Annotated in this window: 52 protein-coding genes; 43 read left to right on the plus strand and 9 right to left on the minus strand. The window is 29.1% G+C overall.

The window, feature by feature from the left end; translation table 11 throughout:
• Together ABDZ60_RS11885 and ABDZ60_RS11890 are read right to left on the minus strand one after the other, a co-directional pair.
• A partial coding sequence (locus ABDZ60_RS11885; protein ID WP_343778325.1) for an IS3 family transposase occupies nt 1-341 on the minus strand: 341 nt, incomplete at its 3' end.
• 32 nt (nt 342-373) lie between these two features.
• Nucleotides 374-700 carry a transposase gene (locus tag ABDZ60_RS11890; protein ID WP_343778327.1) on the minus strand — a complete coding sequence of 109 codons (327 nt, stop codon included), beginning with the start codon at nt 698-700 and terminating at the stop codon, nt 374-376.
• A gap of 432 nt (nt 701-1,132) precedes the next feature.
• Between ABDZ60_RS11890 and ptsP the strand changes: the two genes are divergently transcribed.
• From ptsP to iadA, 5 genes are all read left to right on the plus strand, one after another.
• On the plus strand, nt 1,133-2,752 hold the full coding sequence (ptsP, locus tag ABDZ60_RS11895) for a phosphoenolpyruvate--protein phosphotransferase (RefSeq protein WP_016205859.1): 1,620 nt from the start codon (nt 1,133-1,135) through the stop codon (nt 2,750-2,752).
• An 84-nt stretch (nt 2,753-2,836) separates the two neighbouring features.
• Nucleotides 2,837-3,373, plus strand: a complete 537-nt coding sequence (locus ABDZ60_RS11900; protein ID WP_016205858.1) for a chromate transporter — start codon at nt 2,837-2,839, stop codon at nt 3,371-3,373.
• Entirely contained in the window at nt 3,374-3,898 is a 525-nt protein-coding gene (locus tag ABDZ60_RS11905) for a chromate transporter (protein WP_016205857.1), read from the plus strand.
• A 19-nt stretch (nt 3,899-3,917) separates the two neighbouring features.
• Complete coding sequence (locus ABDZ60_RS11910) at nt 3,918-5,051, plus strand: tetratricopeptide repeat protein (protein ID WP_016205856.1); 1,134 nt, start codon at nt 3,918-3,920, stop codon at nt 5,049-5,051.
• A gap of 18 nt (nt 5,052-5,069) precedes the next feature.
• Nucleotides 5,070-6,242 carry a beta-aspartyl-peptidase gene (iadA, locus tag ABDZ60_RS11915; RefSeq protein WP_016205855.1) on the plus strand — a complete coding sequence of 391 codons (1,173 nt, stop codon included), beginning with the start codon at nt 5,070-5,072 and terminating at the stop codon, nt 6,240-6,242.
• A gap of 147 nt (nt 6,243-6,389) precedes the next feature.
• On the opposite strand, the gene ABDZ60_RS11920 is transcribed toward iadA, so the two are convergent.
• A complete protein-coding gene (locus tag ABDZ60_RS11920; RefSeq protein ID WP_016205854.1) occupies nt 6,390-6,971 on the minus strand; it encodes a cell wall hydrolase in 582 nt (193 codons plus the stop codon).
• Nucleotides 6,972-7,044: 73 nt separating this feature from the next.
• The gene (locus ABDZ60_RS11925) at nt 7,045-8,031 is read right to left on the minus strand and encodes a hypothetical protein (RefSeq protein WP_016205853.1); all 987 of its coding nucleotides are present in this window, start codon (nt 8,029-8,031) and stop codon (nt 7,045-7,047) included.
• Nucleotides 8,032-8,181: 150 nt separating this feature from the next.
• On the opposite strand from ABDZ60_RS11925, the gene cdaA reads away from it, so the two are divergent.
• From cdaA to buk (ABDZ60_RS11955), 6 genes are all read left to right on the plus strand, one after another.
• A complete protein-coding gene (cdaA, locus tag ABDZ60_RS11930) occupies nt 8,182-9,033 on the plus strand; it encodes a diadenylate cyclase CdaA (protein ID WP_016205852.1) in 852 nt (283 codons plus the stop codon).
• Nucleotides 9,006-10,262: a CdaR family protein gene (locus ABDZ60_RS11935; protein ID WP_016205851.1), complete on the plus strand. Its 1,257-nt coding sequence runs from the start codon at nt 9,006-9,008 to the stop codon at nt 10,260-10,262. Before cdaA ends, ABDZ60_RS11935 begins: the two co-directional genes overlap by 28 nt.
• Before the next feature lie 294 nt (nt 10,263-10,556).
• Entirely contained in the window at nt 10,557-12,158 is a 1,602-nt protein-coding gene (locus tag ABDZ60_RS11940) for an NAD(P)/FAD-dependent oxidoreductase (protein WP_343778337.1), read from the plus strand.
• Between the two features lie 209 nt (nt 12,159-12,367).
• Nucleotides 12,368-13,276 (plus strand): phosphate butyryltransferase, encoded by a 909-nt coding sequence (ptb, locus tag ABDZ60_RS11945; protein WP_016205848.1) that lies wholly within the window; start codon nt 12,368-12,370, stop codon nt 13,274-13,276.
• 21 nt (nt 13,277-13,297) lie between these two features.
• Entirely contained in the window at nt 13,298-14,368 is a 1,071-nt protein-coding gene (gene buk, locus ABDZ60_RS11950) for a butyrate kinase (protein ID WP_016205847.1), read from the plus strand.
• Between the two features lie 19 nt (nt 14,369-14,387).
• Nucleotides 14,388-15,458, plus strand: coding sequence for a butyrate kinase (gene buk / locus ABDZ60_RS11955; protein ID WP_343778340.1), 1,071 nt, complete (start codon nt 14,388-14,390; stop codon nt 15,456-15,458).
• A 420-nt stretch (nt 15,459-15,878) separates the two neighbouring features.
• Here buk (ABDZ60_RS11955) and ABDZ60_RS11960 read toward each other — a convergent pair whose 3' ends face one another.
• Complete coding sequence (locus tag ABDZ60_RS11960) at nt 15,879-17,009, minus strand: zinc-dependent alcohol dehydrogenase (RefSeq protein WP_047000003.1); 1,131 nt, start codon at nt 17,007-17,009, stop codon at nt 15,879-15,881.
• 187 nt (nt 17,010-17,196) lie between these two features.
• Complete coding sequence (locus tag ABDZ60_RS11965) at nt 17,197-17,376, minus strand: hypothetical protein (protein WP_040436407.1); 180 nt, start codon at nt 17,374-17,376, stop codon at nt 17,197-17,199.
• Nucleotides 17,377-17,519: 143 nt separating this feature from the next.
• Here ABDZ60_RS11965 and ABDZ60_RS11970 point away from each other — a divergent pair, with 143 nt between their 5' ends.
• The 26 genes from ABDZ60_RS11970 to ABDZ60_RS12095 all read left to right on the plus strand — a co-directional run bounded on the left by ABDZ60_RS11970 (nt 17,520) and on the right by ABDZ60_RS12095 (nt 45,769).
• Entirely contained in the window at nt 17,520-18,347 is an 828-nt protein-coding gene (locus ABDZ60_RS11970) for an AIM24 family protein (RefSeq protein ID WP_343778344.1), read from the plus strand.
• A gap of 100 nt (nt 18,348-18,447) precedes the next feature.
• Entirely contained in the window at nt 18,448-18,753 is a 306-nt protein-coding gene (locus ABDZ60_RS11975; RefSeq protein WP_016205844.1) for a YerC/YecD family TrpR-related protein, read from the plus strand.
• A gap of 106 nt (nt 18,754-18,859) precedes the next feature.
• A complete protein-coding gene (gene glmM, locus ABDZ60_RS11980) occupies nt 18,860-20,203 on the plus strand; it encodes a phosphoglucosamine mutase (protein WP_016205843.1) in 1,344 nt (447 codons plus the stop codon).
• 120 nt (nt 20,204-20,323) lie between these two features.
• Nucleotides 20,324-20,752: an Rrf2 family transcriptional regulator gene (locus tag ABDZ60_RS11985; protein ID WP_343778347.1), complete on the plus strand. Its 429-nt coding sequence runs from the start codon at nt 20,324-20,326 to the stop codon at nt 20,750-20,752.
• A gap of 136 nt (nt 20,753-20,888) precedes the next feature.
• Nucleotides 20,889-21,512, plus strand: coding sequence for a DsbA family protein (locus ABDZ60_RS11990; protein WP_343778349.1), 624 nt, complete (start codon nt 20,889-20,891; stop codon nt 21,510-21,512).
• Nucleotides 21,513-21,567: 55 nt separating this feature from the next.
• A complete protein-coding gene (gene ygiD / locus ABDZ60_RS11995) occupies nt 21,568-22,344 on the plus strand; it encodes a 4,5-DOPA-extradiol-dioxygenase (RefSeq protein ID WP_343778351.1) in 777 nt (258 codons plus the stop codon).
• Nucleotides 22,345-22,604: 260 nt separating this feature from the next.
• A complete protein-coding gene (locus ABDZ60_RS12000) occupies nt 22,605-22,841 on the plus strand; it encodes a helix-turn-helix transcriptional regulator (protein WP_016205839.1) in 237 nt (78 codons plus the stop codon).
• Nucleotides 22,841-23,293: a peptide deformylase gene (gene def, locus ABDZ60_RS12005; protein ID WP_016205838.1), complete on the plus strand. Its 453-nt coding sequence runs from the start codon at nt 22,841-22,843 to the stop codon at nt 23,291-23,293. Before ABDZ60_RS12000 ends, def begins: the two co-directional genes overlap by 1 nt.
• 961 nt (nt 23,294-24,254) lie before the next feature.
• Nucleotides 24,255-24,767, plus strand: a complete 513-nt coding sequence (ilvN, locus tag ABDZ60_RS12010; protein WP_016205837.1) for an acetolactate synthase small subunit — start codon at nt 24,255-24,257, stop codon at nt 24,765-24,767.
• Nucleotides 24,768-24,928: 161 nt separating this feature from the next.
• Nucleotides 24,929-26,524 (plus strand): citramalate synthase, encoded by a 1,596-nt coding sequence (cimA, locus tag ABDZ60_RS12015; RefSeq protein WP_016205836.1) that lies wholly within the window; start codon nt 24,929-24,931, stop codon nt 26,522-26,524.
• 18 nt (nt 26,525-26,542) lie between these two features.
• Nucleotides 26,543-27,817, plus strand: a complete 1,275-nt coding sequence (gene leuC / locus ABDZ60_RS12020; RefSeq protein ID WP_343778354.1) for a 3-isopropylmalate dehydratase large subunit — start codon at nt 26,543-26,545, stop codon at nt 27,815-27,817.
• 292 nt (nt 27,818-28,109) lie between these two features.
• Entirely contained in the window at nt 28,110-28,595 is a 486-nt protein-coding gene (gene leuD / locus ABDZ60_RS12025; RefSeq protein WP_016205834.1) for a 3-isopropylmalate dehydratase small subunit, read from the plus strand.
• A 198-nt stretch (nt 28,596-28,793) separates the two neighbouring features.
• Nucleotides 28,794-29,870, plus strand: a complete 1,077-nt coding sequence (leuB, locus tag ABDZ60_RS12030; RefSeq protein ID WP_343778357.1) for a 3-isopropylmalate dehydrogenase — start codon at nt 28,794-28,796, stop codon at nt 29,868-29,870.
• Nucleotides 29,871-29,884: 14 nt separating this feature from the next.
• Complete coding sequence (gene ilvD / locus ABDZ60_RS12035; protein ID WP_343778359.1) at nt 29,885-31,543, plus strand: dihydroxy-acid dehydratase; 1,659 nt, start codon at nt 29,885-29,887, stop codon at nt 31,541-31,543.
• 98 nt (nt 31,544-31,641) lie between these two features.
• Nucleotides 31,642-33,318 carry a biosynthetic-type acetolactate synthase large subunit gene (gene ilvB, locus ABDZ60_RS12040; protein WP_343778361.1) on the plus strand — a complete coding sequence of 559 codons (1,677 nt, stop codon included), beginning with the start codon at nt 31,642-31,644 and terminating at the stop codon, nt 33,316-33,318.
• Between the two features lie 12 nt (nt 33,319-33,330).
• Nucleotides 33,331-34,335, plus strand: a complete 1,005-nt coding sequence (gene ilvC / locus ABDZ60_RS12045; protein WP_016205830.1) for a ketol-acid reductoisomerase — start codon at nt 33,331-33,333, stop codon at nt 34,333-34,335.
• Nucleotides 34,336-34,438: 103 nt separating this feature from the next.
• Nucleotides 34,439-34,867 (plus strand): hypothetical protein, encoded by a 429-nt coding sequence (locus ABDZ60_RS12050; protein ID WP_016205829.1) that lies wholly within the window; start codon nt 34,439-34,441, stop codon nt 34,865-34,867.
• Nucleotides 34,868-35,054: 187 nt separating this feature from the next.
• Nucleotides 35,055-36,011: a 1,4-dihydroxy-2-naphthoate polyprenyltransferase gene (gene menA / locus ABDZ60_RS12055; protein ID WP_343778364.1), complete on the plus strand. Its 957-nt coding sequence runs from the start codon at nt 35,055-35,057 to the stop codon at nt 36,009-36,011.
• Nucleotides 36,012-36,135: 124 nt separating this feature from the next.
• Nucleotides 36,136-36,375: a GIY-YIG nuclease family protein gene (locus tag ABDZ60_RS12060; RefSeq protein ID WP_016205827.1), complete on the plus strand. Its 240-nt coding sequence runs from the start codon at nt 36,136-36,138 to the stop codon at nt 36,373-36,375.
• Nucleotides 36,376-37,122: 747 nt separating this feature from the next.
• Nucleotides 37,123-38,949, plus strand: a complete 1,827-nt coding sequence (gene glmS, locus ABDZ60_RS12065; protein ID WP_343778366.1) for a glutamine--fructose-6-phosphate transaminase (isomerizing) — start codon at nt 37,123-37,125, stop codon at nt 38,947-38,949.
• 185 nt (nt 38,950-39,134) lie between these two features.
• Entirely contained in the window at nt 39,135-39,299 is a 165-nt protein-coding gene (locus ABDZ60_RS12070) for a hypothetical protein (protein WP_343778368.1), read from the plus strand.
• Nucleotides 39,300-39,366: 67 nt separating this feature from the next.
• Complete coding sequence (locus ABDZ60_RS12075) at nt 39,367-40,215, plus strand: TnsA endonuclease N-terminal domain-containing protein (RefSeq protein ID WP_343778370.1); 849 nt, start codon at nt 39,367-39,369, stop codon at nt 40,213-40,215.
• Complete coding sequence (locus tag ABDZ60_RS12080) at nt 40,212-42,371, plus strand: Mu transposase C-terminal domain-containing protein (RefSeq protein WP_343778372.1); 2,160 nt, start codon at nt 40,212-40,214, stop codon at nt 42,369-42,371. The genes ABDZ60_RS12075 and ABDZ60_RS12080 overlap by 4 nt, the downstream gene beginning before the upstream one ends.
• Complete coding sequence (locus tag ABDZ60_RS12085; RefSeq protein WP_343778373.1) at nt 42,368-44,047, plus strand: AAA family ATPase; 1,680 nt, start codon at nt 42,368-42,370, stop codon at nt 44,045-44,047. The genes ABDZ60_RS12080 and ABDZ60_RS12085 overlap by 4 nt, the downstream gene beginning before the upstream one ends.
• Nucleotides 44,048-44,088: 41 nt before the next feature.
• Nucleotides 44,089-45,609 carry a TnsD family Tn7-like transposition protein gene (locus ABDZ60_RS12090; protein WP_343778375.1) on the plus strand — a complete coding sequence of 507 codons (1,521 nt, stop codon included), beginning with the start codon at nt 44,089-44,091 and terminating at the stop codon, nt 45,607-45,609.
• Between the two features lies 1 nt (nt 45,610).
• A complete protein-coding gene (locus ABDZ60_RS12095) occupies nt 45,611-45,769 on the plus strand; it encodes a hypothetical protein (protein WP_343778377.1) in 159 nt (52 codons plus the stop codon).
• A 39-nt stretch (nt 45,770-45,808) separates the two neighbouring features.
• Here the strand turns inward: ABDZ60_RS12095 and ABDZ60_RS12100 are convergent, their stop codons facing one another.
• Complete coding sequence (locus tag ABDZ60_RS12100; RefSeq protein WP_111928229.1) at nt 45,809-46,720, minus strand: IS3 family transposase; 912 nt, start codon at nt 46,718-46,720, stop codon at nt 45,809-45,811.
• A complete protein-coding gene (locus tag ABDZ60_RS12105) occupies nt 46,696-47,373 on the minus strand; it encodes a helix-turn-helix domain-containing protein (RefSeq protein WP_099346691.1) in 678 nt (225 codons plus the stop codon). Before ABDZ60_RS12105 ends, ABDZ60_RS12100 begins: the two co-directional genes overlap by 25 nt.
• Nucleotides 47,374-47,529: 156 nt before the next feature.
• On the opposite strand from ABDZ60_RS12105, the gene ABDZ60_RS12110 reads away from it, so the two are divergent.
• From ABDZ60_RS12110 to ABDZ60_RS12130, 5 genes are all read left to right on the plus strand, one after another.
• A complete protein-coding gene (locus ABDZ60_RS12110) occupies nt 47,530-48,834 on the plus strand; it encodes a Tn7-like element transposition protein TnsE (protein WP_343778379.1) in 1,305 nt (434 codons plus the stop codon).
• A 90-nt stretch (nt 48,835-48,924) separates the two neighbouring features.
• A complete protein-coding gene (locus ABDZ60_RS12115; RefSeq protein WP_343778381.1) occupies nt 48,925-50,136 on the plus strand; it encodes a DNA cytosine methyltransferase in 1,212 nt (403 codons plus the stop codon).
• An 18-nt stretch (nt 50,137-50,154) separates the two neighbouring features.
• The gene (locus ABDZ60_RS12120) at nt 50,155-52,314 is read left to right on the plus strand and encodes a sensor histidine kinase (RefSeq protein WP_343778383.1); all 2,160 of its coding nucleotides are present in this window, start codon (nt 50,155-50,157) and stop codon (nt 52,312-52,314) included.
• The gene (locus tag ABDZ60_RS12125) at nt 52,311-52,946 is read left to right on the plus strand and encodes a hypothetical protein (protein ID WP_343778385.1); all 636 of its coding nucleotides are present in this window, start codon (nt 52,311-52,313) and stop codon (nt 52,944-52,946) included. Before ABDZ60_RS12120 ends, ABDZ60_RS12125 begins: the two co-directional genes overlap by 4 nt.
• A gap of 29 nt (nt 52,947-52,975) precedes the next feature.
• Nucleotides 52,976-53,680, plus strand: coding sequence for a hypothetical protein (locus ABDZ60_RS12130; protein WP_343778387.1), 705 nt, complete (start codon nt 52,976-52,978; stop codon nt 53,678-53,680).
• On the opposite strand, the gene ABDZ60_RS12135 is transcribed toward ABDZ60_RS12130, so the two are convergent.
• Nucleotides 53,677-54,333 carry an SIR2 family NAD-dependent protein deacylase gene (locus ABDZ60_RS12135; RefSeq protein ID WP_343778389.1) on the minus strand — a complete coding sequence of 219 codons (657 nt, stop codon included), beginning with the start codon at nt 54,331-54,333 and terminating at the stop codon, nt 53,677-53,679. The genes ABDZ60_RS12130 and ABDZ60_RS12135 overlap by 4 nt on opposite strands.
• 451 nt (nt 54,334-54,784) lie before the next feature.
• Between ABDZ60_RS12135 and ABDZ60_RS12140 the strand changes: the two genes are divergently transcribed.
• Nucleotides 54,785-54,949: a hypothetical protein gene (locus ABDZ60_RS12140; protein ID WP_343778391.1), complete on the plus strand. Its 165-nt coding sequence runs from the start codon at nt 54,785-54,787 to the stop codon at nt 54,947-54,949.
• Nucleotides 54,950-55,204: the final 255 nt, after the last annotated feature.

Below are 55,204 nucleotides of genomic sequence, written 5' to 3' on the forward strand. Positions count from 1 at the left end.
CAAATAACTATCAAATAATTATGCATTTTCATGTTGGAACTTTTCAACATTTTGAGGTTGACATTTACAATAACAGCTTTTATATTCATTTCATTCATTAGTCTATATACACGCTTATGATTTATTTCAATGCCTAATATATTATTAAGATAAATACATATTCTCTTTCGTCCATAAGTTCCTCTATATTTATTATGTATATCTAGTATATGATTTTTAATTATTTTATCCTGTATATCCTTATTGGTGATAATATCTTTACGCTTGAGCCATTTATAATAAGAGCTTCGCGCTACTTTTGCCAATAGGCAAAGACGTATAATAGAATATCGCTCTGACATAAAAAATATAATCTCATATATATTAACTCGTGTTATTCTTCTGCCAGAGCTCTTAGCTTTTTTAGGAATTCATTCTCCATTCTTAAGTACTCAACTTCTTCTTCTAATGATGAAAATTTAGTTTTGGGTCTACCTATTCGTGAACCATTAGTTCGAGTTTTAGATTTTCTTCCTCTACTTTCAATATCGAAAGCTTTTTCACCTTCAGCTTGGTATTTTTTTACCCAATCATAAACTCTCTTTTTCTCACTTAAGCCTAATTCCTTAGCAATTGTATTTGCTCCTATATGTTGATTTAAGTGCATATCAACTGCTTTTAATTTAGTCTCTTTGCTATATTTCCTTTGAATTCCACTCATAAAAAATCCCCCTATAGTAAACAAATATCTAACCTAATTATAAAGGTCTTTTTTTATTTGTCTACCATAAGGGGATTATACTATACGGGAGTTTTTTTATTAATTTTTATTTCTACTGTATGATAATTTATTAATACATGTATGCTATAAAATGACAAAACAATTTATAAGAAATAATTAACAATAGAAATATTAGAAAATTTTATAAAATTTATAAAATGAAATTATAATTTTATTTAAAATATGCAAGTAAAATAGATAAAATATTTAAATTTAAAAGAGAAAATAATAAATTTTATGTTTATTATTATTAACATAGTGAAAAAGTATGATATAATACATTGTAGTTGTAATTTAAAAACAGATTAGTACTTTCTATAAATTTCATATAAAATTTGAGTTTATAGCTATTATTAAGGAGGAATCTCGGAAATGAAAAAAGGTATAGCTGCATCTAAAGGTTATGCAATAGGAAAAGTATTTTTACAAGAACATGAAGAAATAGTAATAACAGATACAAAAGTTTCTAATGTAGAAGCAGAAAAAGAAGTTCTACAAAAGGCTTTAGAGCAAGCAAAAGTACAATTAACTGCAATTAGAGATAAAGCACTAGCTGAAATTGGAGAACATGAAGCTCAAGTTTTCGAAGCTCACTTAACTTTATTAGATGATCCAGAATTTACTGGTGGAATGTTGTTAGAAATAGAATCAAATAGCATAAATGCAATGAAAGCAGTTGAAAATATTACAAATACATTTGTAATGATATTCGATTCAATGGAAGATGAATATATGAAAGAAAGAGCTGCAGACATTAAAGACGTTTCAAAGAGAATAATTTCAAACTTAGCTGGAAAAGGCGGAGATGCATTTGCTATAACAGAAGAAAATACTGTAGTAGTAGCTCATGACTTAACTCCATCAGATACAGCACAATTAGATAGAAGTAAGGTTGTTGGTTTCTTAACTAATATTGGGGGAAGAACTTCTCACTCAGCTATTATGGCAAGAACTTTAGAAATACCAGCAATTGTAGGATTGAAGGATATAACTACATCAGTTAAAAACGGAGACTTTGTTATAGTTGATGGTATTGAAGGTGTATGTATAATAAATCCTGACCAATCAGTTATAGATGAATATACAGCTAAGAGAGAAAAATTCTTAGCAGAACAAGAAGAATTAAAGAAACTTATAAGTGTAAAAACAGTTACTAAATCAGGTAGAAGAGTTGAAGTTTGTGGAAACATAGGCTCACCTGCAGATGCTGAAGCTGTAGTTGCAAATGGTGGAGATGGTGTTGGATTATTTAGAACTGAGTTCTTATACATGGATAGAGATTCAGCTCCAACTGAAGATGAACAATTTGAATCTTATAAGAAGGTTCTTGAAATAATGGATGGAAAGCAAGTTGTTATAAGAACTCTAGATATTGGTGGAGACAAAACACTTCCATATCTACCATTACCACAAGAAATGAATCCGTTCTTAGGATATAGAGCTATAAGATTATGTTTAGATAGAAAAGATATATTTAAGGTTCAAATAAGAGCGTTACTTAGAGCTTCTGTTTATGGAAATCTTGCTGTAATGTTCCCGATGATTTCAGGCTTAGAAGAATTCCAAGCTGCAAAAGAATTTGTAGAAGAATGTAAAGCTGAATTAAAAGCAGAAGGAAAAGAATACTCAGAAAAAATTCAATGGGGTATCATGGTTGAAATCCCAGCTGCAGCTGTGTATGCAGATGAATTAGCTAAATATGTAGATTTCTTCTCAATAGGAACAAATGATTTGATTCAATATACATTAGCGGCTGATAGAATGAGTGAAAAAGTATCATACCTTTATAATCCAATGCACCCAGCTGTATTAAGATTAATAAAGATGACAATAGACGGAGCTCACAAGCATGGTAAGTGGGTTGGAATGTGTGGAGAAATGGCTGGAGATGAAGCTGCAATTCCAACATTAGTTGAATATGGTTTAGATGAATTCTCAATGAGTGCTACATCAATTTTAACAGCTAAGAAGATAATACTAGAACAAGAATAATTAAAATGATGAAAAGTCACATACTATGAATGTGGCTTTTTATTTTTAGTTAAAATAGTTAAGTATAGGTGGTGAAAAGGATACATGAATAAAATTATAGAAATGTTCATAACATTTTTTAAAATAGGAGCTTTTACTTTTGGTGGTGGATATGCAATGATTCCGCTTATAGAAGAAGAAGTTGTTAAAAATAAAGGGTGGATTGAAAAAGAAGAATTCATGGATATATTAGTAGTAGCACAAAGTTTACCAGGAGCATTGGCAGTTAATTCTTCAGTATTTATAGGATATAGAATAGGAGGATTTATTGGAGCTATAATGGCTCTTTTAGCGGTTGTTCTTCCTTCGTTTTTTATAATATTAATAATAGCAGCATTTTTTATGAAGTTTAGAGATAATTATTATGTTAATGCGGTATTTAAGGGAATAACAGCAGCAGTTCCAATGCTTGTATTAGCAGGAGCAATAAGTTTAAGCAAAGGAATAGATAAAAGTGTACAAAATATAGTAATTATTATAATAGCCCTTATAGCATTAGTATTTTTTGATATAAATCCAATTATAGTCATAGTGACTTCAGCGATATACGGAATTGTATTTTTAAGAAAGAAGGTGAAATAATTGAATATACTAATAAGATTATTTCTTTCGTTTTTTAAGATAGGTTCCTTTAGCTTTGGCGGTGGTTATGCTATGATTCCTTTTATTCAAAGAGAAATAGTAGAAAAAAATGATTGGCTTAAAATAAGCGAGTTTATGGATATTATAGGTATATCACAAATGACTCCTGGACCAGTTGCCATAAATTCAGCAACTTTTGTAGGATATAAGTTATCAGGCGTTCTAGGTGCCATTATGGCAACAACAGGAGTAGTAATAACATCATTTGTATTAATATCTATAATAAGTAATACCCTAGAAAAATTTAAAGAATCTACATTAATTAAATCAGCACTAATGGGAATGAGACCTGTTTTAATTGCCTTAATAATAAAAGCTTTTGTAGACTTAGCAAAAGAATCTTATTTGGACTTAAAGAGTATAATAATAACTACGATAATAGGATTAGTATTACTAAGTAAAAAAGTTCATCCTATACTAGTTATAGTAATAGCGGGGATTATGGGATTAATATTTTATTTGTAAATTTAGAAGAGGTAATTGAATGAAAAATAGGGATAAGAAGGCATATGAAAAAGCACTTCATTTATATAATAACGGATATATAGATAAGGCATTAGAAGTTTGTGAAATTGGTATATCAAGAGATTTAGAAGACTCAAATCTTCTCAATTTAAAGGGATTATTATTGTATTTAAAAGGAAATCTTGAGGAAGCGATTCCTATTTGGAAAATAAATGAACATCATAATAATAACGATATAGCAAAATCGTATTTAAAAGATGTACAGAAGGATTTTTATAGAAAAGACTTATATGAAAAAGCAGAAGAGTTAATAAACGACTTAAATATAGATGAAGCTTTGAAAAATTTAAGTATTTGTAAAGAAAGTGACTTCAATTCCATAAATGTCAATAACGCTTTAGCAACGTGTTACTTAAGGAAAGCTGAATATAGCTTAAGTATGGAATATGTGGAAAAGGTTATATCTATTGATAAGTTTAATTATAAGGCTAAAAATATCAAAAAGGAAATAAATGAAATTTTAAATATAAATAATAAATCACTTTTAAAAACTTTAATAATAGCATCTATAGCAGTAGTTTTTTTAACATCAGGAATATTACTTAACAATAAGTTTAAAAAAGTACAAATAAATAAAGAAGAATTAGCTAATAATATTTCAAAACCTGTTGAGAATGAAAGCACAAATAATGAGCAGAATGAAGAAAATAAAGATAATGAAGAAAATAAAGATAATGAAGAAAATAAAAAAAGTAGTACTTTAGAAGTAAATTCGTTAACAGATGAAGAAATAAGAGAAAATTATATAAAGGCAACAGGTTTATTTCAAGAAGAAAAGTATGAAGAAGCTAAATATTTATTAGAAGCCACTATTATTCATTCAATGAATAACCATCTACATGATGATGTAATGTTTTTATTGGCATCAACAAGTGAAAAAGTAGGTAAAAATGAAGAAGCTATAAAATATTTTAAAGATTATATATCTAACTATGAAAATGGGAACTATATAGAAGAAACTTATTATAGAATATCCTTATTATATAAAGATTTGGATAAAGAAAAAAGTAAACTTTATGCAGGAGAGCTTGTTAGTAAATATCCAAGTTCCATTTATAATAATAATCTTATAAAGGATATTTTAAGTAATTGAAATATAGGAGAGATGTAGATGATAACAGTTATAAAAGGAATCAAAGTTTATTCTCCCCAGTATCAAGGAGAAAAAGATGTAGTTATAGTATCAGATAAAATTGAAGGAATATATGAAAATTTGAAAGTTCCTGAAAATTTTATTGATATAGAAGTAGTAGATGGATCAGGAAAACTACTTTTCCCTGGATTTATAGATTGTCATGTTCATATTAATGGTGCAGGTGGAGAAGGTAGCTTTAAAACTAGAACACCAGAAATAAAGTTAACAGATTTAACAACAGCTGGGATAACCACGGTTGTTGGATGTATAGGAACAGATGGAATTTGTAGAGATATGGGAAGTTTAATAGCTAAATCAAAGGCTTTAGAAGAAGAGGGATTGACTACATATTGTTATACAGGTTCATATGAGATACCAGTAAAAACTTTATCTACTAGCATAAAAGGAGATTTAATGCTAGTAGATAAAATTATTGGGGTAGGAGAGGTGGCTATATCAGACCACAGAAGTTCTCAGGCGACATTTGAAGAATTTACACAAGTAGTAGCACAAGCGAGAGTAGGAGGTTTATTATCGGGAAAATCTGGAATAGTTAATATTCACTTAGGTGATGGAGATAGAAAATTAGATTATTTATTCAGATTAATTGAAGAAACAGAGCTTCCAGCAACTCAATTATTACCAACTCATATTAATAGAAATAAAGAATTATTTGAAGCCGGAGAAGAATATGTTAAGAAGGGTGGATTTATAGACCTTACTACAAGTTCTGATCCTAATTGCTTAGAACCAGGAGAGTTAAGAGCAAGTGAAGGGTTAAGTAATCTAATAAAAAACAACATTGATTTATCTCATATTACATTTTCATCGGATGGAAATGGTAGTATGCCTATATTTGATAATGACGGTAAGTTAACAAAGGTTGGGATATGTTCAGTATCAACACTTTATGGAGAAGTAAAGGAATGTATAAAGACATATAATATTAAAATAGAAGATGCACTTAAAGTAATAACATCAAATGTAGCAGAGATATTAAAACTTTCTAACAAAGGTTCAATAGAAAAGGGAAAAGATGCAGATCTTGTTTTAGTAGATGAAAGTTCTTTAGAAATAGATACTGTTATAGCAAAAGGAAGAATTATGGTTAAGAATGGGAAACCAATTGTAATGGGAACTTTTGAATAATTAATAATTGACAATTATGGTAGAAATTCAGTTTTGCTGAATTTCTTTTTTTAGATTAATTATTAAAAATATTAGTATAGTAATAATGATTGATAAATTTCTAAAAAAGAAGAAGCTGTCGCATAGACAGCTCCATTCATATGATTTTTAGTAACTTGTTTTAAAGAATAAATGTTGACCAATAGATTTACTATCAGCTTTTTCAACACCTTGCATCCAAGAACAAGTAGCTATGGAAGGATTATAAAAGAATAATGCTTCATTTGTTGGATCATTACCTTTTATAGCTTCATAAACAGCATTATAGCATTCTTCTGTAGGAACAACTGATATTTCCCCATTAATAACACAGGAAAATGCGTTTGGTTGAAGAATAACCTCCCTAACACTGTCTGGAAATCCTGGACTTAATACCCTATTTAAAATAACCGATGCAACTGCGACTTTACCCTCAAAGGGCTCACCTTTACTTTCAGCATATACGATTTTAGCCATTAAATTCAAATCATCTTCTGTCAAATATATTAAATTTTCATTGTGATTAAAAACTTCAACCACATTCTCTTCTGGCATATTTATTAAGTTATTATCTAATTCTCTACTAACGTCAGTGCTTATAGTACTATTGGTATTGAATGCTGTACTAATAGTACTATAAGCTAATACAGGAATTTCTGCTGAAAATAAAAAGGTTAAAAATAAAATAGGTATTGCTTTTAAATATTTCATAAATAACCTCCTTTTGGATAATATTAAATCCAAGATTATTATTACCAAAAGGAAAATTTTAATACTAATTATTTTAGAAATTACTTTTATATGCAGAATAAGCCTTTAAAACATCATCTCTTTTTGAAGAAGCATTTTTATAATTTTTATTTATTTCTTCAGAATATTTATCTATATCAGAACAGGTTTTTTCATATATTACAGCTTCTTTAATTGATTTTAAATATATACCATATAAATTTAAATACTCATTTAAAGATTCATATACATTCATATATCCATCTGGAATAGAAATAGAAACTGATTTAGATTGTATATCTCCATAAATATATTCTTTATTATATATATCATCAATAACAGCTTGCAAATCTCTCTTATCTTCTCTTATCTTATTAATAGCAATCATTAAATCTTCATTTAGTTTATTAAAGTCTGAATTAAAACTTTCAAGTTGAAAAAAGAACTCACGTTGTTGCTTATTTTGAAACTCAGTATCTCTATTAATTTTAATTATAGTATTTAAATAATTATAAGTATTTTCGAAAAATAATAGTGATTTCTTCGAAAAATTAATCTTAATATTGTGAGAATTTAATATAGAATAGCTTTGAACACATTTCTCTTTAGCAGTAAGGAAATTATTTAAATCATCACTAGATTTTATAGTATTAGGATTAGATAAAACATAAATACAATTATCATAAAAAACTATAGTAGAATCGATAGCATTATTTAAATCACTCTTTATAGATGAAATTTCTTCATTGGTTTCTTTTATCTCAGATATAGAAGTTAAAAGTTTCTTTAATTCCCCAGAAGATGTAGTTAAAACTTCGTAAGATTTATTAGTGTCAATAGTTAAATCTTTAATTCCAGATTCTAAATTTGAATTAATATTATTTAAGTCATTAGCTATATGTTTTAAGCTTCTTTTAGATATATTAGAATCTGAATTATATATGATAAAAAATACTGAAAAAAATAATAATAAAAAAGCAGATGCTAAAAATAACATTAAATTTTTATGGTTTTTAGAAAAAGTAATAAGTTTTTCTTTCATAGAATATCACCTCATATAAATCTCTTTACATAAATTTATATTATAGTAAAGTAGAAAATATTATAAAATTAAAAAAAAATCGAAGTATTATACTAAGATTTTACTAATTGGTGTATAATTAATATATATGAAGGTTAGGGGGTGCCCTTTATGCAAGAGATTAGTACATTTATAATAAACACATTAAAAAATATATCGGTATTTTCTGTTTTAGATATATTAGTAGTTGCTTATATATTTTATAAGGGATATACGTTAATAAGAGAAACAAGAGCGGAGCAACTTTTAAAAGGAATAGTTCTTATGGTAGCATTAATACCAATAAGTTATGTCTTAAAATTAGAAATGTTAAATTTTATTTTAAATAAAACATTGACTATTGGGCTTTTATCTATTGTTATTATATTCCAACCAGAAATAAGAAGAGCTTTAGAGCATATAGGACGAAGTGCTTTTGAAGAAATACACAATATACAAGATGAAGAAGAAAGAAATATAACAGTAAATGAAATAGTTACTGCAATTCAGAACCTAGCAGAGACTAAAACCGGAGCATTAATAGTTATAGAGCAAGCAACGAGATTAGGAGAAGTATTAAATTCAGGGACAATATTAGATGCAAAAGTTACTTCAAATTTATTAGAAAATATATTTGTAGTTAATACTCCATTGCATGATGGAGCTACCATTATAAGAAAAGATAGAATATTGGCTTCAGGATGTGTACTTCCACTTACAAATAATAATACAATAAATAAAAAACTAGGAACAAGACATAGAGCTGCAATAGGGTTGTCAGAAGTTTCAGATTCTATAGTCTTAGTAGTATCAGAAGAAACAGGGGTAATATCCTTAGCTATAAATGGAAGATTAACAAGAAATTATGATAAAGAAAAATTAAGAGTAATCTTAATAAAGATGATGCAACATAGTGATAAGAAGAAAGTTAAATCAGCTGGGGAGAGGGTGAGAGCTTGGATAAGAAGGAAAAAAACAAATTAGTAGTACCTATAATATGTATCTTATTATCCATAGGGTTATGGGTTTATGTAACTAATGTAGAAAACAAAATAAGAACCACTGAAATAAGTAAAATACCAGTTGAACTAGTAAATACAGACACATTAGCAAGTTCAAAGCTAGCATTAACTCCAAATCAGCAATTATATGTAACATTGAAAGTTGAAGGAAATACAAATGATATAAATAAAATTAAAAAAAGTGATTTTAAAGTTCAAGTAGACTTAAGTGAATATGCCTGGAAGAAAGGCGAAAATAAAATTCCAGTGTCTATAATAGATTATCCAATTACAGTTAGTATAAGAAACACTAATACATTAACTGTATCAATTAAGATAGAAGATATGGTGGAAAAAGTTATGACTGTAACTTCTAATATTAATGTTACACCAAGACAAGGATATTTTGCATCAGAAGCCAATATAAATCCAAGTGAAGTTAAAGTAATTGGAGCAGAATCAGCAGTTAGTAGAGTGTCAAGATTAGTTGTTACAGATAATAAAGAAGATGTATTTGAGGATATTGTGGGAAACTATGAGATAAAAGCTTTAGATGATGGAGGAAGTGAAGTTCCAGATGTTTTTCTTTCGGAGAAAACTGCTAATGTTGAATTAAAGGTTAGTAAAGGTAAATCTGTAAAAGTTAATATTGTTACAATAGGCCAATTACCGAGTGGAATAAAACTAAAATCTGTAGATAGTTCAAGAAAAACAGTAGAATTGTTAGGACCTAAAGATATATTAGATTCAATTAATGAAGTAAATACAACACCACTAGATTTAAGTACCATAAGTGAGAACAAGGATGTTTCACTAGGAGTAGTAGTCCCAGAAGGATTGACCATATCTCAAGGCGAAGAATATGTAACTGCAAAGGTAAATGTAATAAAGTTGGTAACAAAGGAATTTAGCGTAAAATACAGTATAAGTGGAATTATACAAGGGGTGAAAGCTACACCTAATAAGGATACAGTAAAAGTTATTATAAGTGGATATGAAGATGAAATCGTAAATGTGACATCCGATAATGTAAAGGCAGTAATGGATGTAAGTTCATTTAAAGAAGATGGAACATTTGAACAAGAGCCTAAAGTAACTCTGCAAGGGTTAAATGAAAATTTTTCTATAAGTTCAATAGAAAAAATTACTATTACCGTAATTAAAGACGTTGCTCAAGGAGACTCTTCAGCAGTCAATGGTGGAAGCAATTGATTAGTTCATAAGGCACAGTGCACAAGTTCACAGTTAGAGTATAAGGGAACAAGTAACAGGGAACAGTTGATTAAATTGTGAAGCAAAATTTCTAGTTTGAAGTTCATAAGGCACAGTTCACAGTTATGGAAATAATTCAGCTAGCTGAATTAAGAAATCATTATTTCAATGATTAATGAGTTGATATAATTTGAAATTCAGAAACTACAAAGTAGTTTTATCATAAACTGTGAACTGTGCACTGCTAACTAAATAAATTGCTTTGCAATTTATTATTACAAAGGAGGATTAACTATGTCAATTAGGATTAATAATATAATCTTAAGAATAGATGAAGATAGAGATATATTAATAAAGAAAATAGCTAAGAAATTAAAGGTTTCAGAAGAAGAAGTTCAAAACTTTAAAATAATTAAAGAAAGTCTGGATGCGAGAAAGAAAAACGATATAAAATACCTATATTGTGTTGAAGTAGAGCATAAAAATGAAAAAAAAATAGTTAATAAATTAAAAGATAAGGATATAAAGGTTACGGAGTCCTCATATGATACAGATATAGAGTTTGGAAATATTGAATTGAAGAATAGACCAGTGGTAGTAGGTTTTGGACCTGCAGGAATATTTGCATCGTTATTATTAGCAGAAAAGGGATATAAACCTTTAGTAATAGAACGTGGAGAAGATGTAGATAAAAGAACAGAAACTGTTAATAAGTTTTGGGAAACAGGTGAATTAAATACAGAATCAAATGTACAATTTGGAGAAGGTGGAGCTGGAGCATTTTCAGATGGCAAACTAACTACTAGAATTAAGGATACAAGATGCGATTATGTATTAAAAGAATTAGTTAGGGCAGGTGCCCCAGAAGAAATAACTTACATTGCTAAGCCACATGTAGGAACAGATCTTTTAAAGGGTGTAGTTAAAAATATAAGAGAAAGAATAAAAAGTTTAGGAGGGGAAGTATTATTTTCCTCTAAATTAGAAGAAATAAAAAGCGAAGATGGTAAAGTAAAATCAATAATAGTAAATGGCAATGAAATAGAGTGTGAAAATCTTATTATTGCAATAGGACATAGCTCTAGGGATACATACGAAATGTTACATAAAATAGGGGTATTTATGCAACCAAAAGCTTTTGCAATTGGTGTTAGAATAGAACATCCACAAGAACTTATAAATAAAAGTCAATATGGAGATATGTATAATCATCCAAGACTTAAGGCAGCAGAATATAGATTGACATATCAAAGTGAAAAGCTTAAAAGAGCTGTATATTCATTTTGTATGTGCCCAGGAGGAGTTGTAGTCGCAGCAGCTTCAGAAAATGAAAGATTAGTATCAAATGGTATGAGTTATCATGCGAGAGATTTAGTTAATGCGAATTCAGCTTTAGTTGTTACAGTGGGACCAGAGGACTTTGAAGGAGATTCACCATTAAGGGGAATGGAGTTCCAAAGGCATTATGAAAGCTTAGCATTTAAGCTAGGAGGGGGAAATTATAAAGCACCAATACAATTACTAGGTGACTTTATGCAAGATAAAGTAAGTGAAAAGCTTGGAACTGTTACTCCAAGTTATACTGCAGGATATGTATTTAAAGATTTAAGAAAGTGTCTTCCTGAATATGTAATAGAAGCACTGAAAGAAGGTATAGTTGACTTTGATAAAAAAATCAAGGGATATGGAAACTATGACTCAGTTTTAACAGGAATAGAAACAAGAACATCTGCGCCTATTAGAATGATAAGAGATGAAAACTTACAAAGTATATCTATGAAGGGCTTATTCCCAGCAGGGGAAGGAGCAGGATTTGCAGGTGGTATAATATCTGCTGCAGTTGATGGATTAAAGGTAGCAGAAAAGATAATAAGAGAATATAAACCAATAAAATAAAAGACACAAAATTCTGAAAATTTAAGTTTTCAGAATTTTTTTTGTTACAATTAAAGGGAAATATTTGTAGTTTATATCAAAAATTGATATAATTTTAACAAATACTAGTGTATTAATGAAAATTAAGGATTATAATAGATGTTAAGGAAATTTTATTTCTTTATATATTTACTAATATAAATAACATTAATAATATAAGAGGTGCTAAAATGAGTAAAAATTTCGATGATTTATTGCAAAAGGTTAACAGTTGTACTAAGAAAAAGGTAGCAGTAGCAGTAGCACAGGATGAGCCTGTATTAGAAGCTATTAAGGCTGCGAAAGAAAGAGGAATTGCGGAAGCAGTTTTAGTAGGTGATTCTATAAAAATAGAAGAAATAGCAGAAAAAATTGATATGGATCTTACACAATTTGAAATAGTTCATGAGCCAAATGTAAATAAAGCAACTTTAGAAGCAATAAGGTTAGTATCAAGTGGAAACGCAGATATGGTTATGAAAGGATTAGTAGATACAGCTACATTTCTAAGGAGTGTTCTTAATAAAGAAGTAGGATTAAGAACAGGAAAACTTATGTCACATGTTTCTGTATTTGAAATAGAAGGAATTGATAGATTAATTTTATTAACAGATGCAGCATTTAATACTTACCCAGATTTAAAAGCAAAAGTGCAAATATTAAATAACTCAGTAGAAGTTGCACATGCTTGTGGAATAGAATTACCAAAGGTAGCTCCAGTATGTGCAGTAGAAGTAGTAAATGCAGATATGCCAGCAACGGTAGATGCAGCATTATTATCAAAGATGAATGATAGAGGACAAATAAAAGGTTGTATAGTTGATGGACCTCTAGCACTTGATAATGCAATATCAGAAGAAGCTGCATATCATAAAGGAATAACAGGAAAAGTAGCAGGAAAAGCAGATATAATTTTACTTCCAAATATTGAAACCGCTAATGTTATGTATAAAACTTTAACATATACATCAAAATCAAGAAATGGAGGGCTTTTAGTTGGAACATCTGCTCCTGTAATATTAACATCCAGAGCTGATAGTTTTGAAACAAAGGTACACTCCATTGCACTAGCTGCATTAGTTGCAGAAGCAAAAAAATAATATTATGGAGGAGACTTTGTTATGTCTTACAAATTACTAATTATCAATCCAGGATCAACTTCAACTAAAATTGGTATTTACCAAGATGAAAAAGAGGTTTTTGTTAAAACCTTGAGACATTCTTCAGATGAAATAGGAAAATATGATAGTATTTATAATCAATTCCTTTTTAGAAAAGAAATAATTATAAAAGCATTAGAGGATAATAATATAGACATGAAAACCTTAGATGCAGTAGTTGGCAGAGGCGGAATGCTAAAGCCAATGGAAGGTGGAACATATTTAGTAAATGACCCTATGTTAGAAGATTTAAAAATAGGATTTCAAGGACAACATGCTTCTAACTTAGGAGGAATAATTTCAAATGAAATAGCTAAAGAATTAGACATACCAGCATATATAGTTGACCCAGTAGTTGTTGATGAATTACAAGACGTAGCAAGAATATCCGGAGTACCTGAATTACCAAGAGTTAGTAAATTTCATGCCTTAAATCAAAAAGCAGTTGCAAAAAGATACGGAATAGAGTCTGGAGAAGGCTATGACAATCTAAATTTAATAGTAGTACATCTAGGTGGAGGAGTTTCGGTAGGAGCTCATAAAAATGGAAAAGTAGTAGATGTAAATAATGCCTTAGATGGAGATGGACCATTCTCACCAGAAAGAGCAGGAAGTGTTCCAATTGGTGAGTTAATAAGATTATGTTTTAGTGGTAAATATACAGAAAAAGAAATATACAGCAAAATAGTAGGAAAAGGCGGATTAGTAGCATATCTAAATACTAATGATGCTAGAGAGTTAGAAGATTGGGTAAATGAAGGAAGAGAAGATGCGATAAAGTATTACAATGCATTTGTTTATCAAGTTGCTAAGTCAATAGGAGAAATGGCAACAGTTTTAGAAGGAAAAGTAGATAGAATAATAGTTACAGGTGGAATAGCTTATTGGAAACAACTTATAAAGGATTTAATGACTAAAGTAAGTTTTATAGCACCTATTACAGTTTACCCAGGAGAAGACGAGCTATTGGCTTTAGCTCAAGGAACTTTAAGAGTCTTAAGAGGAGAGGAAATAGCAAAAGAATATAAATAACAATTAGGAGGACATTCAAATGGCTTTAAAATTACTTATAATAAATCCAGGTTCAACATCAACTAAAATAGGTGTTTATGATGGAGAACAAGAAGTGTTAGTAGAAACTTTAAGACACTCATCAGAAGAAATATCACAATATGAAACAATATATGATCAATTTAAATTTAGAAAAGATATAATAATAAATGTATTAAAGGAAAAGAATTTTGATATAAATTCTTTAGATGCAGTAGTTGGCAGAGGTGGAATGCTAAAGCCAATGGAAAGTGGTACTTATAAGGTTAATGAAAAAATGCTTAAGGATTTAAAAGATGGTGTGCAAGGACAACATGCTTCAAATTTAGGAGGAATAATTGCAAACCAAATAGGTAATGAACTGAATATACCAGCTTTCATAGTAGATCCAGTTGTTGTAGATGAGCTTAATGATGTGGCAAGAGTTTCTGGTGTTCCTGAGTTACCAAGGGTTAGTAAATTCCATGCATTGAATCAAAAAGCAGTTGCAAAAAGATATGCAAAGGAATCAGGAATAAAATATACAGATTTAAACTTAATAATTGTTCATATGGGAGGCGGAGTTTCAGTAGGAGCTCATAAGAATGGAAAAGTAATAGATGTAAACAATGCCCTAGATGGAGAAGGTCCATTTTCACCAGAAAGAGCAGGATCAGTACCAGTAGGAGCCCTTATAAAAATGTGCTATAGTGGTAATTTTACAGAACAAGAAGTATATAATAAGGTAGTAGGAAAAGGCGGATACGTAGCATACTTAAATACAAATGATGCAAGAGACGTATTAAAGCTAGTTTCAGAAGGAGATAAAGAAGCACAACTATATTTTGATGCTTTTATATATCAAATTTCTAAATCAATAGGAGAAATGGCAACAGTTTTAGAAGGAAAAGTGGATAGAATAATATTTACAGGTGGAATAGCATATTCAGACAAAGTTATAGACGAATTAACAAAGAGAGCAGGATGGATAGCTCCTATTACAGTTTATCCAGGAGAAGACGAATTATTGGCCTTAGCACAAGGAGCAATAAGAGTTATGACAGGAGAAGAGGAAGCGAAGGAATACAAGTAACAATTGTAATAAAATGCGAAGCATTTTTCAGTTCACAGAACACAATTCACAGTTCACAGTTGTTTTTATTTTTTTTAGGGAAAAGGGAACAGGTTCAATTATAGTTTGCTCCATTTAACTAAGTTTTTAATTTCCCTCACCAATTATTTTTTACTAATAAATTAATTGATTATTAATTTAAATTCTTAATATAAGTTGGCGAAGGTAAATAGGATATGTGAAATAAGCATATAGCGAGAAACTAGAAGTACTTGGTGAAGGAAGAGCTACTAAGTCTTAGTGTTGTTGGTTTGTCTGAGCGCAGCGAGTTTAACCAAAACTCTTGGCATAGTAGTTATCCGAGCCTAGTACTTCTTTGCGTAGCTATTTAGCTTATGAAACATATCTATTTATCGTAGCCTTTATATTCGCAATTTATAACTATGGTTTTAGTATTACCTTTATGCAGTTGTCTTTTTTATTGCTAAATATATCGTAAGCATGAGTTCCTTCATCTAAGGAAAGCTTATGAGTAATTATATCTGTAGCATCAAATTTTCCTTCTTTTATAAGTTTTAATATTGGATCAACATAAGCTTGAGCAGGACATTGCCCCATTTTTAAAGTTATGTTTCTAGAAAAGAAGTCTCCAAGAGGAAATAAATTATACCTAGCGCCATAAACACCAACCATAGAAACAGTTCCATATTTTCTAATGGATCTACTAGCAATTTCTATTGCAGATTTAGAACCACCTTGGAGTTTTAACATAGATTCTATTTTTTCAAATGTTGACATTTTACCGTCCATACCAACACAATCAATTACTACATCTGCGCCTCCACCAGTTAATTCTTTTATGTACTCACCAGTATCATCATAATCTTCTAAATTAATAGTTTCTACGCCCTTATAGTTTTTAGCATGATTTAGTCTGTAATCTACGCAATCAACAGCAATAACTCTTTTAGCCCCCTTAAAAATAGCCCATTTTATAGTTAAAAGCCCAACAGGACCACATCCAAGAACCACAACTGTATCATCCTTCTTCATTCCGCTAATATCAACACCCCAATATGATGTTGGAAGTATATCAGTTAAGAATAATACTTGTTCGTCACTTAAATCATCAGGGATAATTGTAGGACCAACATTTGCATAAGGAACTCTTAAGTATTCTGCCTGACCTCCATCATATCCTCCGAAAGTATCGCTATATCCAAATAATCCGCCTACTTCTCCATATTCATTAGAATTATCACATTGTGAATATAAATCATGCTCACAGTACCAACAATGTCCGCAAGATATAGGAAAAGGTACAATAACCCTGTCACCCTTTTTGACTTTAGTAACATCATTGCCTATCTCTTCAACTATACCCATGGTTTCATGACCCAAAACTGACCCATGTCTAAGATTAGGAACTCTACCATTAATTAAATGTAAATCAGATCCACATATTGCTGTAGATGTAACTTTAATTATAATATCTTCACTATGCTGAATCTTAGGATCTTCAACTTTTTCAACTCTAACATCTTTAATACCTTCATAAACAATTGCTTTCATAATGTCCTCCTAAAAGTATGATAAACATAACATAGTTTTACATTTTTAATTCTTAATGTTTAATTGGAGCCATCTTGAGACAGCTCCAATTAAACATTAAGAATAAGATTGAAAATAGTCGTGTTAAGTTTAATATAAGAAAATAGTAAAGTAAGTTATTTTTATGTGCATTGTAAATTAATAAGTTTTATGGTTTTAAAATAATTTTTACGTAAGTATCCTTTCCATTGTTAATCATATTAGATGAATAATCTCTGTTGTCAAATGTATTAGATTGGTTATTTCCATTATTTAAAGAAATACCATGATTTATTATGTCCTTTGTATTGCTAGTATCTCTAATACCTTCATATACAATTGCTTTCATAAAACACCTCCAACAAAATAATGAGATTTAAAACTAATGGATATATTTTAATTCTACCTATTTTGAGCTTAGAATATACATTAAATTATATGGTAGTTTACAAATATAAAATTATGGTAAAATATAGATGGAGGGATAGAATTATGATAACTTCATTTAATGCAAATAATAAAATGACAATGATTTCGGAAATGAGAAATGATAGTATATTTCAAATATTAGAATATGATAATTTAGAAGGTTCGGATGATTTAAACTTATCAATACAATTGAATTTCATGAAAAAATCATCGGTCAAATTAAGACAAATAAGAGTGATATTAGAGGATAGTGCAGTAAAGATTGAAGCAGGCGCCTTAAGTTATATGAAAGGTGATATAGAAATAGAAAATAAAACAGGAGGAATTATAGGACTTGGAAAAAAATTTTTTTCAAGTAAAGTAACAGGAGAAAGTATGTTTAAGCCAGTTCTTAGAGGAAATGGAGAGGTGTTTTTAGAACCTAGATTTGGACATTTTACATTAATAGAACTAGAAGATGAAGAAATTATAGTTGATGATGGATTATTTTATGCTTGTGAAGAAAATATAGAAGTAGAGCCAGTAATGCAAAAAAATATATCTTCAATGATTTTTGGTAATGAAGGAATTTATCAGACTAGACTTAGAGGTAGTGGAATAGTAGTGTTAGAAGTACCAGTGCCTGAAAATGAAATATTAAGATGTAAAATGTTTAGAGATACCTTAAAAATTGATGGGAATTTTGCTATTTTACGAAGTAATAATATAGAATTTACAGTGGAAAAGTCAGGAACTACACTTGTTGGAACAGCTCTTAATGGAGAAGGATTATTAAATGTTTATAGAGGAACTGGAGAAGTATGGCTTATTCCAACTAGAGCTGTATATAATGAGCTTAAAGAAAGAGGCTTAAAAGAATTTATATCTGTAGACATAGAGGAAGATGTTTAAATTAGTAAGGCTTTACAATGTTACAGTTATAAACTAATATTAATATAAATTATACTTTAACTTATGAGAACTATTCTAAAGAAAAGGAGGATTGAAAAAGTTGGGTAGAAATGAAAGTAAACTTAATAATCCTGAATTAGATTTATTTTTTGAAGCTGTTTTAAAATTGGAAAATATAGATGAATGTTATAATTTTTTTGAAGATGTTGCAACTATAAATGAATTAAAGGCTTTAGCACAAAGAATACATGTAGCTAAGATGCTAAAGGAAAAAAAGATTTATACAGAAATAGCAGAAAATACAGGAGCTAGTACGGCCACAATAAGCAGAGTTAATAGGTGTTTAAACTATGGAACCGGAGGATATAACCTAATATTAGATAGGCTAGAAGGAAATAGAAAATAATAAAGTTGTAATATAATAAAGTTGTAATATGTAAATTAAAAATGTATACTATTAGTGTTATATTATGTACAACCAATAAACCAATAGAAAAAGTGAGGTAAAAAGTATGGGTAGAATGTTTGGGACAGATGGAGTTAGAGGAATTGCAAATACAGAATTAACATCTGAAATAGCGTATGGTTTAGGAAGAGCAGGAGCTTATGTATTAACGGAAGGAACTCATAAACCAAAGATATTAGTTGCAAAAGACACTAGAATTTCAGGAGATATGCTTGAAGCAGCTTTAGTATCAGGAATACTGTCAGTAGGAGCTGAGGCTGTTATATTAGGTGTTGTTCCAACTCCAGCAGTAGCACATTTAATAAGAGAATATAATGCTGATGCAGGTATAATGATTTCAGCATCACATAACCCTGTTGAATATAATGGAATAAAGTTTTTTGATAATAAAGGATATAAGTTGCAAGATGAATTAGAAGATGAAATCCAAAGAGTTATAGAAAGTGGATTTGAAGGAGTACCAAGTCCAACAGGACATGATTTAGGAAGATCATCTATGGAAGTTGGAGCTCTCGATGAATATACAGACTATGCATTATCTACAATCCCAGTAGATTTAAAAGGTTTAAGAGTAGCTTTAGATTGTGCAAATGGAGCATGTTATAAAGCTGCAGTAAAAGCATTTAGAGAGCTTGGAGCAGAGGTTTATGTTATAAATGATAATCCAGATGGAACAAATATAAATGAAAATTGTGGATCAACTCATCCAGAAGAATTACAAGATTATGTTGTAAGAAAAAAATGTGATTTAGGTTTTGCTTTTGATGGAGATGCAGATAGATGTTTAGCAGTAGATGAAAAAGGGAATCTTATAAATGGAGATTTCGTATTAATGCTATGTGCAAAATACCTTAAAGATTTAGGGAAGCTTAAAGATGATACTTTAGTAGTTACAGTAATGAGTAATTTAGGCTTAGACATTGCTTGTAAAAAAGAAAGTATCAATGTTATTAAAACAAAAGTTGGAGACAGATATGTTTTAGAAGAAATGGTTAAGGATGGATATATTCTTGGTGGAGAACAATCTGGGCACATAATATTCTTAGAATACAATACAACTGGTGATGGATTAGTTACAGCGCTTCAGGTTGCAGCGATAACAAAGAGAAGTGGTAAGACTTTAAGTGAATTAGCAGGAATAATGAAAGAGCTTCCTCAAGTATTAGTTAATGCTGAAGTTCCAAATGATAAGAAAAATATATATTTAGAAGATGAAGAAATAGTTAATGAAATAAAGAAAATAGAAGAAGCACTTCATGGTGCAGGTAGAGTTTTGATTAGACCTTCAGGTACAGAACCTCTAGTTAGAGTTATGCTAGAAGGAGAAAATCAAGAAGAAATAGATAAAATGGCGCATGGATTAGTAGATTTAATATTAAGTAAAATATAATATGTTAATAAAAATATTACTAGTAATAAAAATACTAGTAATATTTTTTTTTTGATTCCAAATAAAATATTGACATTTTATTTAGTTGTAACTATAATAGTTACAATGGGAGGGGTTATTATGAAAATAAGTAGCAGATTTTCTGTAGCTGTTCACATACTATCAGTAGTATCTATTGAGAAAGATAGACTATGTACATCAGAATGGATTTCTGAAAGCGTAAATACTAATCCAGTAATTATTAGAAGAGTTACAGGGATGTTAAAAAAAGCTGGTATAGTAGGTGTAAATCCAGGAAGCGGGGGCGCATATCTTTTAAAAGATATAGAAGAAATTTCTTTGCTAGATATATATAAGGCTGTTGATGTTGTTGAAGAAGGTCAGCTTTTTCAAATACATGAAAATCCTAATCCTAAGTGTCCAATAGGAGCTAACATTCATATTGTATTAGAGATTATACTTTTTAAAGCTCAAGATGCCATGGAAAATGTCCTAAAAGACGTTACTATGAAGGATATAGTTGAAGGACTAATTAAAAAGATGGAATAAATATATTCTATTTTTTTACAATTGATGTAACTTAATTGGTTACAACAAAATTATTTAAGTGATTATATGAATAATATTTAAAGTTTATATATTGACTATTTAAAAATTTATTTAAATTTAGGAGGAATAATTAAATATGAAGAAAAAAATATATTATATTATGGATACAATGTGTGGTTGGTGCTATGGTTTCAGCAACGTAATAACTAAAATACAAGAAAAATACAATGATAAATATGATTTTATAATTTTACCAGGTGGAATGTGGGTAGATGAAAATGTTAAAGAAATTAATGAGGATTTAGGAAATTATATAAAGAATCACAATACAAATATAGAGAGACTAACAGGAAGGAAGTTTGGAGAAGGATTTAATAAAAATATATTAGGTAATAAAAATATGGTTTTAGATAGTTTACCTGGAGCAAAAGCTGTAGTTTTAGCACAAAATCTAAAGAAGGATATTTCATTTGAATTTCTTAAAAGGATTCAAGAATCATTTTTTATTGAAGGAAAAGATCCTAATAACTTAGAAATCTATACTACAATAGCAGAAGAGTTTGGAATAGACAAAGATGAGTTTGAAAAGAAATTTTTATCAGAAGAATTAACAAATGAAACTTACTCAGTTTTTAATATGGTAGCTTCAATGGGGGCAATGAGTTTCCCAACTGTTATTATGGTAGAAGATAATAAAGGAAAAATAATAGCACAAGGTTATAGCAGTTTTGAAGAATTAGATAAAATACTATCTATATAGATAAAAAATAAAAGTAGAATTTATTGATAAATTTAAAAATAAGGAGGGAAATAATATGAATAAGAAAATGCCAGTACTATTTATTTCACATGGAAGTCCTATGAATGTAGTATTAGATAATGACTACACTAAAGCATTAAAAAATTTGGGAAAGAGTTTAAAAGAACCAAAAGCAGTAATGGTAATATCAGCACATTGGAAAACAAAAGGAACTTATGTAACATATAGTGATAAGCCAAAACAAATTTATGATTTTTATGGATTTCCAGATGAAATATATAATATAAAATATACTCCAGATGGTGGGAAGGAATTTGCGAAAATGGTAGTAGAGGAATTATCTGAAGAAGGTGCCAAGCTTACAGATGAATGGGGACTAGACCATGCTTCATGGGGAGTGTTAAAATATATATTTCCAAAAGCTAATATACCAGTGTTTGAATTAAGTTTAAATGCACTTTTAACAGAAGAGCAGCATTATAATATAGGTAAAAAACTATCTAAGTTTAGAGAAATGGGATTATTAATTATAGGTAGTGGGGATATAGTTCATAATTTAGGAACAGCAGATTATGATATATATGGAGAGGCATATGAATGGGCAGAAGCTTTTGATAATTATATAGTTAAAGCAGTGAAAGAGTATAGGCATAAAGATCTAATTAATTATAGAGAGCTAGGAGATATAGTAAAACTTGCGATTCCAACAGATGAACATTTTTTACCACTATTATATGTGATTGGATTACAGCAAGAAGGTGAGAATGTAGAAATTATTCATCAAAGTATTCAAAATGGGTCTATTTCAATGAGTTGTATAAAAATAGGATAACTATATATAAACTAATAAAAAATGAATTAAAGAGCTTAGTACAAATACTGAGCTCTTTAATTTAAGAAATAGGATCAAGCACTAAAGCTTTATAAACTTATAATATTAAAGAAATTTAAGGATTAAAAAGAAAGTATAAAATAGCTAATTTTAAAAACATATATGTATATAATTACTTAAATTAATGTAATGTAGACTTGACATGAAAGAAGTGAAATAGTACACTAAAAGTAAGGTAAACTTTACAGGAGTGGTAGTGTATGAGAAATAGATTAAAAAAATTGCGTGAAGATTTAGGTTTAACTCAAGAACAATTAGGAGAATTAGTTGGTGTATCAAGACAAGCAATCAATGCCATTGAAACAGAGAAATTTGAGCCATCTATTTGGTTAGCTTATGATATTGCAAAAGTATTTAATAGTAGGATAGAGGATATTTTTTTATTTGAAGAAAGTGAGAGAAAATCTAGGTCACAACAAAGAAGAGGTGTAGTGTAATGGCATTAAGGCAAATTAGATTAGTTGGTGATGAAATATTAAGAAAAAAGAGTAAAGAAGTTAAAGTTGTTGATGATAAAATAAGACAGCTACTAGATGATATGGCAGAAACTATGTATAATACCGAAAATGGTGGCGGACTTGCAGCTCCTCAAATAGGAGTGCTAAAAAGATTAGTTGTTATTGATATGGGAGAAGGCCTTATAAAGCTAGTTAATCCTAAAATCATTAAAGCTGAAGGAACTCAAAAGGTGGTTGAAGGTTGTCTAAGCATTCCTAATAAATATGGAAAATTAGAGAGACCAGCTAAAGTTACCATTGAAGCTTTAAATGAAAATGGTGAAAAAATTATATTGACAGGTACAGGAGATTTGGCAAAATGTTTTTGTCATGAAATAGACCATTTAGATGGAATTCTTTTTACTGATTTTGTTACAGAATATATTAATTAATTAAAAAAATACATTTCTGAGTGTTAGATAATATCTAGACAAGGAAATGTATTTTTTTTACTCTCTAGGAAATTATATTCTAAAAATCTGTGTATAAAATAAGTTGTTAAAGTTATTTCTACTTATTCTTCTATTGTTACAACTATTTATAATTCACCATTATCTTTTACATTTTTTATTCGTATATGAAGTACTCCAGAGTATTTGACGGCTTTACCTGGATTAATTATATCAGGTTTTAGTACATAAGAAAAAGTTTCTCCATTAACTTTGTTGTACATCATTATATCAGTATGATTTTTTTAATTAATAGTAGAGATTCCTATTTGTTTATTAGAATTTGCTTTTAAATCATACCTTTCAAAATATATATTGAATATATTCTATATCAATTTCAATATAATGTAAATAATTTAAAATATTTTAAAAAATGAAAATAAAATGTATAAATCAATTTGTTAATTTAAAGAAATAAATATATAAAACAAATATACATAAATAAAAATAATTACAATTTATTTAATAATATAGCTATTATATTATTAAAGTGATAAAAGTTTGCATTAAAAACAGTGTTGAAAAAAGTAATTTAGCAAAGTTTTCATAAATTGTTGACATCAGAGAGAATGGGGAGTAAAATTTTAGCAATACCAAAATTTAATAGGTCCTTATAAATTTTATAAAATGCAAAGAAGGAGACTTTTATTTAGAGAATAAAGTTACAGAGAGTCCATGGTAGGTGTGAATGGATACTTTACTAAATGATTATCACTCCAGAGCAGTGTCCTTGAAAGTACGAAGAGGTATAAGTAAAGGATAACCGGTAAGCACCGTTAAAGGCAAGGGTTTGTTGGAACCTAGTGATAGTATAATTAAGGCGGAATGTTTATTACCACCATATTGAGTCATATCATTAATGGTGGTTTTTTCACACAATTTTTTAATAAAAGGGGGCAAAAAATTGGAAAGGCATGTGTTATCAGTACTAGTGCGAAACTCATCAGGGGTATTAACTAGAGTTTCAGGGTTATTTGCAAGGCGTGGATTTAACATTGATAGTTTAACAGTTGGAAGAACGGAAAATACTGAAATATCAAGAATGACAATAGCATTAATGGGAAATGAGGATGCTTTAGAACAATTTAAAAAGCAGCTGAACAAGCTAGAGGATGTACTAAGAGTGCATGAATTAAAGTCTGAATATTCAGTATATAGAGAGCTGGTTTTAATTAAAGTCCAAGCTTCAGCAGAAAAAAGAGGGGCAATAAACGAAGTAGTAAAAATATTTAGAAGCAAAATAATAGATGTAGCCCACAATACAGTAACCATTGAACTCACAGGAGACGATAGTAAGATAAATGCATTAATAGAACTTATGGAAGACTACGGAATAGTGGAAATAGTAAGAACAGGAATAACAGCATTAGAAAGAGGAGACAAAAATATAACAGACTATGGGGAATATTTTAATTAGAATGAAAAAATGAAGGAATGAAAAAATGAAAAAATTTATATTGAAATTCCTAAGGGATTTCTTAAATTAAATTTGATAATTCAGCTTTGCTGAATTATTATAGTAATTTTTTCATTATTAATTCTTTCATTCTTCACATTACTATTGGGGGTGTTTTAGCAATGAGCAATAGTCGTATAGAGATTTTTGATTCGACTTTAAGGGATGGGGCACAGGGTGAAGATATTTCATTTTCTCTTGAGGATAAAATCAAAGTTGCTATAGCGTTAGATGAAATAGGGGTATCTTATATAGAGGCTGGTAATCCTGGATCTAATCCTAAAGATATGGAATTTTTTAAGAGAATGAAAAATGTTAATTTAAAGAATTCTAAGTTAGCAGCATTTGGGGCAACAAGAAAAGCTAACATAAGGGTCGAAGATGACAATAATATTAGAAGCTTATTAGAGGCTGAAACTGATGTTGTTGTTATCTTTGGGAAGACATGGGACTTTCAAGTTAAAGATATATTAAAAACTTCTTTAGAAGAAAACATAAGGATGATAGTTGATTCAATAAAGTATTTAAAAAGCAAAAACAAAGAAGTAATATTTGATGCAGAGCATTTTTTTGATGGATACAAAGAGAATAAAAAGTATTCTCTTGAAACTATAACCTCAGCAAAAGAAGCAGGAGCTGATGTAATAGTATTATGTGATACAAACGGAGGAACACTTTCTAGTGAAATTAAAAATATATCAAAAAGTGTAGTTGATTCACTAGGTGGAAGAATTGGTATTCATTGTCATAATGATATTGGTATGGCAGTATCAAATTCAATAATAGCAGTAGAAGAGGGGATATGTCATATTCAAGGTACCTTTATAGGTATAGGAGAAAGATGTGGAAATGCTAATTTATCAGTTATTATACCGACATTGCAATTGAAAATGGGATATGAAGCTATACCAAAGGAAAAATTAGCAGATTTAACAAAGACAGCAAGGTTTGTTTCGGAAATATCCAATATAAACTTGTTAGATAATATGCCTTATATAGGAGCATCAGCTTTTGCGCATAAAGGTGGTATGCACATAGATGCAGTAGGAAAAGCATCAAAATCATATGAGCATATAAAGCCAGAGCTGATAGGAAATAATAGAAGATTCTTAGTATCAGAAGTAAGTGGTAAAAGTACCATTCTAAAAGAAATACAAAAAATTTTCCCAGGTATAACAAGAGATAGTAAAGAAGTGGAAAAGATAACAAATAGGCTAAAGGACTTAGAATATGAAGGCTACAAGTTTGAAGGAGCAGAAGGGACAGTTGAACTTTTAATAAGAAAGACAATAGGGAAATACAAACCTTTCTTTAAATTGAATCACTTTAAAACTATAGGTGAGCAGCCTTGGAATAATAAGAATTTTACGTCAACAGCATTAATTAATATAACAGTTGATGGAAAAAATAAAATGACCGCATCCGAAGGAGATGGACCTGTAAATGCATTAGATAAAGCATTGAGAGAAGCTCTTGAAAGTTTTTATCCACAGTTAAAAGAAGTTAGATTAGTGGATTATAAGGTTAGAGTTTTGGATTCGGAAAGTGCTACAGGAGCAAAGGTAAGAGTTCTTATAGAATCAACAGATGGAGTAGAAAATTGGAGTACAGTTGGGGTATCAAGAGATGTTGTAGAAGCCAGTTGGATAGCATTAGTAGATTCATTAGAATATAAATTAATAAAAGATATAGAAAAAACAGTAAGAATGTATTTTTAAAAAGGGGGACAAAAAAACATGGGAATGACTATGACTCAAAAGATTTTGGCAGCTCATGCAGGCTTAGAAAGTGTAAAGGCAGGACAATTAATTGAAGCAAACTTAGATTTAGTATTAGGTAATGATATTACATCTCCAGTTGCAGTAAATGAATTCAAAAAATTAAATTTAGATAAGGTATTTAACAAAGATAAAATAGCAATAGTTCCAGATCACTTTACACCTAATAAGGATATAAAGGCAGCAGAGCAATGTAAATTTATTAGAGAATTTGCTAGAGAAAAAGAAATCACTAATTTTTTTGAAGTTGGAGAAATGGGAATAGAGCATTGCTTAATACCAGAAAAAGGTTTAGTAGTTGCAGGAGATGTTGTAATTGGGGCAGATTCACATACTTGCACATATGGAGCATTAGGAGCATTTTCAACAGGAATAGGATCAACAGATATGGCAGCTGGAATGGCTACAGGTAAGTGTTGGTTTAAGGTTCCTTCAGCAATAAAGTTTGTATTAAAAAACAAGCCATCAAAATGGGTAAGTGGAAAAGATGTAATACTTCACATAATTGGAATGATAGATGTTGATGGAGCTTTATACAAATCAATGGAGTTTGTAGGTGATGGATTAAAATACTTATCAATAGATGATAGATTTACAATGGCTAATATGGCTATTGAGGCAGGAGGAAAAAACGGAATCTTTCCAGTAGATGATGTAGCAATAAAATATTTAATGGAGCATGCGCAAAGAGAATGGACAATTTATGAAGCAGATGAAGATGCAGAATATGATGAAGTTTATGAAGTAGACTTAAGTAAGTTAAGACCAACAGTGGCATTCCCACATTTACCAGATAACACAAGAACTATAGATGAAGTTGGAGAAGTGGTTGTAGATCAAGTAGTTATAGGCTCTTGCACAAATGGAAGAATATCAGATCTAAGAATTGCAAGAGATATTCTAAAGGGTAAGAAAGTTAAAAAAGGAATTAGATGCATTGTTTTCCCGGGAACTCAAAAAATTTATCTTCAAGCTTTAGAAGAAGGTATAATAAAGGATTTAGTTGAAGCTGGAGCAGTAGTTTCAACACCAACTTGTGGTCCATGTTTAGGAGGACATATGGGAATTCTTGCTAAGGGGGAAAGAGCAATATCAACAACAAATAGAAACTTCGTAGGAAGAATGGGGCATGTTGAATCAGAAGTTTACTTAGCAAGTCCAGCTGTAGCAGCAGCATCAGCACTAACAGGGAAAATAACAAACCCAGAAGGAATTGGAAAAGTGAAGGAATGAAAAAGTGAAAGAGTTATGGATGAAATCCATTGGGAATTTCTGAAATAATTAGTAATAGTTAAAAGTGAAAGAATGAAAGAGGAAAGTTGATGAGAAAATTCTATTGGAATTTCTGGAATAAGTAATAAGCAATAATAGGGAAGAGTAAAAAGTGAAGAGTGAAAGAGTTTAGGAATAAATTCTTTCAGAATTTTATTAAAGTGTTTAAATAATTCAACTTTATTGAATTATTACCTAAAATTTTTCATTTTTTAATTATTCATTTTTCCCATTAAAAAAAGGGGGATTTTATATGAAAGCAAACGGAAGAGTTTTTAAATATGGAGATAATGTAGATACAGATGTAATAATTCCAGCAAGGTATCTAAATACATCAGATCCTAAAGAGTTAGCAATGCATTGTATGGAGGATATAGATGCAGATTTTATTAAGAAAGTTGAAAATGGAGATATAATAGTTGCAAATAAGAACTTTGGATGTGGATCATCAAGGGAACATGCTCCAATAGCAATAAAAGAAAGTGGAGTAAGCTGTGTAATTGCATCAACTTTTGCAAGGATATTTTATAGAAATGCAATAAATATAGGACTACCAATAATAGAATGTGAAGAAGCAGTTAAGTCAATAGATGCAGGAGATGAGCTTGAAATAGATTTTACTACAGGAGTAATAAAGAATAAATCAAAAAATCAAGAATACCAAGGAGAGCCATTCCCAGAGTTTATGCAGAAAATAATAAATTCAAATGGACTAGTTAATTACATTAAGAATAAGTAATAGTAGTCTGTAAGGACTAAGCGTTAATAAGAAAATAAATAAAATAGTGCACAGTGGACAGTCCACAATTCACAGTTAAAGAGTAAACTGCTGCGCAGTTTATAAAAATTTTATAATTCAGCTTAACTGAATTATTTCATCAACTGTGAACTGTAAACTGTGAATTGACAACTGTGAACTGAAGAACGGGGGTTAATTATGAATTATAAAATAGCGGTTATACCTGGAGATGGAATTGGTCCAGAGGTTGTGGAACAAACTGTGAATGTTTTAAATTGTGTTGGGGATAAGTTTAATCATGTATTTGAATATGAGTATTTATTAGCTGGAGGTTGTGCAATTGATGAAAAGGGAACAGCTCTTCCAGAGGAAACTTTAGAATTATGTAAGAAGGCAGATGCTGTACTACTTGGTGCAGTTGGAGGCCCTAAGTGGGATGATCCAAATTCAAAAACTAGACCAGAGCAAGCATTACTTGGTCTTAGGGGTGGAATGAATTTATATTGTAATTTAAGACCAGCATTATTATATGCACCTCTTAAAGATGCATCACCACTTAAGGATAGCATAATAGGTGATGGAATTGATATATGTGTAGTTAGGGAATTAACAGGGGGCATATATTTTGGAGAAAGAGGAAGAGAAGAGATAAATGGTATTAAAGGGGCATATGACACAGAAAGATATAATGTTGAAGAGGTAAGGAGAATAGCTAAAATAGGTTTTGAAACAGCTATGAAGAGAAATAAAAAGCTTACTAGTGTTGATAAAGCAAATATTTTAGAAAGCTCAAGATTATGGAGAAGTGTTATAGAAGAAGTTGCTAGGGAATATCCAGAAGTAGAAGTAAATCATATGTATGTTGATAATGCAGCAATGCAATTAGTTAGAGATCCAAGACAATTTGATGTAATAGTTACATCAAATATGTTTGGAGATATATTATCAGATGAAGCAAGTATGATAACAGGATCAATAGGAATGTTACCTTCAGCATCACTAGGTGAAGGAACTTTTGGAATGTATGAGCCAATACATGGAAGTGCACCAGATATTGCAGGAAAGGGAATAGCAAATCCACTAGCCACAATACTTTCAGCTTCAATGATGCTAAAATTTAGTTTTAATTTAGAAGAAGAAGCCAAGCTTATAGAAACATCTGTATTAAAAGTTCTTGAAAATGGATATAGAACAGGTGACATAATGAGTGATGGAATGAAGTTAGTTGGAACTAAAGAAATTGGAGAGTTAGTTTTACAAGAAATATTAAGATAAAAGAGGTGAGTTATTTGAGAAGTGACGTAGTTAAAAAAGGACCATCAAGGGCTCCTCATAGATCATTACTAAAGGCTACAGGTCTTACAGATGAAGAAATAGATAGACCATTAATTGGAGTTGTAACATCACAAAATGATATAATTCCAGGTCATATAAATTTAGATAAAATAGTTGAAGCAGTTAAAAAAGGGGTATTACTATCAGGTGGAACACCTTTGGTATTCCCAACTATAGGAGTATGTGATGGTATTGCAATGGGACATGAAGGAATGAAGTATTCCTTAGTTACAAGAGAGCTTATAGCAGATACCATAGAGTGTATGGTCAAGGCTCATGGATTTGATGCATTAGTTTTAATACCAAATTGTGATAAAATTGTTCCAGGTATGATAATGGCAGCATTAAGACTAAACATTCCAGCGATTGTTGTGAGTGGAGGGCCAATGCTTGCAGGGAAATTTAAGGGCAAAGAAGTATCACTTTCAACTATGTTTGAAGCAGTTGGGGCTTATGAGAATGGGGCTATGTTAGAGGGAGATTTATGTGAACTTGAAAACAAGGCATGTCCAACATGCGGATCATGTTCAGGAATGTTTACAGCAAATTCAATGAATTGCTTAGCAGAAGTACTAGGGTTGGCGTTACCTGGCAATGGAACTATACCAGCAGTTTATTCAGAAAGAATGAGACTTGCTAAATATGCAGGTATGAAAATAATGAATTTACTAGAAAAAGATATAAAACCACGAGATATAGTTAATGAAAAATCTATAAAGAATGCTTTAACAGTTGATATGGCTTTAGGATGTTCAACAAATAGCGTACTTCATCTAACTGCAATTGCAAATGAAGCAAAAGTTGAATTGAATTTAGATATTATTAATGAGGTATCTTCAAAAACTCCAAACCTTTGTAAATTAGCACCAGCATCAGACACGCATATAGAAGATTTATACTGGGCAGGTGGAGTTCAAGCTGTTATGAAGGAGCTTTCAAAGAAGGATTTACTTAATTTAGATTGTATAACAGCAACTTCAAATACACATAAAGAAAACTTAAAAGGTGTAGTAGTAAATGATAATAATGTAATAAGAAGTATAGATAAACCTTATAGCAATACAGGTGGTATTCAAGTATTAAAAGGAAATCTAGCAGAAGCTGGAGCTGTAGTTAAAAAGTCAGCAGTACTAGAAGAAATGCTAACACATAAAGGTCCGGCAAGAGTATTTGATTCTGAAGAAGAGGCAATCGAAGCAATTCTATCTAAAAAAGTAATAAAAGGTGATGTAGTAGTAATAAGATATGAAGGTCCAAAAGGTGGACCAGGAATGAGAGAAATGTTATCCCCAACATCAGCAATAGCAGGTATGGGATTAGATAAATATGTGGCATTAATAACAGATGGAAGATTCAGTGGGGCAACAAAAGGAGCTGCAATAGGCCACGTTTCCCCAGAAGCAGCAGAGGGTGGAACTATAGCCTTAGTAGAAGAAGGAGACACTATTTCAATAGATATACCAAATGGAAAACTAGAACTTTTAGTACCTAATGAAGTTTTAGAAGAAAGAAAAAGAAATCTAAAAATACTTGAGCCAAAGGTAAAAGAAGGATACTTAGCAAGATACGCTAAGTTAGTAAGCTCAGCAAGCAAAGGAGCAATATTAAAATAGTTAACAGTTCACAATTCACAGTTTACAGTTAAGGAATAGAATTTTATAACTGTGAGCTGTGCACTTTCAACTGTCAACTGAATAAAAGGGGGGTATTTATGTTTTTAACAGGAGCTGAAATATTAATTAAGTCTCTCTTAGATGAGGGCGTTGACACTATATTTGGTTATCCTGGTGGAGCTGTTCTTAATATATATGATGAATTATACAGGTATAGAGATAAAATAAATCATATATTAACAGCACATGAGCAAGGGGCGGCACATGCAGCAGATGGTTATGCTAGAGCTACTGGAAAAGTTGGAGTATGTTTAGCTACATCTGGACCAGGAGCAACAAATCTTGTTACAGGGATTGCAACAGCATATATGGACTCTATACCTATGGTTGCTATAACTGGAAATGTAACAAAGCAGCTTTTAGGAAGAGATAGTTTTCAAGAAGTGGATATAACAGGGATAACTATACCAATAACAAAGCATAATTATATAGTTAAAGATATTAATGATTTACAAAGAATAATTAAAGAAGCCTTTTATATAGCAAAGGAAGGAAGACCGGGACCGGTACTTATAGATATACCAAAGGATATAACAGCAGCTAAGGCAAAATATGAAGCAATAACTCCAAAAAAAGTTGAGAGAAAGACTAAGCATATAACTGATAAAGCATTAGAAGAAGTAGCTGCTTTAATAAATGAGGCAGAGAATCCATTTATTTATGCTGGGGGAGGGATAGTTGCATCAGAAGCCTTTGAAGAACTAAAGGAGTTTGTTGAAAAAATAAATTCACCAATAGCTACTTCTCTTATGGCTATTTCAGCATTTCCTTATGATCATCAATTATATACAGGTATGATAGGAATGCACGGAACTAAAGCATCGAATATTTTAGCTTCAAAATGTGATTTATTAATAACTTTAGGAGCAAGATTTAGTGATAGAGTTGTAAGTAATGGAAACAGTTTAAAAAATGCCAAGATAATCCATATAGATGTGGACCCGGCAGAAATTAATAAAAATATTAAGGTAGATTCTTTCATAATCGGAGATTTAAAAATTGTTCTTCAAAAATTGATACCTTTATTAAAGGAAAAGAAAAATGAAGAATGGTTAGAAAAAATGAGAGAGTTAAGGGCTTTAAATGTTAGAGAAACTTCTATTACTGGTGAACTAACTCCAGAGTTCCTATTCAGAAAATTAAGTGAATTAGACGATGGAAGTTTTGTTATCACTACAGAGGTTGGACAACATCAAATGTGGGCAGCACAGTATTTTCAGTATAAAAAGCCAAGAAGTTTCATATCTTCAGGTGGACTTGGAACTATGGGATTTGGACTTGGAGCATCAATTGGAGCTCAAATAGCCTTAAAAGGAAAACAAGTATTTAATATAGCTGGGGATGGAAGCTTTGGAATGAATTGTAATGAGTTAGTTACAGCTGTAAAAAATAATTTGCCTGTTATAGTAATAATATTGAACAATAATTCTTTAGGAATGGTTAGGCAATGGCAAAACTTCTTTTATGAGGCAAGGTATTCATCAACAACTTTAAATAGATCAACTGATTTTGTTAAACTAATAGAAGCTTTTGGAGGACGAGGGTTTAGAGTATATGAAAAAGAAGAACTAGAACCAGCTTTAAAAGAAGCTTTAGAATTCAAGGGGCCAGTTGTAATAGATTATGTTATTCATAATGATAAAAAGGTATTTCCTATGGTTGCACCTGGTGCAGCAATTGATGAAATAATAAGTGAAGAAGATATAGATAATTAGGGGGTTAAAAAAATGGCAAAAATGTATTATGAAAAGGACACAAATTTAGAATTATTAAAGGGGAAGAAAGTTGCTATAGTTGGATATGGTAGCCAAGGACATGCACATGCATTAAATTTACATGATAGTGGAATTGATGTGGTAGTTGGACTTTATGAAGGAAGCAAATCTTGGGAAAGAGCAGAAAAATCAGGTCTACAAGTTACAACTGTTGCTGAAGCTTCAAAAGAAGCTGATGTAGTAGTTATATTATTACCAGATGAGAAACAGGCGAAGGTATATAAATCAGAAATAGCACCAAACTTAGAGGCGGGAAACTCGCTAGTATTTGCCCATGGATTTAATATTCACTATGGTCAAATAGTTCCACCAGAAGATGTAAATGTATTTATGTGCGCACCAAAGGGACCTGGACATATGGTAAGAAGAACTTATACAGAAGGCTCAGGAGTACCTTGTTTAATAGCTGTATATCAAGATGCTACAGGAAATGCTCGTGATTTAGCATTAGCATATTCAAATGGAGTAGGTGGAGCTAGAGCAGGTGTTTTAGAGACAACATTTAAAGACGAAACAGAAACAGATTTATTTGGTGAACAAGCAGTTCTTTGTGGAGGATGTACAGCACTTATAAAAGCTGGATTTGAAACTTTGGTAGAAGCGGGATATGCACCAGAAAATGCTTATTTTGAGTGCTTACATGAAATGAAGTTAATTGTAGATTTGCTATATCAAGGTGGTATGGGAATGATGAGATATTCTATATCAGATACAGCTGAATATGGTGACTATATGGTTGGGGATAGAATAGTAACAGATGAAACAAAGAAAGAAATGAAAAAAGTTTTAAAAGAGATCCAAGATGGAACTTTTGCTAAAAATTGGTTGTTGGAAAATCAAGTTGGAAGACCAATGTTTAATGCAAGAAGAAAAATGGAAGCAGAACATCCAATTGAAAAAGTGGGACAAGAATTGAGAGAAATGATGAGTTGGATAGATACTAAAAAATTAGATTAAGATAATAGTGAAGTTGTTATGTTTTATTATACATAACAACTTTACTTTATATAAAACTAAATTATGGTATAATATAAATAGGTATAAACAAAGGAGGATGGCTATGTTTTTAGGTGAATTTAATAAAGATATAGGTACTGCATATATCAATCTACTTATAGAATTTGCTTTAGTAGATGATAAAGTTGAAAAAAAGGAAAGAGAACTAATTGAAAGAGCTTTAAAAGAAATGAGTATGGAGAATTTAGAGTTAGAAGATATTAGTCATGAAGAAACTATACAAATTCTCAAGGATTCAGGAGAAAGAATAATAAATATAGTATTTTTTGAATTAATGAGGGTTGCATTAGCTGATGCAGAATATGAAATGTCAGAGGTAAGATTTTTAGATGATTTAGCAGAGGAACTAAACATATCAAGAGTAAAAAGATTCCAAATGGCGGACTATTTCTTTAATCATACAGAATATGATGAAAGTGGTTTAGAGAGTCAAGAATCTGCTAAACTAGAAGCACAAGCATTTTTAAATTAAAAAGGGTATAGACCATTTGTACTTCTTAGGAAATTATAAAAAGATTACCCTTTGAATAATCTTTTTATAATTTCCTTCCTTTTTGCTATTTTACTTAAATAAGTCTATTAACTTTTAATTTTATAAGACTATAATGATGCAGATTATTAATTGAAACATATATATTATACTTTTAGGAGGAATAATTTTGAATATAGTAAGTTTTTTTAAATTAGTAGAAATACAAACTAAAGTAGCAAGTGTAATTCCTTTCTTATTAGGAACCTTTTATACTTTATATAGATATGATAATTTTAATATAAAAAATGCAATAATAATGTTTGCATCAATGATTATATTTGATATGACAACTACAGCGATAAATAATTATATGGATTATGCAAAGGCAGTAAAGAAAGAAGGATATGGATATGAAACTCATAATGCTATAGTTAAATATAATTTAAATCCAATATTAGTTAAGTTAACCATTTATATTATGTTATCTTTAGCTACTTTTTTAGGATTATTATTAGTAAAAAATACAAACATAATAGTTTTATTAGTTGGAGCAGTTTCATTTGTTATAGGGATTACATATTCCTTTGGACCAATTCCAATATCAAGAACACCTTTTGGAGAAATTCTTTCAGGGCTTGCAATGGGATTTATAATAACATTTTTAGCTATTTACATACATATATTTGATTTGAAAATTCTATCAATTAGTTTTAGTAATTTAAATAATGTATCAATTAATTTAAATATAGTTGAATTAATATATATTTTCATAATTAGTTTACCTTTAATCATGGGAATAGCAAATATAATGCTTGCAAACAACATTTGTGATATAGAGGATGATATAGTTAATAAAAGATACACTCTTCCAATATATATTGGTAAAGAAAATGCCCTAAAGGTATTTAAATGGATATATTATATTGGCTTTATAGCTATAGTAGCAGGGGTATTACTTAGAATACTTCCAATAGTTTCAATAGTAACCTTATTAGCTTTAAAGATAGTACAAAAAAACATAAATAAATTTAATAAAATTCAAACTAAGAAAGACACTTTTATATTAGCAGTAAAAAATTGTGTTATAATGAATGCATTTTATGCATTAACTGTATTAGTTGGAGTTATTTTATCTTATATTTAATATTCAAAGAAATCATTATGATATTTTCCATAATAACTTAGATAAGGAAAATATATAAGTAATGATTTTCTAGATAAGCAATTTAATAGAGAGGTTTTAAACTATAGAGATTCTAGGAGAAAAAATGAATTATGTATATATATTAAAATGCTCAGATAATACCTTATACACAGGGTGGACAACAAATTTAGAAAAGAGACTTAAAGTCCACAATACTGGAAAAGGAGCTAAATATACAAGAGTCAGGTTACCAGTTGAAATAGTATATTTTGAAGAATTCGAAGATAAAAAAGATGCAATGAAAAGGGAATATGCAATAAAACAATTATCTAGAAATGAAAAACTAAAACTAATAAACGGATAGATAGAGAAATGAAAAAATGAAAGAATTAAGAAATGAAAGAATTTATGTGAAAACTCAGCTTTGGCTGAGTTTTTTCTATTAAGTATACATTATCTATTAGTAATTATACATTGATAATATGTCTAGACATCTACATGTATAGTTATTAATAGGAGTAAACAGAAGATAATGAGAGATATAATGGATTAATTAACTTAAAAAGCTTAAAATAATTAAATTTAAATTAAAACAGTTGATTTTAACAAAATTTATGTTAAAATTAGTGTAGATTTTGAATTTAGATGCATAGCATATATTACCAAAATCATTTTAGAAGAAAGGAGAAATACTAATTAAGAAGTAGAAAAGCGCCAGAACTTAAGTGACACCCCAAATCTATGATTTGGTTGGTGGAACTTACTCAACGATTAAAAGGAGTTGAGTTTCCTATAAAAAACCTTATGCATTATAGCGGGGAAAAAAGGAAACTCCTTCTCATATGCATTCGAATGAGTAAGTTCGCCTGATTAAATCATAGATTTAGAGGCTCACTTAAGTTGACGAGGTTGGGGAGTATCGATACTTCGGCGGGTGCCCCACGGTATTGCACACTACCGTTAACAGCTAACAAAACTGTAGAGCGATCTATAGGACAATATTAGCTTGGTGTTAAAACCTTCAATAGAGAATTTATTTCTTTATTAAAATTAAAACTAGAAACATTATTAAAAATTAGAAAATCTTTAAAGTAAGGAAGGAAGAAAAAGTATGTGCGGAATAGTTGGATTCGTAGGAAAAAAGGAAGCATCTCCAATATTAGTTGAGGGATTATCAAAGCTTGAATATAGAGGATATGATTCAGCAGGAGTAGCTGTATTAGAAGATGGAGAAATTAAAGTAAGAAAATTCAAAGGACGTTTAAAGAATTTAGATGATAATTTAAAGCAGAGTCCTTTAAATGGAACAATAGGAATAGGACACACTAGATGGGCAACTCATGGAGAACCATCAGATATTAATTCACATCCTCATACAAATGAAAATGCTACAATAAGTGTTGTTCATAATGGAATAATTGAAAATTATATAAAATTAAAGGAATGGCTTAAGAAAAAGGGATATGAATTTTATTCAGAAACTGATACAGAAGTTATTCCAAATTTAGTTGATTATTATTATAAAGGTGATTTATTTGAAGCTGTAGCAAAGGCAACTTCTAAAATGGAAGGAAGCTATGCAATTGGGGTTATTTGTAAAAATGAACCTGATAAAATAGTTGCAGTTAGAAAAGATAGTCCATTAATAGTTGGATTAGGTGAGAAAGAATACTTTATTGCATCAGATATACCAGCAGTTTTAAATCATACTAGAGAAATATATCTATTAGAAGATAAAGAATTTGTAATAATGACAAGAGATGGAATAGAAATAAAAACAGAAGATGGAGAAGTTGTAGATAAAGAAGTTTTCCATGTTACTTGGGATGTAGATGCAGCTGAAAAGGGTGGCTATGAAGATTTCATGTTAAAAGAAATTCATGAACAGCCAAAAGCAATAAAAGATACACTAACTTCAAGAGTATTAAAAGATTCTCCTATTAACTTAGAAAATATAAACTTCACAAAAGAAGACCTTGAAGCCTTTGATAGAGTATTTATAGTGGCATGTGGAACGGCTTATAACTCAGGGTTAGTTGGAAAAACAATTATAGAAAAGCTAGCAAAAATTCCAGTTGAAGTTGATATAGCATCAGAATTTAGATATAGAGATCCACTAATAACAGATAAATCATTATTAATAGTTGTAAGTCAATCAGGGGAAACAGCAGATACATTAGCAGTTTTAAGAGATGCAAAGAGAATAGGTGCAAAAGTTTTAGCTATTACAAATGTTGTTGGAAGCTCAGCTTCAAGAGAAGCAAACCATGTTATTTACACTTGGGCTGGTCCAGAAATAGCGGTTGCATCAACAAAAGCTTATGAAACACAATTAATAGCTATGTATATGCTTGGAATATACTTTGGAGAAATAAAAGGAACTTTATCAAAAGAGTTTGCTGATGAACTAAAAGAGGAATTATTACAATTACCTGAAAAAGTAAAAGAAGTTATGGGTAATAAAGAATATATACAAAAATACGCTTCAAGAAACTATATGGATAAAGATACATTCTTCTTAGGAAGAGGACTAGATTATGCAGTTGCATTAGAAGGATCTCTTAAATTAAAAGAAATATCATATATACACTCAGAAGCATATGCAGGTGGAGAGCTTAAGCATGGAACAATTGCTCTAATTGAAGAAGGGACTCCAGTAGTTGCATTACTAACAGATGATAAGCTAAAAGACAAGATGATAAGCAACATCAGAGAAGTAATTACAAGAGGTGCTAAAGTTTTAGGTATAGTATATGAAGGCGATAAAGAAGCAGAACAAATTTGTGATGAAGTAATATATATACCAAGAACTAGTACTTTATTAGCACCAGTTATTTCAGTAGTTCCATTACAATTAATTGCATATTATATTGCTAAACAAAAAGGCTGTGACGTAGATAAACCACGTAACTTAGCAAAATCCGTTACAGTTGAATAGGAGTTAGAAGATAAATTTTAGAGGTATAGTTTTATAATAAAGTTATATCGTTTCTAACAAAGTTGTATCGTTTTTAATAAAGTCGTATCGTTTATAATAAAGTTGTATTAAAACTATAGTGTAGGTTATACTATTATTAGAGATGCGTAGTATAGCCATAAATTTAATTTATGGAGTTGATATATATGAGTGAAGAATTAATAAAGACATTATTAAATGAATATAAAGAAACTGAAAAGGCATTAGAATTAGGAATGGATTGGCTTAATGAAAAAGATTATGCTAAGGGAAAGTTAGATTTAGTTAAAGTAATTATAGCTGATTTAGAAAAGTTGTCTAAAGAAGTTTAGTAATAAGTATAATATAAGGCTGCACACTCTCACAATTGGTTGATGAGTGTGCAGTTTTTTTTAGGAGATGATAACGTTGACAAAGCGTGCTAGAATTCAAAATTATAAAAAAATGATTAAAGAAGGTAGAGGTACTGGTATTGGGAATGAGTATATACCTTGGTTAAAGATTCAGGATGTGCCATCATTAGGTAGAGCTACTAGATTAAAAGGAATAAAGACAGGTAGACAACATGAGTTTTTATCAGATATGGAACGAAATTATTTTTATATTTTGGAATATTCAGATAACGTTGTTGATATTAGAGAACAATTTCCGTTATTACCACTTGAAGAAACAATTTTAATTGCAAATGAATTAGGAATAAATCATCCTAAACATCCAGAAACAGGAGAGTTTATAGTTATAACAACTGACTTTTTAGTAACTGTTGATGGAGAAGATAAAATGTTAGAAAGAGCTAGAACAATAAAAGCAAAGGATGATTTATTAGATAAGAGAGTCATAGAAAAATTTGAGATTGAAAGAGTATATTGGTCTAAGAAGGAAATTGATTGGGGAATTGTAACAGAAGAAGAAATAGACAAAGCGATAGCTCATAACATTAGCTATGTTCATGGATATAAAGATATTAGTAACCTTGATTGCTTTATTGATATAGCAACAAATGAAATAAAAGATTTAATATATGAATTTCTTAAAAGGATAGTAGATGATGAAAGACCTATGAGAGTAATCTGTTCTGAATTTGATAATGAAATGCTATTAGGAAAAGGAAGTGGATTAAGTATATTTAAATACTTAGTTATAAATAAAGTTATTGAAATAGACATTAAGAAAAGAATAAATGTTAATCAAAATATACCTATAATAAATGTAAGGGAAGAAGAAGCTAGAAAGGTTGAGGTTATATGATTGCTATTAACTCAGTATTTAAATATATAGATAGTAAAAATGAGGAGAAAATTAGAATTATTGATATTATTAATAATTATGTATATATAACCAATGTAGATGGGGCAACTTCTATGCCAAGAAAAGAATTAATAGAAACTATTTTACAAGATATTAATGCAGAAAAATTAGTTTTAGTAAAAGATCCTTTTGTAAGAATAATAGATGAAAAAGATTTATCAGAACTTCAAATAAATAAAAGAGAAAAAGACTGGGAAGTTATTAAGACATACTGGGAAGTCAATAAATATGATTTGTTAGAAAAGCATTTAAGAACTAAAAAATTTGAAGAAATATCAAAGGCTACAGATTTAAGTGTTCCAAAGGTTAGGAAATTATTTAGTAGGTATTGGCAAAGAGGAATGAATAAAAATGCTCTGCTACCTGATTATATAAATTCAGGAGCAAAAGGAAAGGAAAGAAAATTAACAAAGAATAAGGTCGGCAGGCCTAAAAGAGTAGACTATTACGGTGAATTAATTGAAGGAATCAATATAACTACTGAAGTTAAGCAACACTTTCAAATAGCTATAAATAAGTATTATAGAAATAACAATAAAATATCTTTGAAAGAAACTTATACTTTAATGCTAAGAGATTTCTATTCTAATATTTTTAAGGAAGATAATGAAATAAAATATAAAGTATGGGATGAGTCTAGGATTCCTACATATAATCAGTTTTATTATTGGTTTAAGAAATCAGAAGATATTAAAAGGGATATAATTTTTAGAGAAAGCAAAAAGGAATTTAATTTAAAAAATAGAGAACTCTTAAGTAATTCTAAGCAAGAAACTGATGGTCCTGGTACAAGGTTTCAAATTGATGCTACAATAGCAGATATTTATTTAGTTAGCTCTTTAAATAGAAATAGAATTATCGGAAGACCGGTAGTTTATGCAATTATTGATGTATTTTCAAGATTAATTACAGGAATATATATTGGATTAGAAGGACCTTCATGGATGGGAGCAATGATGGCATTAGATAATATGGTTGAAGATAAAGTTGAATATTGTAAGAAGTATGATATTGAAATAGAAGAAGAACAATGGCCATCAAAACATCTTCCAGAGATTATTATAGCTGATAGAGGGGAATTTGAAGGATATTCAGTAGAAAACTTAATTAATAATTTAAATATAAAGATAGAAAATACTTCACCTTACAGAGGAGATTTAAAAGGTATTGTAGAGAGAAGCTTTAGAACTACTAATGAGAAGGTTAAGCATAAAACTCCTGGTTCTATTCAAAAAGAGTTTAGAAAACGTGGTGATAGAGATTATAGGTTAGATGCCACTTTAACTTTAGTAGAATTTACAAGGATATATATAAACATTGTTTTACATCATAACAATAAAATAATAGAAAAGTATCCAATGGATAAAGAAATGATAGCAGATGAAATAGCAGCAACCCCATTAAATTTATGGAAATGGGGAATGGAGAATAGAAAAGGTAGATTAAAAATTGTAGATAGAGAACTTTTTAGGCTTAATATATTACCTAAAGGTAAAGCTAGTATTTCAAGAGCAGGTATTAGATTTAAAGGACTTTATTATAGTTCAGAAAAAGCCATTCAAGAACAATGGTTTATAAATCTTAAAGTAAGGAGTGTTGAAATTGTTTATGATCCAAGAAATATGAATAAAATATATATTCCTTATAACAATGGCATGGAATTTGATGAATGTTATTTAGTAGATACGAACATTCAATATAAGGACTGTTTACTAGAAGAAATAATATTTAATCAAGAATTAGAAGCTGAATTAAAAGAAAAAGAATTAAAAGAACAAAATCAAAACAACATTGATTTAGAAAAAGAAATTGAAAAGATAGTTAAAGCTGCAAAAAAAGAAAAATCAAAGGATATCGATTATAATAAAACATCCAATGAAAAACTTAAGGGTATTAAGAAAAATAGAACTATAGAAAAGGAATTAATTAGATATAATGAAAAATTTGAGTTAGGTGAAAATATAGAGAAGTCAGAAAGTGTTGCTGAAGTTATTGAATTACCTAAGTTTAAATCAGTTAAAGAAGAAGATAAAGAACTTTCAGGAAAAGAAAGGATGATGGAACTAATAAGAAAAAAGAGAGGTGAGAAAAGGTGAAGCTAGAAGAAAGAGCTACAATACTTAAAGGGGAATTTGAAGAAGCTATATATAAAAAGCAAGAAATAGAAGAATACAATAATAATCCGTTTATAGAGGCTTTACCACCTATTTTTAATGAAGAAGAAGTAATTGATAGATTTACAGTACTTCCAATAATAAGTGATAAGGATAGAGATAAGGCACAAAACTTAAGATATCACATTATAAAAAGAGCAAAGAATTTTATTCAGCCATTACCTATTCATATCACTTTAGAAAGAAGGTTATCAAGTTTAATTAGGAGAGGTTATTTAGGTAGAAACCCTTTAGGAAAAGAGTTTTTAAAAAGTTTAAGGATTTTAAATAGATTAGATGATGAAGATATAAAAAAAAATGAAATAGAAAATGAGTTTAATATTATAAGATCAACAGCTGATAGTATTTCAATTATTGGAATTTCGGGAATTGGAAAAACAACAGCAATAGAAAGATTACTTTTAATGTATCCACAAGTTATAAAACATTTTGAGTATAATGGGGAGAACTTTACTAGGACTCAAATAGTATGGTTAAAGATAGATTGTCCGTATGATGGAAACTTATCGACCTTATGTAAAAGTTTTTTCAAAACTATAGATGATATTTTAGGAACAAGATATTTAGAGAAGTTTGGTTATTCAAGTAGAGTTACATCCACTATGTTAATAAATATGACTAAATTAGCATGGAGATATGGAATTGGAGTTCTTGTAATTGATGAGATTCAGCATCTTTTAAATACAAAAAATGATACAGAAGAAATGTTAAATTTTTTTGTTACTCTTAGTAATACAGTAGGAATTCCAACAGTTTTAATTGGAACAAGTAAAGCTCAAAAGATATTTAAAGGAAACTTTAGACAGGCTAGAAGAGCTGCTAGCGAAGGTTCAATTATGTGGGATAGAATGACTAAAGATAGTCCAGAGTGGGAATTTTTCTTAGAATCTATATGGGAGTTTCAAGGTCTAAAAAATATAGTTGATTTAACAGATAAAATTAAAGATGTGTTTTATGATGAATGTCAAGGAATTACTGCTGTTGCAGTAAATTTATTTTTATTATCTCAAGAAAGAGCATTACAAGAAGGAAAAGAAGAATTAACAGTATCAATTATAAGAGAAACAGCGAATAATGACTTACAAATGATACAACCTATGATAAAAGCGTTGAGAAATAATAACCTATCTGAAATTATGAAGTATGAAGACATTTCTATAAGTCTAGAGGAAGTCAGTAATTCTTATCATAGAGATATAGAATTAGTAGGACTAATAGAAGATTCATTTAAAGAAAGAAAAAGAGATATAGAATTAAAAAGAAAAAGTATTATAGAAAGTTTAATAGTTGATTTAATTGAAATGGATATTTTTACTTGTTTAGAAAATAGTCATATAAGAAAGGTTTGTGAAAAGGTAGTTAAGGAATCAGATGTAAATGAAGATTATAGCACTCAAAAGATTAAAGTTTTAAAAGAAGCAATGGAATTAAATGAAAAACTAAAGAGTAGAGATGCTAAAGAACAGAAAGTTAAAACAAATGATGGATTAATAAAAATATATGAATTATCTAAGGAAAAAAAGATTCATGCATATGAGTTGTTGAAAAAGAATGGATTTATAAAAAATCCTGTGGATGAATTTCAAATAGTAAATTAATAGGGGAAGGGGAAAGTAATTCATTTAACAAGGAGAGAAAAATGTTAAATTTTTTTACTGATCCCTATAAGGATGAATTAATATATTCAGCTATAGCAAGATATAACTTTTATTCAGGAAACAAAGATTTTAGAGATACTATAGAAGAATGTTTTGGAAAAAGAAGTGTTGTTCCAATCTTGGAATTTGGAGGAAGACTCGAATATTTATCTAAAGAATTAGGAGGTAATTACTCTTCAGAAGAAATAATAAGAAATCATACGATATATCCTTTTTATCAACCTTTTTTAGATGAAGAAATAAAGGCTGAAACGTTAAATTATATGAGGTTTGAAGGCTGTAATAATATTTATACTAAATTAGGAATTGTTGCAGGATCAATTTGCAAAACAGATTATATAAGATACTGTCCATTATGTTCAAAAGAAGAAATAGAAAGGTTAGATGAAGCCTATATACATAGAGAACATCAACTTCAAGGTATAAAACTTTGTACACGTCATGGTTGTGTATTAAAGAATTATCCTAAGAGAAAGATTGATTCAAGTAAAATTGAGTATATTAGGTTAGAAAAAGATATTTTAAATTTTAAAGTTTTTTATGAAGTAGATAATTATAATAATCACTTTAAAATGGCTAAGAGTGCGTATTATATTCTTTCTTCTGATTTGAGTAAGTTTTCAAGGAAAGATATAAGGGATAGATATTTGTATTTTTTAAGAAAAAAAGAATTAGCTAGAGAAACAGGAACAGTAAATCAAAGAAAATTATATGAAAAATTTATAGAGTTTTATGGAATAGAGTTTTTAGAAAGTCTGGAGTCCTCTATTGATTATAATAATGAGTTTAATTGGATAAAGGTAATTTCAAGGAAATCAAAAAGAGCAAGTCATCCAATTAGACATTTATTATTTATAAACTTCTTATGTAAAGATATAGAAGAATTTTTTGAAACTAAAATAGAAATTGAAATTATTAAGAAAAAGCCTCAAAGAGATAAAGAAATATTATCAAATTCTAAAGTTTTATTATGCAGAAATAACATATTAAATCTTATGAAAGAAAATAAAAATATAAGTAGAACAGAATTGAGGAAAATGTTACAAAAAGAATATATTTATTTATATCGACATGATAGTAAATGGTTATTTAGCAATCTTCCAATAAAGAATAGTTTAATAGAAAAAGATAATACAAGAATAAGCTGGGAAGAAAGAGATAAAAAATATTTAGAATTATTACATAAACGATATGAGCATCTAATGGAAAGTAATGAAATAATCAGGATAACTAAAGGATTATTAGCTAAACCATTGGGGATTTTAGTAAATTTAGAAAAGAAGATAGATAAACTACCTGAAAGTAAAAAATATTTAGAATCTGTATGTGAAACAACTAAAGATTTTCAATTAAGAAGATGTAAAAAAATAATAGATAGGTTGATAAAAGAAGAGAAAAACATAAGGATTTGGGAAGTACAAAGAATTGCAGCTATAAGAACGAATCGGTTTAATAAGTTAAAAGATGAATTAATCAAATATGTCAATAAAGTGAGAGGATAAAATGGAGAGAGATAAGTTAAAGCTAAAAAATTGGCCTTTTCCTAAAGGGGAAAAGGTTCAATTAATATGGATTGGAGAGCCTTTTAAATATAATAATAAATGGATGATAGATACATATTTTTGTGATGGAAAAGAAACAAAAAAAGTAATTCAAGACTGAACCGCCCCCTGTCAAGTAGACAGGGTAAATAATATAAAATTATGCTGCTAAGGTGTGGCTTCTATATTCAATAGGAGCCATACCTTTTAGTTTTTTTTGCAATCTTTTTGTATTATAAAATTTTATATATTCATCAATAGCTTGTTCAAGTTCTTCAAAGGTTGAAAACTTTCTTAGATAGTACATTTCTGATTTTAAAGTACCCCAAAAAGCCTCCATAGGCCCATTATCAATACATCTACCTACCCTAGACATACTTTGCACTGCATTAATTTTATTTAGTTTCATCTTGAATGTTTTACATGTATATTGGAATCCGCGATCACTATGGAATAGTGGCGTTGCGGTCGGATTCGCTTCAATAGCTTTGTCTAAGGTATCAAAAACTAATTTATTATTGTTAGACTTACCTAATACATACGAAATAATACTATTATCTCCGAGATCTAGTATTGCACTTAAATAAGCTTTGCTTCCGTTAGTCATCTTAAATTCAGTAACATCTGTTAGCCATTTTTCATTTGGATTATCAGCTACAAACTTTCTATTTAATATATTTTCAGCTGTAATTTGTGGAGTACTTTGAATATATCTTTTCTTTCTTCTCCTAATAACAGCAGTAAGTTTTACAGATTTCATAAGCCTGTATATACGCTTATGATTATAGGTTGAATTTAGTATTCTATTTATATTTAACGTTATACGGCGATAGCCATAAATCCCTTTAACTTCTGAGTATAATTTAATAATTTCATCTAAAATAACTTTATTTTCTTTATCTCTTTCAGTTGCGGAACGATTTAACCACTTATAATAGGAAGCACGCCCAACTTTAGCACATTTACATAGTTCAGATATTGAATACCCTAATTCATGTAATTCTCTAATTGCAATATACTTATTTGTGGATGAAATAGTGTATTTATCTACCTCCTTTCTATCTCTTCTAATTTTTTTAAGAAATCATTCTCCATTTTTAAACGTCTATTTTCTGCTTCTAAAAGCTTTAATTGTGCAGAGAATTTTTCTGATTCACTTAATTCTTCAAAGGATTTATTTTTACCGCGTCTGTCGACTAGCGCGTTATATCCATCCTTATTGTATTTTTTTACCCAAGTATAAACTTGTTGATATGAAACATTAAATTTATTAGCAGTTAAATTATAATCGTGAGCGTTAGCAATACAAAATGACACTATTTCAATTCTTTCTTCATAAGTTGTTTTTCTTCCATTAGTCATAAGTTTATCTCCTTTTGTTGAATGAGATTTAAATATCTTATGACCATTATACTTCTTAATCCATTGCTGGAGAATACCAATAGCACTTATCTTATACTTAATACAAATATCATCTAATGATCCTTTACCATCAAGATAATCAATAACGGCTTGAGTTTTAAGTTGAGCAGAATAGGATGTATTATATCCTTTGTTTAATAAACCTTCTTTCCCAAAGGTTTTATATTTACGGACCCAAGCTGAAATAGCACTTTTGTAGATATTTAGTTCATTACTTATTTCAGATAAACTTTTTATATCTCTTAAATAATCTTCAACAGCTTGGACTTTTATTTCGGTTGATACTTTTGATTTTCTTGACATAAAAAAATCCTCCCATTATAGAACAGTTTTATTATTTTAACTGTCTACTATAATGGGAGCATATCAGACTGGGCTAATATACACTTTTTATCTATAGGAAAGTACTATATTGATGGCAATTTAGTTTCATCAGAAATGATTAGTGATGATGGAGCTATGGAAATCAGAGATATAGATTTGAGTGGAATTAAGCCTAAGTATAATGAAAGTGATTGGACTATAAAAGCTAGCAGCTATAAAAGCAAATCAAGAACCTTCAATTTCAAGAAAGGTAACACAGTCTACTCTATTCCAGTAATTGAGATAGTAAAGGCTGTGTTAGCTCCTAATACCTTTATGTTAAATACTATATTATATAATGATATTTCAGAAGACTACTATACATATAATCTTGAAAATAATGTGCTAAAGATATATTTTACTAGACAATATAAAACATCCTACCTAAAAAGTGAGTATTACAACCACTTAGCCTGGTTAATAAGTAATGAGAAAGCACTAAATATTTTTAATAGTATAGGCTACAATATGCTAAATAATAAGCTAATATTTGATTTTGAATTGTATTCTTTTAAAATTCAAGCTAGAATCAAGAAAAATAAGGTTGGCTATACAGTAGTAGAAATAATAAAGCTAAAAGAGAAAAGTATCAATGTAAATGAGATTATGGTTTACCACCCTAGTTTTGAAGAGCAAGAATATACTGGAAAAGCAAAGTTAAGAACATATCATAAAAGAAATAACGATTGTAATAGAACTATAGATAATAATATTGATGGGTCAACTGATACAGATGAAAGTTTAAATAAGAAGGTACTTTCTCATGAGTATGTGAATATCCCGAGGGTTAGAAAAGAAAAAGTAGGATATAGAGATAAAAGAACTAACGAGGATAAAAATACAAAAAAATATATGTTGGATGATGATAATTCAAGGACTCTATCAGATGCTGAAGGATTAAATCTAGCTAAAGGAGTTGAAATATCTAATGTTGATTTAGAACAAGTTAATGGAGAACTTAAAGAGTTTATTGATGTTTTAAATAAGCTAAAATCAATGCAAGGGATAAAAAGTGTTGAAATCGATATAGTGGAATTACCATTGGGGCGCAAATTTTCATATTTGAATGATGGTGTTACTAGAAGAAGGTGCGTTATTGGAAAGGTAGTTACTATGAATGGAAAAGAACATAGTATAATAGAAATAGAAAGAGAAGGAAGATCTTTATCAATGCTTATAATAACAGCTAATGAAGAATGCGATTGGGAGTGGATTTATAAAAAAATATTACATGGTTTAGTTAAAGAAAGTGGCAACTGGAGCCATGAAGTGTTTTTGATAATTCACCAAAGAAATATTGTAATAAAAAGGCATAGGCATATTAATAATATGATTGAAAAAAGGGTATTTCACATTTTAAAAAATATTCAGCAAAGCATGATAATTAGCTTGTTGCAATAAATATGAATTAATTTCCTCTATTCCCTGGTTTTTTATACTAAAAAGTATATAATAAAATTATATAAAAATATAGATTAGGAGGGTTATTGATTGGAACAACCTATTGTACTAGATATTTTCTGTGGAGCTGGTGGGATGTCAGAAGGTTTTATTCAAGCAGGATTTGATGTGAAATTTGCAACAGACATAAATGAAACAGCGCAGCTAACATATATGAATAGACATAATCAGCTTGGATATGAAACTAAATTTATATGTGAAGACATAAGGAAATTTTCTAAAAAGAGTAATTTGAAAAAGTTTTTAGAAGGAACAGAAATAGATGTTGTATGTGGAGGACCACCATGCCAAGGATTCAGCTTAGCAGGAAAAAGAGATAAGAATGATCCAAGGAATATGCTTTTTAGTAATTATATTCGTGTGATAAGAAACGTAAAACCTAAATACTTTGTAATGGAAAATGTTGAAGGAATTTTATCCATGAAATTTGATAAATTCAAGGGTGTTAAAAATAAAATATATGAAAATAAAACAGTGGCAGAAATTTTAAAGGATGAGTTTTTTCAGATAGGTTATTATGTTGAATATAGAGTATTACAAGCAATTGATTTTGGAGTACCTCAAACAAGAAGAAGGGTGTTCTTCTTAGGACATAAAATACGAAGAGTTAAAGGTGGAAAATATAAGGACTTAGTAGAACCACCTACATTTCCAAATGGAAATAATGCTAATATAGTAACTATAAAAGATGCAATAAATGATTTGTCATTTTTAGAATCAGGGCATAAAAGTATTCGATATAGAGAAGATATAGAATTAACAGAATATCAAAAGCAATCTATCGAAGGAAGAACTCCCAATAAGGATGGAAAAATGATAAGGTCAAATCAGTTGTTTAATCATGAAGCTTCTAAACATTCTGAAAAGGTAAAAAAAAGATTTGCACTTATTGACCAAGGTGAAGATATAATATGTTTGAGAAATAAGTTAGATAATGAAGATTGGGAAGTTTACGAAACAAAAAAAACAAGATGTAAAAGGGCAATAGAAAATAAACCAGCACCTACAGTATTAACGTTGCCAGATGATTTAATTCATTATAGCAAAAATAGGATAATGACAGTAAGAGAATTTGCAAGGCTTCAATCATTTGATGATAGTTTTGAATTCTTAGGTAAAAGAACTACTGGTGGGGATAGGAGAAAAAGTGATTTACCACAATATACTCAAGTAGGAAATGCTGTTCCACCATTATTAGCTAAAGCTGTCGCGAATGAAATAATGAATGCTCTAAAAAAGTGAAATTAAGGGAGGGTATCTATGCCAAGTTTGTATTTTAAAACTAATGCAAAAGTTGAAAAGTTGGTTGGAAGAGAACTTATTACTAATAGTACTATAGCTATATTTGAATTGGTAAAGAATTCATATGATGCTGGAGCAAGTGAAGTTGAAATAAAGTTTGTAAATTTTGATCATAATGATGGAAATAGATCGAAGTTAGTATCAAAAGAAGATTCGTATATAGAAATAATAGATAATGGTAAAGGGATGACATTAAAGGAAATAGAAGATAATTGGATGGAACTAGGAACATCCTATAAGGAAAAAAATAAAGTAGAAGAAATTAGAATTAGAAAAGAACAAATAGAGATAATATCAAAACGACATGTTAATGGGGAAAAGGGTATTGGAAGATTTGGTGTTGATAAAGTAGGTTCTGTTTTAGTAATGGAGTCAATAGACAAAAATTTACAGAACAAATGTATAGTAAAATTTAATTGGGATGATTTTGAAGATAGAGATAAGCTTATTGAAGAAATACCTTGCACTTATGAAATTAGAAATGTTGAAAGTAATGAAAGTGCTGGATTGAAGTTAAAAATAATGAATTTAAGAGACAGATGGTTTTTAAGTGATATAGATAAATTAAGAATGAGTTTAAAGAAGTTTTTATCACCAATAGAAATTGAACAGGATGAATTTAGAATATTGTTTACCTATCCTAAAAAAGAAAATAATATTATTTCAAATCTTACTGAGCAAATTTTGAATGATTCATTTGAATATCTTAAAACTAAAATTTATGCAAAAATAGATAAAGACGGTAATATGTATTATGAAATACAAGACAATGGAGAAATTAAAATAAGTACAGAAAAGAATATATATGATAAATCTCCATTTGGAGAAGTTGAAGTAACTATATATTATTTAAATAAAACTGATAAAGGTATATTTACAAGAAGCATGGGGTTACCAACACATGAATATGGTAATATTAAAATATTTAGAGATAATTTTAGAATAATGCCATATGGAGAATCTCATAATGATTGGCTTGAAATTGATAATAAACATTCTCAAGGAGTTTTTAGAACTTTTGGAACAAGGGATTTAGTAGGATATATATTGCTTTCTCATGACGAGTCAAAAGGAAATAATATTCTTAAAGAAGCAACTGATAGGGTAGGGCTAATAGAAGATGTTCCAGAATTTTCTCAATTAAAAGAGTTAGTTTGGAAAATAATTGGACTACTTCAAAGCTATATATTCGATAAACTTGAGAGTGAATCAAGAGAAACTAGCGAAATTTTGAGGAATGAATCAACTAACTTAAAAGCTGAAACTACAAATTTTATAGAAAATTTTAAGAAAATAATAAATAAAGTAGATATCCCACATACTGATAAAAGTGAATTAATAGCAGAATTAAAATACAATTCAGATAAATTGATGAATAATATTGAGAAAGTTGAAACTGCTTCAAAAGAAATTGATAAGAAAATAAAAATTTACTCCCAAATTACTGGTGCAGAGGGCGTATTATTTAATACAATGCATAAGATTAAGAATAAATTGGCAATAATAGATGCTCAACTTGAAGATTTGGATATAGATTTAAAAATTTCCAAAATTGAGTTTAATACAAAAGAAATTAAAATAGCATTTAATACAATACAAAAAATGGTTGATGGTTCATTAAAAATTATTAAAGCTGCAAAAGCAAAAAAATCTAACTTCAATGTAAAAGATTTAGTGGATGAAACAATTAGAAATCATGCGTCTAGATTAAGACAAGAAGGCGTTGTTCTTAATAATGTTTTTCAGGCTGATAATGTAGAGATTAAAGGAAATAAAGAAGCCTTACAGATAAATGTTTTCGAAAACTTATTTGATAATTCATTTAAAGCACTTTCAGAGATTAAAGATGGAGAAATAACGATAGAAACTAAAATTAATAATGGTTTTGTAGAAATATATTTTTCTGATAATGGAAAAGGAATACCAGAAGATAAAATACCATTTATTTTTGCATTATGGGGATCAAACACAGATGGATCCGGAATAGGACTAGCAACAGCAAGAGATGCTGTAAAAGATCACGAAGGTGAAATAATGTGTGTAAATCTTGGCGAAGAAAACAAAAAAACAACATTTTTAATTAAATTACCAATAATAGGGGGGAGAAATAAAATATGAAATACAAATATAATGCATTAGTAATAGATGATGAAGTTCAGATTAAAATATTGTGTAACACGTATAAGAAAAAGTTGAAGGTTGATTATAATATTGATATTGAATTTGATGTTATAAATAATGAGAGTGATTATGATAGTAACAAGATTTATGATATATTACTTATAGATTACGATTTAAAAAAAGGATATTCTGAAAATGTAATGGGTGATGATATAATTAGGAAATTTAGAATGAAAAATAGTGTGAGCAAAATAGTTTTTTATTCTAGTTCATTTATATATGATACAGATAATAGAAATTATGATTTACAATTACCACATAAAGATATATTTGAATTAATAAATAATTATGGAGTAAATTATATAGCATATAAAAATAATTTTCCGATGATGATTGATGTAATTAAGAAATGTTGTGAAAATATTGATGTTTTGTCACAACTTTTAATAAAATTGACCTCAGAATATAAAGAAGAAGGAATTGAAATCACTTATAATAATCTTCAAGGAAATGAAGTTATGGTCGAATCACTTATAGATGATTTGTTGAAAGATACTGATGAAGGCAAAAATTTTAGAAAACAAGTAACAGAAACAATATTAAGTACATTATTAAATTATAAATATTAACTAGTTTCAAGTAGAAAAAGGGTGATAACTTGTCAGTAATAATATACAGAAATAGACTTAATGAAGAAATGAAAAGGTTTGGTAAATTTAGCAATGAAATAGACATGAATCTACAAAAGTATGGTATAAAGATAAATATTACTTTTAGTGATATTAAGGAAGAATGTTTAAAGGAAATTAAAAATTATGATACTATAATAATTATAACTCATGGTAGTAAAGATACTTTATATCATAAATATGATCATAATTATGGAAATCATCAACCTTTAATAAGTGTAAATGAGATATTAAATGAAAATGTTGATGTTTTAAATGCAATAGCAAATAAAAAAATTATAGCAATTTCATGTGGTACAACTCAAGCTTTAGCTGGAATCGCCTGTAACCAAGGAAAATGCAAAACATATTTAGGATTTAAGCATAAAATTCATTTAGATAAACAAAATAAGAAAAAGCCTTCAAATAGATACCATGAGTTTTTAATATGTTGTTATAAAGAAGTTTTTTCAAGTGTGATTGAGAAGGCTATAAGAGAAAAATGGAAATTTAGCAAACTTGCATTGGTTCTTAAACTTGAACTTAAAAGAACTGTATTGAATAAAGCTGAAGAATTATCTAAAAGAGGATCAAGTTTTTATAGGAATCATGGTATTGATCAAGCAATAATAGCAATTAGTAATGTAGCTGATAATATTGAAATATATGGGGATAAGTCACAAATTGTAAATTAGTAAATATCTTTAAGAATACTATAGTCGTCTTTTAATATAATTGTAGGGCAATTTACATATTTTGCCTTTATGGGTAAATAGTTAGCTGGCCAGAAGTCTAAGTTACTTCCAATAATTAGAAAAAGGTCTGATTTATAAATTTCATTTAGCGCAATATGAAATTTGTTAATATTGTCACCTAATAAAACTAATTTGGGTTTTAAAATAGTTTTACAATTGGGACAAGTAACACTACATAATAGCTCTTCATCTGTAGTGATATTAGATAATACCAGATTTGATTCAATTACGTAGTTACATTGTGTACATGATAGATATTTTAAATTATTATTCAATTCTATAACATTTGAACTACCAGCTTTCTGATGCAAACTATCAAAGTTTTCAGTAATTATAGTAAAATTCAATTTAGATAAAATATTATGAACGTAATTAGGAAAAACTGGAGGTGAGTTTAATAATTTTATAAACGTTTTATAGAATATTATAGTATTAGTATAAAAAAAATCAACAGTTAAGATGTCTTTAAGGGTATAGTTATTAAGTTCTTCTTGTAACCTAGGGAAACCTGATAATTCTGATATCTTGTAGCCAGTAAATGCAACTGGATTTTTGGCATTTATAATTGTATTTTTTATGTCATAAGTATACATAATCTTACCTTCTTTCTAATTTGATTATTTCCTAAAAGTTATTTTATATACGTATTAAATATATATGCAATAAATAGTATAATATTAGAACAATTAATAATTATCATATTTTAATATAAAGTTTGATAGCGGCAAATGTTTATATACTGTGCATAACTTATTTATATTTTTGCTATAACTTATAAGCAATTAATATAAAACTATAAGTTTTGATTAAACTTTATTACTAAAATAAGTACAAGAGCTAAAATCAGAAGTAATATTTTGATTAAACTTTATTTCGAAATACTGTTTTTAAGCTTATGAAAAAATGAGTTTTTAGAGCATTATTATGATTAAACTTTATTCAAAACCTACAAGAGGGTAAAAGGGTTAAATAAAATATTGTTATTTTATAATTAAATTATATAAAACAACAATGAATTTAAATTAATTTATGGAGTTGATATATATGAATGAAGAGTTAATAAAGACATTATTAAATGAATATAAAGAAACTGAAAAAGCATTAGAACTAGGGATAAACTGGCTAACTGACAAAGATTATGCTAAGGGAAAGTTAGATTTAGTAAAAGTTATTATAGCAGATTTAGAAAAGTTATCTAAAGAAGTTTAGTAGTAAGTATAATATGAAGCTGTACACTCTCACGATTAGTGGATGAGTGTGCAGTTTTTTTGTATAAAGAATATCACAGGTTCTACCTGTGGTTCCGGAAAGCTTTTAGCTATGAGTAGAAAAAATAAAACCTCCAATGTATTATAAAAGTAGGTTTGCCGACCACAATTTATAAACAGAGGTGTAAATGTTAATATGAAAGTGCATAAAAGTTCCAACATCAAAATGTAGGAATTTATGCACTTTTTATGTTAT

The sequence above is a fragment of the Clostridium sartagoforme genome, assembly GCF_039521405.1.
GTDB lineage: Bacteria > Bacillota > Clostridia > Clostridiales > Clostridiaceae > Clostridium > Clostridium sartagoforme.

Coding starts and splice junctions, on each gene's coding strand:
- ABDZ60_RS11890 (WP_343778327.1), bottom strand. CDS start 700: ATGAGTGGAATTCAAAGGAAATATAGCAAAGAGACTAAATTAAAAGCA.
- ptsP (WP_016205859.1), top strand. CDS start 1,133: ATGAAAAAAGGTATAGCTGCATCTAAAGGTTATGCAATAGGAAAAGTA.
- ABDZ60_RS11900 (WP_016205858.1), top strand. CDS start 2,837: ATGAATAAAATTATAGAAATGTTCATAACATTTTTTAAAATAGGAGCT.
- ABDZ60_RS11910 (WP_016205856.1), top strand. CDS start 3,918: ATGAAAAATAGGGATAAGAAGGCATATGAAAAAGCACTTCATTTATAT.
- iadA (WP_016205855.1), top strand. CDS start 5,070: ATGATAACAGTTATAAAAGGAATCAAAGTTTATTCTCCCCAGTATCAA.
- ABDZ60_RS11920 (WP_016205854.1), bottom strand. CDS start 6,971: ATGAAATATTTAAAAGCAATACCTATTTTATTTTTAACCTTTTTATTT.
- ABDZ60_RS11925 (WP_016205853.1), bottom strand. CDS start 8,031: ATGAAAGAAAAACTTATTACTTTTTCTAAAAACCATAAAAATTTAATG.
- cdaA (WP_016205852.1), top strand. CDS start 8,182: ATGCAAGAGATTAGTACATTTATAATAAACACATTAAAAAATATATCG.
- ABDZ60_RS11940 (WP_343778337.1), top strand. CDS start 10,557: ATGTCAATTAGGATTAATAATATAATCTTAAGAATAGATGAAGATAGA.
- ptb (WP_016205848.1), top strand. CDS start 12,368: ATGAGTAAAAATTTCGATGATTTATTGCAAAAGGTTAACAGTTGTACT.
- buk (WP_016205847.1), top strand. CDS start 13,298: ATGTCTTACAAATTACTAATTATCAATCCAGGATCAACTTCAACTAAA.
- buk (WP_343778340.1), top strand. CDS start 14,388: ATGGCTTTAAAATTACTTATAATAAATCCAGGTTCAACATCAACTAAA.
- ABDZ60_RS11960 (WP_047000003.1), bottom strand. CDS start 17,009: ATGAAAGCAATTGTTTATGAAGGTATTAAAGATGTTAGAGTTGAAAAA.
- ABDZ60_RS11965 (WP_040436407.1), bottom strand. CDS start 17,376: ATGAAAGCAATTGTATATGAAGGTATTAGAGATACTAGCAATACAAAG.
- ABDZ60_RS11970 (WP_343778344.1), top strand. CDS start 17,520: ATGATAACTTCATTTAATGCAAATAATAAAATGACAATGATTTCGGAA.
- glmM (WP_016205843.1), top strand. CDS start 18,860: ATGGGTAGAATGTTTGGGACAGATGGAGTTAGAGGAATTGCAAATACA.
- ABDZ60_RS11985 (WP_343778347.1), top strand. CDS start 20,324: ATGAAAATAAGTAGCAGATTTTCTGTAGCTGTTCACATACTATCAGTA.
- ABDZ60_RS11990 (WP_343778349.1), top strand. CDS start 20,889: ATGAAGAAAAAAATATATTATATTATGGATACAATGTGTGGTTGGTGC.
- ygiD (WP_343778351.1), top strand. CDS start 21,568: ATGAATAAGAAAATGCCAGTACTATTTATTTCACATGGAAGTCCTATG.
- ABDZ60_RS12000 (WP_016205839.1), top strand. CDS start 22,605: ATGAGAAATAGATTAAAAAAATTGCGTGAAGATTTAGGTTTAACTCAA.
- def (WP_016205838.1), top strand. CDS start 22,841: ATGGCATTAAGGCAAATTAGATTAGTTGGTGATGAAATATTAAGAAAA.
- cimA (WP_016205836.1), top strand. CDS start 24,929: ATGAGCAATAGTCGTATAGAGATTTTTGATTCGACTTTAAGGGATGGG.
- leuC (WP_343778354.1), top strand. CDS start 26,543: ATGGGAATGACTATGACTCAAAAGATTTTGGCAGCTCATGCAGGCTTA.
- leuD (WP_016205834.1), top strand. CDS start 28,110: ATGAAAGCAAACGGAAGAGTTTTTAAATATGGAGATAATGTAGATACA.
- leuB (WP_343778357.1), top strand. CDS start 28,794: ATGAATTATAAAATAGCGGTTATACCTGGAGATGGAATTGGTCCAGAG.
- ilvB (WP_343778361.1), top strand. CDS start 31,642: ATGTTTTTAACAGGAGCTGAAATATTAATTAAGTCTCTCTTAGATGAG.
- ilvC (WP_016205830.1), top strand. CDS start 33,331: ATGGCAAAAATGTATTATGAAAAGGACACAAATTTAGAATTATTAAAG.
- ABDZ60_RS12050 (WP_016205829.1), top strand. CDS start 34,439: ATGTTTTTAGGTGAATTTAATAAAGATATAGGTACTGCATATATCAAT.
- ABDZ60_RS12060 (WP_016205827.1), top strand. CDS start 36,136: ATGAATTATGTATATATATTAAAATGCTCAGATAATACCTTATACACA.
- glmS (WP_343778366.1), top strand. CDS start 37,123: ATGTGCGGAATAGTTGGATTCGTAGGAAAAAAGGAAGCATCTCCAATA.
- ABDZ60_RS12070 (WP_343778368.1), top strand. CDS start 39,135: ATGAGTGAAGAATTAATAAAGACATTATTAAATGAATATAAAGAAACT.
- ABDZ60_RS12075 (WP_343778370.1), top strand. CDS start 39,367: ATGATAACGTTGACAAAGCGTGCTAGAATTCAAAATTATAAAAAAATG.
- ABDZ60_RS12080 (WP_343778372.1), top strand. CDS start 40,212: ATGATTGCTATTAACTCAGTATTTAAATATATAGATAGTAAAAATGAG.
- ABDZ60_RS12090 (WP_343778375.1), top strand. CDS start 44,089: ATGTTAAATTTTTTTACTGATCCCTATAAGGATGAATTAATATATTCA.
- ABDZ60_RS12095 (WP_343778377.1), top strand. CDS start 45,611: ATGGAGAGAGATAAGTTAAAGCTAAAAAATTGGCCTTTTCCTAAAGGG.
- ABDZ60_RS12105 (WP_099346691.1), bottom strand. CDS start 47,373: ATGTCAAGAAAATCAAAAGTATCAACCGAAATAAAAGTCCAAGCTGTT.
- ABDZ60_RS12110 (WP_343778379.1), top strand. CDS start 47,530: ATGGAAATCAGAGATATAGATTTGAGTGGAATTAAGCCTAAGTATAAT.
- ABDZ60_RS12120 (WP_343778383.1), top strand. CDS start 50,155: ATGCCAAGTTTGTATTTTAAAACTAATGCAAAAGTTGAAAAGTTGGTT.
- ABDZ60_RS12125 (WP_343778385.1), top strand. CDS start 52,311: ATGAAATACAAATATAATGCATTAGTAATAGATGATGAAGTTCAGATT.
- ABDZ60_RS12135 (WP_343778389.1), bottom strand. CDS start 54,333: ATGTATACTTATGACATAAAAAATACAATTATAAATGCCAAAAATCCA.
- ABDZ60_RS12140 (WP_343778391.1), top strand. CDS start 54,785: ATGAATGAAGAGTTAATAAAGACATTATTAAATGAATATAAAGAAACT.